Here is a 57,671-nt window from a genome sequence, read left to right as displayed (position 1 = left end):
GCTGGGTACTGGTCTGTCCCGGCGCCTTGACCAACGCCCGCTCCTCGACCTCCGCGGCCTGGTCGGCGGTGAGCCGGTGGGTGTAGTTGAACAAGATCTTCGCCTTATAGGAGTCGATCTCCCCCGCCTGCAGGGCGTCGACCGTGCGGGGCAGCTTGGTGACCGTCTCCCGCGCCACCAGCAACTGATCCTCGGCCCACTTCGAGGTCCACTTCATCGCCGCGACAATCTCCGCCGCCGCGAATTCGTCGTCGGCGGTACCGATGGCGAAGTCGGCAAGCTGACGCAATAGCTGGGCCTGCCAGTAATCAACTTGCTTTTGTATGAACAGCATATTGTCGATAGCCGCCGCTCGGTCCATAGCACAAATCTACCGCAAGATCACAATTAAACGGCCAACCCCGCAATGGAGACCACTATCGAGTGAAAATCAAACAACGAAACTTCAGCCACCTCATCCCGACCACCCACACAACCGCACCAAGCAACGCAAGTCTGGAACGGATCAGGACCCACCACAAAAGCCAACCACAGACTTCGGTACGTTGGCATTTTCGCGCGGACGCGGCGCCCTAGCGCCGTGGCCGCGCGAAAATGCCAACGTACCGCGGCGCAGCCGCGTAATCAAACAGGACTCCGACGCCTGGCAGTGTGGTTGAACAGAACGTTCAGCAGGAACGACACCAGCGCCGCACTGGTAATCGCGCTGCCCCCGATCACCTGAGCCCAAGCCGGAAACGTGTGATAGATCTTCGGCGCCACAACTGGCAACATGCCGACCCCGATGGACACGGCGACGATCAACAGGTTGCCCGTGTCGTCGAAATCCACGGCGCGCAGGATGTTGATGCCGATGGCCGTCACGGTGGCGAACATGACCAGCCCGGCCGCACCGACCACGGGCCCCGGCAGCGAGGCGACGACCTCGCCGAGCTTCGGCGCAAGTCCAAGCAACACCAAGATCCCGCCAGCGGTCGCGGCGACGTAGCGGCTGCGGACCTTGGTGATGCCGACGAGCCCCACGTTCTGCCCGAACACGGTGTCCAGGAAGCCGTTCATGACCCCGCCGAGCACACCGGACACGCCTTCGGCGGCGAGTCCGCGGGCCAGGTCTCGCGGGGTGACCGGCCGACCGGTCATCTCGCCGACGGCGAGCATGTCGGCGGTGGATTCGGTGAACGTCACCAGCATCACGACGCACATCGAGACGACCGCGGCCACCGGGAACTGCGGCGCTCCGAAGTGAAACGGCGTGGTGATGCCGAGCCAGGAAGCGCTGCTGACCGACGAGAAGTCGGTCATTCCCAAGGCGATCGCGGCCAGCGTCCCGCCGACGAGGCCGAGCAGCACACCCAGCTGCGCGAGCACTCCCCTGGCGAACCGGGCGATCAGGACGATGAGCAGCACGATGCCCGCGGCCAGCACCAGCCGACGAGGAGCCGCGTAGTCCGCCGCCGTGGGATCCACTCCCGCAATCAGCCCGGCGGCCACACCGATCAGGGACAGCCCGATGACCGTGATGACCGAACCCGTGACGACCGGCGGGAAGAACCGCACGGCACGCGCGAACGGCACGGCCACCAGGATCCCGAACAGCCCGGCCGCGATCATCGACCCGTACACGGCCTGGACCCCGTACTGACCGGCGATGAGGATCATCGGCGTGACCGCGGTGAACGTCGCGCCGGCCACGACGGGCAGCCGGATGCCGAGCACCCGCCCGATGCCGAGCGCCTGCAGCAACGTGATCAGGCCCGCCACCAACAGGTCGGCGTTGACGAGCAGGCCGATCGTGGACGTGTCGAGCCCGGCGGCCGCGCCGAACACCAGCGGCACCGTGACACAACCGGTGTACATCGCCAGCACGTGCTGCAGGCCGAGCAGTGCGAGCCGGGTGGGCGGCAGCACCTGGTCGACCGGGTGCCGGGAAGTGTCCATGCTGCCGTTGTATTCCCTGGGCATCAATGCAAGGTAGCGGTCAACCGCTCAGCGGAACGGCTCACAGGCACGGCGGCCGGTAGCCGTCGATCCGCAGGCCGCGGAACTCGATCCGGTTCGCGGTCTTGCCGACGAACACCAGGCCGCGCGCCTCGGTCAGCGCGGAGGCCAGGGAGTAGTCGGGCTTGCCGAGCTCGGGCAGCGTCGTCCACTTGTCCGGCGCGAAGCTGAACCACCGGTGCACGATCTTCCCGCCGGTCGACGGGACCTTCGTGAGCCACTTGTTCCCGCCGCTCCAGTGCGAGGCCGGGCGCAGCTGGACGTAGAGGTCGTCGGTCGCGCTGTAGGTCATCCAGAAGCCGCGCGACTTCGACAGGTCGGCCTGCGCCTCGAACTTGTTGCCCAGCCACACGACGACCACATGCCACTCGGCGTTGAGGAACGTGACCTTCGCGGCGTACTTGGGGCCTTCGCGGACGAGCAGGCTGCCGGTCGCCGGCACGGTCGTGCCCTCGCCGGAGGCCAGCCACTGCTGCAGCCGGTCGATCGACGGGGTGTCGCACTCGCAACCCGGTGCGGCGGTCGCCATTGCTCCCGGACCGAGCAGACACACCAGCAGGAGGCTCACGAACGTCCTGGCGAATGCCCTCATTCCGGGCAAGCTAGCAGAGTTCTAGACCAATTTTCGGAATCGATATGTCCTCAACAGTTCACTCTGTAAAGGATCGGGAAGACTGCGGGCATCGACCCCACCGAACCCACGCGAGCCAAGCTCGCCCTCACCGCATGGCGGTTGCTCGATGACTGACCCGGACCTGCACATCTACGACATCGGGCCGAAATCCGCCCGGCTCACCGTGTTGTGGCACCACGGCACACCGAACCTCGGCACGCCGCCCGCGCCGCTCCTGCGGCCCGACGTCCGCTGGGTGTCCTACGACCGGCCCGCCTACGGCACCTCGACCCCGGATCCCGGACGCACCATCGGTTCCGCGGCCGCGTACGCGGTCGCGGTGGCCGACGCCCTGGGCATCGACCGGTTCGCGGTCATGGGCCATTCCGGCGGCGCCTCGCACGCCCTCGCCTGTGCCGCACTGCTGGGTGATCGCGTCGTCGCCGTGGCGGCACTGGCCGCGGTCGCACCGTTCGACGCGGTCGGGCTCGACTGGTTCGCCGGGATGGCCTCGGGCACAACGGCCTCGCTGCGGGCGGCCGCCGAGGGACGGGCGGCCAAGGAGAAGTACGAGGCATCGGCGGAGTTCGATCCCGACGTGTTCACCACTGCGGACTTCGCGGCGCTCTCCGGTTCGCAGGACTGGTTGAACGCGGTCGTCACCCCAGCGCTCGCCGCCGGCCCCGGCGGGCTGATCGACGACGACCTCGCCTACGTCCGGCCCTGGGGTTGCGATCTGGCGGAGATCACCGCCCCAGTGCTGCTCGTGCACGGCGACGAGGACCGGATGATCCCCGCCGCGCACAGCGCGTGGCTGGCCGGGCAATGCCCGGACGCGGAGCTGTGGCTCAGTCCGGGTGACGGCCACATCTCGGTCCTCGACCGCGCCGGCGAAGCACTCGACTGGCTCACCTGACGGACAGCCACTCGCGGACCGTCCGCGCGGTAGGCACGATCGACCGGGTGACGGCCGGGTCGATCTCGACCGGGTTCTCGTGCAGCCACCGCCACATGGCCGTCAGGTCCTTGCCGGTGAACCGCTCGAACAGCCACACCGGCATCGGGAACCTCCGCGGCGGGCGGCCGAAGACCTCGCGCCACAGCTCGCGGCACTCGTCGAGGGTCCGCACGTCGGACGCCAGGGCGAGGTCCGCGCCGACGAACCGCTCCGGTTCGGCGAACGCCCGCGCCGCGACCGCGCCCAGGTCGTCGGCGCACAACCACGGCAACGGCCGGTCACCGCCGATCAGCTTCGGCATCAGGTGCCACATCGAGACCGGCGGATAGAAGTCCTTGTCGGTCATCAGTTCCATGAACGCCGTCGGTCGCAACACCGTGAGCGGCAGCCCGAGCGACTCCAGGTGGTCCCGCACCACCAGCTTGGACTCCCACTGGCCGACCCCGGTCCCGCTTCGCCCGACACCGGCCGATCCGTACACAACGTGCCGCACGCCCGCCTCGGCCGCGGCGTCGCCGACCGCGCGGCCCTGCCGGACCTCCGCGTCTAGTCCGCTGATCATCGGGTTCTGCACGCTGAACACGCCGTGCGCCCCGGCGAACGCCGGGCGCAGCGAGGCGATGTCGGCCATGTCCGCACGGACCATCTCGGCTCCGGCCGCCGCGAGCCGCCGTGCCGAAGCCGAATCCGGGTCACGGGTCAGCGCCCGCACCCGCCAGCCGGCCGCGAGCAGGTGCCGGGCGACCGCGCCACCCTGCCGGCCCGTCGCACCGGTCACCACCACCAGTTCGTCCATCACTACCTATCGCAGGACGACCGCATCGGTTACGCGGCCAAAAACATCGGATGTATACGGTGCCAAACAAGCACTACCGGCCAGATTCGGCAGCTTGGCGCATTGACTCATCGGATCGGTGCTGCTTATGTGACCCTCGGAACACGGGGAGATCACATGGCACCCAACGAGTCTGACCTGTCCAGGCGGCGGTTCTTCGGGCAGGCGGCGGCGGTGTCCGCCGGTGTGGCGATGAGACCGTCGATCGCCGCTGCCGCACCCATTACCGAGCAACCACGCACTGACGGCCTGGTCGACGTGGCGTTCTCGGTCAACGGCGAGCGGAAGAAGCTCAGCCTCGACCCGCGGGTGACGCTGCTCGACGCCCTGCGCGAGCGGCTGAACCTCACCGGTACCAAGAAGGGCTGCGACCGCGGCCAGTGCGGCGCATGCACGGTCCATGTCGACGACCGGCGCGTGCTGTCGTGCCTGACGCTCGCGGTGTCGTTGCAGGACAAGAAGGTCACCACGATCGAGGGCATCGCGGACGGCGACGAGCTCCATCCGGTGCAGCAGGCGTTCATCAACCACGACGGGTTCCAGTGCGGGTTCTGCACGTCCGGCCAGATCATGTCGGCGGTCGCCGTCGTCGGGGACGGCACGGTGCGCACGGACGACGAGATCCGGGAGGCGATGTCCGGCAACATCTGCCGCTGCGGCGCCTACCCCAACATCCTGGACGCGATCAAGCAGGCACAGGCGGGCCGGTCATGAAGGCCTTCGACTACGCGAGGCCGAACGGCGTCGACGAGGCGTTGCGTCTGACGAAGCCGGGCTCGGCGTTCCTCGCCGGCGGCACCACCCTGGTCGACCTGATGAAACTCGAAGTCGTGACGCCCGATCACGTCATCGACGTCAACCTCCTGCCGTTGCGCGGGATTCGGGTGCACGGCGGGTTCCTGCGGATCGGCGCGCTCGAGCGGATGAGCGCGGTGGCCGCGCACCCCATCGTCTACCCGGTGATCTCCCGGGCGCTGTTGCAAAGCGCATCGGCACAGCTGCGCAACATGGCCAGCATCGGCGGGAACCTGTTGCAGCGCACGCGATGCGACTACTTCCGCGACACCGCGTCGCCGTGCAACAAGCGGCAGCCGGGCAGCGGATGTCCCGCGCAGACCGGAGTCAACCGCACGCACGCGATCCTGGGGACCAGCGACTCCTGCGTCGCCACCCACGCCAGCGATCTGGCGGTGGCGCTCGTCGCCCTGGACGCGGAGGTGCGGCTGCGCGGCCCGGACGGCGAGCGCACGGTCCCGTTGGAGAAGTTCTACCTGCTGCCCGGAAGCACTCCCGAGACCGAGAACCAGCTGCGGCCCGGCGAGCTGATCGTCGACGTGGCGGTGCCGTTGCTGCCGTGGGCACGCCGGTCGACGTACCTCAAGATCCGTGACCGGCAGTCGTACGAGTTCGCGCTCACCTCCGTCGCGGTGGCGCTGAACGTCCGGCGCGGCGTGGTGCTCGACGCCCGGATCGCCGCGGGCGGGGTGGGCACGCGGCCGTGGCGGCTGCGCGCCGTCGAGGACGCGCTCCAGGGCAGCCCGGCGCTGGAACAGACTTTCGCCGACGCCGCCCAGTCCGCTGTGGACGGAGCACGGCCGTTGGCGCAGAACGCTTTCAAGGTGACGTTGCTGAAGCGGACGATCGTCCGCGCGCTGATCGACGCGGCGGGTGCGCGATGACGCCGATCGGAAAATCAGTTGACCGGGTCGACGGGCGCCTGAAGGTCACCGGTGCGGCCCCGTACGCCGCGGACAACAACCCGCCCGGCCTCGCCTACGGCTACCTCGTCACGAGCACCGTCGGCCGGGGCGTGGTCACCGGCATGGACACGGCCGCGGCGGCCGCCTCCCCCGGCGTGCTCGCGGTGTACACGCCGTTCAACCCGCTCAAGCTGTTCGCCTACGGGCAGGAGCAGAACGACGAGCGCATCCCGCCGTTGCAGGACAAGGAAGTCCGCTACTTCGGGCAGCCCATCGGGTTCGTCGTCGCCGAGTCGTTCGAACAGGCCCGCGACGCCGCCACGTTGGTCAGGGCGACCTACGAGCAGCAACCGCCGGTGACGGCCGCGCTCGCCGCGACCCACGTGGAGCAGACCGACGAGCAGCCCGACACCGTGCTCGCCGACGGCGTGTCGTCGTTCGCCCAGGCGTTCAACGCGGGCGACGTCACGTTCACCGCGACCTACTCGACGCCGGTGCAGCACCACTGCGCGATGGAACCGCACGCCACGGTGGCGGCCTGGAACGGCGACCACCTGACCGTCTACACCGTCACCCAGGGCGTGGTGCTCGTGGTGCGGCGGCTGTCCGAGACGCTCGGCATCGACGCCGCGAAGATCCACGTGTTCAGCCCGCACGTGGGCGGCGGCTTCGGCGGCAAGTGGGGCAACTGGGCGCAGGTGCCGCTGGCGTGCGCCGCCGCGAAGGCGCTGGGCCGGCCGGTGAAGGCCGTGCTGTCGCGCGAGCAGGTGTTCGCCGTAGCCGGGCACCGCCCGATGACGAAGCAGACGATCTCGCTGGCGTGCACCGCGGACGGCACGCTGACCGCGATCAGCAACGACGGCGTGTCCGGAAAGTCGTTGGCGGGCAACTGGTCCGAGTCGGTGGCGAACTGGACGCTCACCACCTATGCGTCTCCCAACATCCGCACCAGCAAGACCACCATGCCGATGAACCTCGGTGCGGCGACGGTGATGCGGGCGCCGGGTGAGGCGAACGGCTCGTTCGCGCTGGAGAGCGCGATGGACGAGCTCGCCGGGCAGCTCGGCATGGACCCGATCGCGTTGCGGCTGAAGAACTACGCGACGGTCGTGCCCAACACCGGGAAGGCCTGGTCCAGCAAGCATCTCGACGAGTGCTACCGGCGCGGGGCCGAGGAGTTCGGCTGGAACGCCCGTCCGGCGAAACCGCGCGCGACCGTCGAGGGCGACTGGCTGGTCGGGACGGGCATGGGAACCGCGACCTACGGCGCGTCCCGCGGGCAGGCGAGCACCAAGGTGCGGCTGCACGCGGACGGCACGGCGACGGTGTCCGGCACGGCGGCGGACCTCGGCACCGGCCAGTACACGGTGTTCGCCATCCTCGCCGCGGACGTCCTCGGCATCCCGGTCACCCGAGTCCGGCCGGAACTCGGCGACTCCGCGTCGCCCACCGCCGCGAACGCGGGCGGGTCGAACTCGACGTGCACCAACGGCCCGGCCGTTCAGGTCGCGGCGCAGGCGGCGCGCGCGGAGATCGTCAAGCTGGCCACCACCAACGAGAAGTCGCCCTTCTACGGCAAGGAGGTCGTGTATCGGGACGGCAGCATCTCGTCCGGCGGCCTCACGATGAGCTTCGGCACCCTGCTCACGACGTGCGACGTCGGCAGCGTCGAAGCCGTTGGCACATCCCCGAAGCTGACGGACCCGGACCACGCGTTCCGCTCGTTCGGCGCGCACTTCTGTGAGGTCCGGGTGCACAGATGGACCGGCGAGCCCAGGGTGACGCGCTGGCTGACTTATGTCGACGCGGGCACGATCGTCAACGTCAAGGCCGCGCGCAGCCAGATCCAGGGCGCGGTGGTGATGGGCATCGGGCAGGCCCTGCTGGAGGCGACCGAGGTCGACCAGGCGACCGCGCGGTTCGCCAACGGCAACCTCGGGTCCTACCTCGTGCCGGTCCACGCCGACATCCCGCCGATCGACGTGCGGTTCCTCGACCATCCCGATCCCCTGATCAGCGGGCTCGGGGCGCGGGGCATCGGCGAGCTCGGCATCGTCGGCGTAGCCGGGGCGATCGCGAACGCCGTGTACCACGCCACCGGGGTCCGGGTCCGGGAACTGCCGATCACGCTGGAGAAGCTGCTCGACGCGGTGTGAGCCGCGGCGACCGCGACGATGGTCCACAATGGACTGCAGGATCTTGCCTCCACGACACGGGACAGGTCGATCAGTTCCGCGTCGAGGCCCACTCCGACGAGGTCGTATACCGCGTCGGTCATGGCGCCCCTCTCGTTGCGAGATTAGGTTAGCCTTGCTTTACTTGCCGGGTCTGTCAACCCCACCCCATCGCGACGGAGGAGACTCGTGCGGGTCGTCATGTTCGGCTACCAGACGTGGGGTCATCGCACCCTGCAGGCCCTGCTCGCCTCGGACCACGAGGTGGTTCTGGTCGTCACCCATCCCAAGAGCGACCACGCATACGAGAAGATCTGGTCCGACTCGGTGGCCGAACTGGCCGAGGAGCACGGCGTTCCGGTCCTCATCCGCAACCGGCCCGGCGACGAGGAGATGATGCTGCGCCTCAAGGAAGCCGAGCCGGACATCATCGTCGCCAACAACTGGCGCACCTGGATCCCGCCGGAGATCTTCACGCTTCCCAAGCACGGCACCCTGAACGTGCACGACTCGCTGCTGCCGGCGTACGCGGGTTTCTCGCCGCTGATCTGGGCCCTGATCAACGGCGAGCCGGAGGTCGGCGTCACCGCACACATGATGGACGCCGAGCTCGACGCGGGCGACATCGTGCTGCAGCGCGCGATTCCCATCGGCCCCACGGACACCGTCACCGACCTGTTCCACCGCACCGTGGACCTGATCGGGCCGATCACGACCGACGCGCTGGACCTCATCGAGTCCGGCCGCGCGGTGCTGACCGCGCAGGATCGTTCCCGCGCAAGCTTCTTCCACAAGCGGTCCATTGAGGACAGCCGCATCGACTGGAGCTGGTCGGCGGAGGACATCGAACGGCTCGTGCGCGCCCAGTCCGACCCGTACCCCAACGCGTTCACCCATTACCGCGGCGAGCGCATCCGGATCGTGCGGGCCGCGCTGTCTTCGGCGTGCTACGGCGGGACTCCCGGTCGCGTGTTCATCCGCGAGGGAGACGGGGTCGTCATCGTCGCGGGCGCCGACGCCCGCCGTGGTACGAACCGCGGGCTGGTGATCCAGCGGGTGCGGACCGACGACGGGACCGAGCACGCCGCCACGGAGTTTTTCCGCGCTATGGGCGGATATCTGACGGCTCGGCCATGAAAGTGATCCGGTGCCGCCGGCCTGTGACGGCGGCACCGGATCAGGTTGGCGCGATCGCGGGCTCCCCGATCGCGCCAGGACCTGGTCAGACCGGCACGACCACACGTTCGTCAACCGCGCCGGACATCTGCCCCTCAGCACCGGGCACGGGCTCCGCCGGGTCCGACCCGAGCGCCACGATCCGGTTGTCCCGGTCGACGTGCACAACGCGCGGCCGATGCGTTGCCCGCTCGGCTTCCTCAACCTGCTGGAACGACATGATGATCACCAGGTCGCCGGGAGCCACCAGTCGGGCCGCGGCACCGTTGATGCCGATGACACCACTATCCGCTGGCCCCTCGATGACATACGTGGTGAGCCGGGCACCGTTGTCGATGTCGACCACGTGGACGAGCTCGCCCTCCACCAGGTCGGCGGAGTCCATCAGGGTCTTGTCGATCGTGATGGAGCCGACGTAGTGCAGGTCGGCCTGCGTCACGGTCGCCCGATGAATCTTGCCGCCGAGCAGTGTGCGCTGCATGGATCGTCCTTCCGGGAAGCGGTTGCCAGACAAGGTTAGCCTAACCTAATCTCCATCCTCGGCAACCCGCCTCGGTTAAGGAGTTCAGATGGATCGCAGGACCACGCGAAGGTGGGCGCTGCTGGCCGCCGCCGGAGTCGTCGCCGCCGCGCTCGCCGGCTGCTCGTCGAAGAGCGACCAGCCCGACGCCGCGAGTGGCCCCGTCACGATCGAGCACAAGTTCGGCTCGACGAAGATCCCCGCCAAGCCGCAGCGCGTGGTGACGGTCGGCTGGAACGACCAGGACTTCGTGCTGGCACTGGGAGTCACACCGGTCAGCACCCGCGCCTGGTTCGACTCCTACAACACGCTGCCGTGGGTCAAGGACGCCACCGGCGGCAAGGGCGTGACCACGTTCTCCGGTGAGATCAACTTCGAGGCGATCCTCGCGCAGAAGCCGGACCTGATCCTGGCGATCTACGAGACCATCGACCAGCAGACCTACGACAAGCTCACCGAGATCGCGCCGACCGTCGTGCAGTCCAAGGACTATCCGGACGAGCAGACCCCGTGGGACGTGCAGACCCTGACCATCGGCAAGGCGCTCGGCAAGCAGACCGAGGCGCAGGCGTTGGTGGACAAGGTGAAGGGCAAGATCGAGGAGGCGCGCAAGGCCCACCCCGAGTTCGCCGGCAAGGTGCTCGTCGAGGACTACGGCCCCGAGAACGGCCAGCACTACCTCATCCCGGCCAAGGACCCGCGGCGCGCGCTGTTCGACGCGCTCGGTTTCGCCGCGCAGTCCGAGTCGGCCGAGTTGAGCGAGGAACGGCTTGACGTGCTCAACCGCGACGTGCTGTTCGTCAACGGCGCCACCAAGGCCATCATGCTGCAGTCGAGCGCGTTCGCCGGCCTGCCGGTCGTCCAGACCGACCGCACGCTGTACACGACGTTCGACACGCCGCTGGCCGGCGCGCTGTCCTACAGCGGGCCGAACGCGTTGCTGTACGCGCTCGACAAACTCGTTCCACAGCTGGCCAACGCCGTGGACGGCAAGCCCGAAACCAAGGTCGCCGACCTGAACTGACGAAAGGATTGCCGTTAAGGCCACCTTCACTGCGTTCAGCGCAGTGAAGGTGGCCTTAACGGTATCGATCAGTCCGACAGGGCGGAGGCGATCAGGGGGCCGATGATGGTCAGCGCGTGCGGCTCCAGCAACTCCGAGTGCCGGCACGCCACCTCGACCACGCGCAGCGCACCGGACACATGCTCGCGCCAACCCGGCGACGCGGGTGTGGTGAAGCCCTGCTCCGGCACGGTCGCGTCCACGAAGAGCACGTCCCCGTCGAACACGTCGTATCGGGCCTGCGCCAGCATCCGGTCACTGGCCAGATAGTTCTCCAACACACGGGCGATCTGCGCCTCGTCCAGCGCCGCCACACCACCACCGAGCGAGCGCACGAACGGCACCGCCTCCGCGACCGTCAGCGCAGCCGGAACCTCGCAGCCCATCTCGGCAAGCAGCCCGGCGATCGCCGCCGGGCCGTCCCACTCCCCTGTCAGGGCAACGGGTTCGGCCCGTGCGTCCAGCATGCCGAGGAAGCTCACAGTGCGGCCGAGCGCGCGCAGCCGCACGCCGACCATGTGCGCGATCGCGCCACCGAAAGACCATCCCACCAGCCGGATCGGACCGGACGGTGCGACCGACGTGATCCGCGCGGTGTACTCGTCGGCCAGCTCCGTCATGGTGACCGGCAGGTGCGTGGTGCGGCTCAGCAACGGCGACTGCAGGCCGTAGAGCGGGATGTCGTCCGGCAGATACCGCTTGAGCGCGGCGAACTGCCAGCTCAACCCGCTCGCCGGGTGGACGCAGAACAGCGGCGGCCGGGTCCCGGTCCGCAACTGCACCAGAGGTGCCATCGAATCGACTCCCGCGCCGGAGTCGATCAACCTCGCCAGCGCGGCAGGGGTGGCCGCCGCGAACAGCCGGGCCACCGGCAACTCCACGGACAGTTCCCGCCGCAACGCCGTCGCGAGCCGGACCAGCAGCAGCGAATGCCCGCCCAGCGCGAAGAAGTCGTCGTCGACACCGACTTCGTCACGCCCGAGCACCTCGGCGAACACCGTGCACAGCGTGGCTTCGAGCGGCGTACCGGGCTCCCGGCCAGCAGCCACCGCGATGTCGGGCAGCGCCGCGCGGTCCACCTTTCCATTGGGCGTCAACGGGATCTCGGGCAGCTCCAGGACAGCCGGGACCATGTAGGCGGGCAGTCGCTCCGCCAGGTACGGCACCAGCGAATCGGCGGACCCTGTCACGTAGAGCAGCACCCGGTCGCCGCGCACGGTCGCCACCGCACGGGTGACGCCGGGGTGCTCGGCGGCGACGGCCTCGATCTCGCCCAGCTCGATGCGGAAGCCCCGCACCTTCACCTGGTGATCGGCGCGGCCGATGAAGTGCAGCAGTCCGGCCGAGTCCCACCGGGCCAGGTCCCCGGTGCGGTACATCCGGCCGCCGGCCGGGCACGCGACGAACCGCGATGCGGTCAGCCCCGGTCGCCCGAGGTAACCGGTGGCCACCTGGTCGCCCGCGAGGTACAACTCCCCCACCACTCCTGGCGGCACCGGCCGCAGAGCCGAGTCCAGCACGTACGCGCTGGTTCCGGCGAACGGCCGGCCGATCGTCGGACGGGTCCCGTCGACCGAGGAAGACGTTGCCCACACTGTCACTTCGGTCGGCCCGTAGAGGTTGGTCACGCTCGCCGCGCGCGACGCCAGGGTGCGGGCCAGCTCCGGTGGCAACGCCTCGCCGCCGACCAGTGCCCGCACGCCCGACAGGTCCACTTCGGACGATTCGAGCAGCGCCGACCACAGCGACGGCGTGGCCTGCATGACGGTGAAGTCCTTCTCGGCGAGCAGGCGCGGGTCGCGCACCTCGTCGGCCGACGCCAGCACGACTCGGGCACCGGCGGCCAGTGGGGCCATCAGTTCGAGCACCGCGATGTCGAAGGACAGGGTGGTCACGGCCAGCAGCCGGTCCTGCGCGGCGATCGGCGGGGCGGCTGCGAGGAACGCCGCCAGCGCGCTGTGGGGCACCACGACGCCCTTGGGGCGGCCGGTGGAACCGGACGTGTAGATCACGTACGCGGGAGCCGACGGGTCGGGTACGACCGGCGAGAACGGCATCGGCTCGATGTCGTCGAGGTCTTTCAACACAACTGCGGGCTCCGCGTCCTCCACCATGAACCGCAGCCGATCCTCCGGGAACGCCGGGTCCAGCGGCAGATACGCGGCCCCGGTCTTGGCCACCCCGAGCAGCGCCACCACCAAGTCAGCGGTGCGCGGCATCGCCAGCCCGACCAGGTCCCCCGCACCAACCCCGCGGCGCACCAGCATCGCGGCCACGGCGTCGGACAACCCGTCCAACTCGCCGTACGTCAGCACCCGGTCGCCGAACTCACAGGCCACCGCACCAGGCGTCGCCATCGCGCGCGAACGGAACCGCACAAACCACGGCTCCCCAACCTCACCCAACGGTCCGCCGGACCGGAACCGCGCCACATCCGCAGAGTCAGCGGCGGAGAACACGTCCACGGCATGCACCGGCTGGGTCGGATCGGCGGCGAACGCGGCCAGCACGGCCACCAGCCGTTCCACCATCCGCTGTGCCGTCGCGGCGGTGAACCGCGCCGAGTCGTACTCCAGCGTCAGCTCCACGCTGGGCCCGCCATCGACGAACGTGACGTTGAGGTCGACCTTCGGATCGGCCTCGAACCCAGGCGCCTCACCAACCGGAAGCCCCAGGAGCGTGTCACCGCCCGACGCGCGATGGTGGTAACCGAGCATGACCTGGAACAACGGGTTGCGCCCGGCGACGCGCACCGGGTTGACGATCTCCACAACCTGCTGGAACGGCAGCGTCGCGTGCTCGAACGCGGCCAGGTCGGCCTCCCGCACGCGGCGCAGCAACTCCACAAAGGACGGTGAGCCGGACAGGTCGGCCCGCAGCACCACTGTGTTGACGAAGAACCCGACGAGGTCGTTGAGCGCAGCGTCGGTCCGGCCCGATGTTGGGCTGCCGATCGGCACGTCCTCCCCCGCGCCCAGCCGCGACAAGAGGACGGCCAGACCGGTGTGCAGCGCCATGAAGAGGCTCGCCGACTCCGCCTTCGCCACCGAGCGCAACGGCTCGATCATCGACGGCGGCAGGTCGACGGACACCGCGCCCGCACGGCCACCGCGGCCACCATCCGCGGGCGGGGTGATCTCCTCCGGCAGACCGGCCAGGTACGTCCGCCAGAAGTCGCGTTCGGTCGAGAAGCGTGAATCGAGCACCGCGGCGTGCCAGAGCGCGTAGTCGGCGTACTGGACGGGCAACGGATCCCACCCCGGCGCCTCCCCGCGCAGCCGGGCCGCGTAGGCGGTGTCGAGATCGGCGAGGAACGGCCGGTCGGACCACTCGTCCATGGCGATGTGGTGGAGCACAAGTACCAACACCGTGTCGGAACCATCCGAGACCACCGTGCACCGGATCGGCAGCCCCGAGGAGAGCGCGATCGGCGTGGCCAGCGCGTCGGAGATCACGTCGGACACCGGACCCCGCACGACCGAGACCTCGACCGGTTGCGGGTCGAGGATCCGTTGCGCGGGCTCGTCGGTGATCTGGGTGCGCAGCACCTCGTGCCGACCGACCACATCGGACAGTGCCAAACGCAGCACATCGACATCGACGGCACCGTTCAGGCGCACCAGCAGCGGATAGCTGTAGGCGGTCGAACCAGGATCGACCTGTTGCAGCAACCACAACCGTTCCTGAGCCGCCGACAACGGCAACCGGGGAGGACGCGGTCCCGCGACCAGCGCGGGCAAAGCACTGGCACCCGGCAACGCCACCGCGAGACGTTCCGGAGTGCGCGCGTCGAACAGGGTGCGCAGGGAGACGTCCCCGCCAAGCGCTGCCCGGACCCGGCCGAGCAGCCGGATCGCGACCAGCGAGTGGCCGCCGCGGTCGAAGAAGTCGTCCTCGACACCGAAGTCGTCCACCCCGAGCGTCTCGCCGAACAACGCGCATAGCGTGAGTTCGGTGTCCGAGGAAGCCGATCGCGAAGACACGGCCACGGACGAAGCTGGCGGCAGCGCGGCGGTGTCGAGCTTGCCGTTGACCGTCAGCGGCAACGCCGGCACGACCGCCCACGCGGTCGGCACCATGTAGCCGGGAAGCACGGACTTCAGCGAGTGCTGAACCGTCTCCGGCGCCGCGTCACCGACCAGATAGGCGGCCAGCCGAGGCGGGTCGGACAGCGCCAGCACGGCGCATTGCCGCACCCCGGGCTGCCGCGCGACCGCCGCCTCGACCTCGCCGAGCTCGATCCGGTAACCGCGGATCTTCACCTGGTCGTCGGTGCGGCCGAGGAAGTCCAGGTTGCCGTCGGGCCGCACGCGGACGAGGTCGCCCGTGCGGTACAACCGGCCAGGCCCGAACGGGTTGGCCACGAACCGCGCCGCGGTGAGCCCCGCCCGGTGCAGATATCCCCGCGCCAGACCGGTTCCGCTGATGTAGAGCTCGCCGGTCACCCCGGCGGGCACCGGCCGCAGCCACGGGTCCAGCACGTGGCCCACGGTGTTCCAGATCGGGACGCCGACGGTCGCGGTGGCGCTGTCCAGAGTGCCCGCGCCCATAGTGTTGATCGTGTACTCGGTCGGACCGTAGAGGTTGTACGCGGTGACGCCCTCGGTGTCCCGCAACACCTCCCACAATCCTTGCGGCACGGCCTCACCACCGAGCAGCACCAGGGCGGGCCGGTACCCGTCCAGCAGTCCGGCGTCGAGCAGGTGCTGGGCGTAGGTCGGCGTCACGTTGATCACGTCCACGCGATGGCGATCGATGTAGGCGACCAACTCGAGTGCGTCGCGGCGCAGCTGCTCGTCGCAGATGTGCACGTGGTGGCCCTCGACCAGCCACAGCAGCTCCTCCCACGACATGTCGAAGGAGAACGACACGGTGTGCGCGATGGTGAGGATGCGCCCGCCCGCGGCGGCCACGGTCGGGCCGAAGATCGCCTCGCGGTGGTTGAGCTGCATGTTGGTCAGGCCGCGATACGGCGTGACGACACCCTTGGGCCGCCCGGTCGAACCGGACGTGTAGATCACGTACGCCGAGTGTTCGAGCGTCAGCCCCGCCGGTCTGGGAACCGGGGCAGCGCTGAATCCCGACAAATCAATGGTGTCGATACACACCGCGCCGGGGAACCGGTGCGCGACGTCCGATGTGGACAGTACGAGCCGGGGTGCGGCGTCGGCGAGCATGTCGTGCAGGCGGTCGTCCGGGTGGTCGAGCTCCAGCGGCAGGTAGGCGGCCCCGGCCCGCAGCACCGCGAACAGCGCCACCACCATCTCGATCGACCGCGGCACGGCCAGGCCGATGATCACCTCGGGCCCGGCGCCGTGCTCCTGCAGCAACCTGGCCATGCGGTTCACTGACGCGTCGAGCTCGGCGTAGGTCAGCGTCCGGTCCTCGAACGTCAGCGCGAGCGCGTCCGGTGTCCCCGCGGCCTGTTCGGCCAGCAGGTCGGAGATTGTCGCCTCGCCGATCGGGCTGGACTTTCCGGCAGGCGCCGGCGACGACGCGAGCACCAGCGCACCGACCGGGGTGTCGATGTCGGCGATCACCTGGTGCAGCACGGACTCCAGCCGCGCCAGCAGAGCCTCCGCCTCGGCGGCGGGCACCACGTCCGCGCGGTACTCCAGACGCACGCGCAGCTGGCGGCCGGGAGTCGCCACCCAGGTGAGCGGGTAGTGCGTCGCGTCGGCGTGCTCCACACCGGTGATGCCGTGCATGGCCTCGAGGTCGGTGAACGTGTCGTCGTCGAGGAAGTTCTGCAGCACGTACAGGTTGTCGAACAACGGTCCGCGGCCGATCGCCCGCTGGATGTCGCCGAGTCCGAGGTAGTCGTGGGCCATCAGGTCGACCCGGTCGGCCTGCACCCGGCGGACCACGGTGGACACCGGTTCGCCGGGCGCCATCCGGACCGTCGCGGGCACGGTGTTGAGGAAGACGCCCACGACCTCGTCGATGCCGTCGAGCTCGGTGGGGCGGCCCGCGACCGTGATGCCGAACGAGGCCTCGTCGCGCCCCGAAGCGTGCCCGAGCACCACGGCGAGCGCGGTGCTCAGCACGGCGTTGAGGGTTACTCCGCCCTGCCGCACCACCGTGTTCAGCCGCTCGGTGTCGGTCGTGGAGAGCTGGAACGAAAGGCTGGTGGCGAGCACCGGCTCGGTGCCGGCGGCGGCCGGGTAGAGCACGGTCGGCTCGGTGAGCCCGGCGAACGCGTCCGACCACGCCTTGCGGGACGCGTCGGCGTCCTGCCGGTCCAGCCAGCGCAGGTAGTCCGGGAACGACGCGCGGGGCAGCGGTTCGGTGCGGCCCGCGTAGTGGCCGAACAGGTCGCGCAGCACGAGTTCGCGCGACCAGCCGTCCCACAGCAGCATGTGGTAGGTGAGCAGCAGCCGGTCGTGCTCGGGCAGCCGCACGACGGTCAGCCGGCACAGCGGCGGGCGGGCCAGGTCGAACGGAGCCCGCCGGTCGGCGGCCATCAGCTCGGCAAGACCCTCCACAGTGGACTCGATCACGGCGACCCGCGCGTCCAGATCGGCTCCGACCAACGCCACCGGCCGGGGCAGCCCCTCGGCGGTGAAGCCGAGCCGCGTCGCCGGATGCCGTTCGAGCACCGCGGCGAACGCCCTGGACAACGCGTCGGCATCCAGTCGTCCCGCGAAGTCGAAGGCGTTCTGCGCCACGTACACGTCCGCGTCGCCCGCCAGGCCGGCCTGGAAGAACAGGCCGTCCTGCAACGGGGACAGCGGCCAGATGTCGCACACCGCGACGTCGGTGGCGCCGGTCGCGCGGTCGATCTCGGCCGGTGTCAGTGTGATCAGGTCCGGCGTGATCCGGTGTTCGGCGGTCGCCAGGTCACGCAGTGCGCCAGCCCACGCGTCGGCGAGCGCGGTCACGCCGTTGAGGCCGACACCGTCGTCGGTGTAGGTGAGGACGGCTTCCAACTCTGGGCCGGCCGGGGTGTCCCGGCACAGCGCGTTGATCTCGAGCAGGTACGGCGTGCCGAGATCTGGATCGGGCTTGGTGGACAACGGTTCCGGCGCGGACTCCCAGTCCTCGCCGGTACTCGCGGGGAAACGGCCGAGGTAGTTGAACAGCACCTGCGGACTGCCCGCATGAGCCAGCACCGCCGCCGTGCGAGCGTTGCAGTACCGCAGCAGGCCATAGCCGATGCCGTTGTCAGGCGCGGCGCCGAGCCTGTCCTTCACCTCCTTGATGGTGGTCACCGCGGGCAGGCGGACCGGAGCGATGGCGGTGAACCAGCCGACCGTGCGCGACAGGTCGACGTCATCGGTCAGCTGCTCGCGGCCATGCCGCTCCAGGTCGAGCACCAGCGCCGTGTCGTCGGCGCCGCGTTCGGTCCGCCAGCGGGTGACTGCCATGCGCAACCCGGTGACCAGGACGTCGGTGATGTCCGCTTTGACGGCCGCGGGCACGGTCGTGAGCAGTGGCAGGGTGATCTCGGCGGGCACCTTGAGCACGTGATCACGGGTACCGCCAACGGTCAGGCCGACCGGGTGCTTCGCGGGGTCGAGCTCACCGCCGGGAGCCGTGACCTCGTTCCAGTGCGCGAACTCCGCGAGCCGGGCCGACCCGCTCGCCTGCTCGTGCAACAGCTTCGCGTAGGCACGCACCGACGTGCCGGCCGGGCCGGGACCGTCGCGCAGGTCGTCGAGCAGGATGTGCCAGGACACGCCGTCCACGACGAGGTGGTGTGCCACCAGCAGCAACCGGCCCTGTTCGGACCCGCGGTCGAACCAGACCGGGGACAGCACCGCGCCGGTGTCCGGGTCGAGCCGGTCGGTCGCGGCGTCGGACTCGGCCAGGATCAACGCCTCGAACGCGTCGCCGTCGAGACCGATCGCGTCGACCACCCGCACGGTGTGGGTGAACTCGGCGACGGTTTCCAGAGACCACAACGTCGGCGCGGGCCGGCTCAGTCGCAGCCGCAACGCGTCGTGCCGGGCGACGAGTGCGTCCACGCGGCGCTGGATCTCCGGCGCGGTCATGTCCGCCGGGGTGCGGATCAGCTCGGCCTGGTTGTGCCGGTTGATCCGGCCACCCAGTTCGGCCAGCCGTTGCACGATCGGCATCGGCATGATCTCGCCGACGCCGTCCGACGGGACGACCACCGCTTCTGTGGTCTGTCCGAGGGCCGCCAGTGCGGCCGGGGTGCGGTGCACGAACACGTCGCGCGGCGTGATCTTCAGCCCCTGCCGCCGGGCGCGGTTGACCAGCTGGATGGCGATGATGCTGTCGCCGCCGAGGGTGAAGAAGTCGTCGTCCGCCCCGGCGCCGTCCAGGCCTATCACCTCGGCGAACAACGTCTGCAGCGCCTCGACGACCGGATCGGCCGAGGCCTGCTGCGTGACCTTTCGCGTGGGTTCGGGCAGTGCGTCGCGGTCGAGCTTGCCGTTGACCGTCAACGGCAGCGCGTCCAGCGTCACGAACGCCTTCGGCACCATGTAGTCCGGCAACGTCCGTGCCAACGTCTCGCGCACGACCTCTGTGTCCACAGTGGACCGAGTGACGAGGTAACCGACCAGCCGCTGGTCCCGTACGGTGACCGCCGCGTTGGCCACCTCGGGCAACGCGAGCAGCGCCGCCTCGATCTCCCCGAGCTCGATCCGGTAGCCGCGGATCTTGACCTGCTGGTCCGATCGGCCCAGGTAGACGAGGTCGCCGTCGTCGGTCCACCGCGCCAGGTCGCCGGACCGGTACAGCCGGCCCGGTCCGAACGGGTTGGCCACGAACCGCGTGGCGCTCAGCCCGGCCCGGCCGAGGTAGCCGCGGGCGAGCTGGTCGCCGGACACGTAGATCTCCCCCGCCACACCGGGCGGGACCGGCCGCAGATAGTGGTCGAGCAGGTGGATCCCGAGGCTGGGCAACGGTCCGCCGATCACACTGTCGGTGTCCGTCGCGCGCAGCTCGCGGAACGACACGTGCACGCAGGTCTCGGTGATGCCGTACATGTTGACCAGCCGCGGCGCGTCGTCGCCGTACCGCTCGAACCACGGCGCCAGCCGCGCCACGTCCAGCGCCTCGCCACCGAACACGACGTACCGCAACGCCAATGGTTCGGCTGAGCGGTCGGCCTCGACCAGCGGGTAGAACGCCGACGGCGTCTGGGAAAGAACCGTCACGCCCTCGGTCCGCAGCAGCTCGTGGAACCGCTGCGGGTCGCGAGCCGTGTCGTGGTCGACGATCACCAGCCGGCCACCGGTCAGCAGCGGTCCCCACAGCTCCCACACCGAGAAGTCGAACGCGTAGGAGTGGAACAGGGTCCACACGTCCGACGCGTCGAAGTCGAACACCTCCTCGGCGGCGGCCAACAAGGTCCGGACGTTCCGGTGAGTCACCGTGACGCCCTTGGGCTTGCCGGTCGACCCCGAGGTGTAGATGACGTACGCCGCGTTGTCCGCCGTAAGTCCCACCGGTCCGACCGGCTCGGTCGAATGCGCGGGCAGCTCGTCCAGCGCTATCACCGGCACAGCAGAGTCGATCAACGTGTCGGCGATCAGGCAGACCGGTTCGGAGTCGGCCAGGATGTAGGCCAGCCGCTCGGCGGGCGCGCTCGTGTCAACGGGCACGTAACAGCCACCGGCCTTGAGCACACCGAGCATCGCGACGATCAGGTCCGGGCCTCGGCGCATCGAGATCGCGACCCGCGACTCGGTCCGGACACCGCGCGCGATCAGCTCGCGCGCGAGCCGGTTCGAGACCTCGTCGAGCTCGCGGTAGGTGAACGCACCGGCGATGGCGACGGCGTCCGGGTTCGCGGGACGGAAGGCGTCTACCAGCGTGCCGGATACTCGTGAGTGGTTTCCGTCGCTATGACGACGGAAACCACTCACGACCAACCCCGCCACCGTGGAACCAAGGTCGTCGGCGAACGCCTTGACGATCAGCGCAACCTGGTCGAGCAACCGCCGGGCGGCCGCCTCCCCGACAAGCTCCACGTCGTACTTGATCTCCAGGAGCAGTTCCTCGCCGGGGAACGCCACGAGCGACACCGGATAGTGCGGCGAGTCGGTGCCGGTGAAGCCGCGCACGGCCAGTCCGGGCTTGTCGTTCTCCCGCACCGCGGGGAAGTTCTCGACCACCACGACGGTGTCGAACAGCTCCCGCACACCGGTCATCCGCGCCAGCTCGGCGAGGCCGACCTGTTGCGCGTCCAGCACGTCGGCCTGCTGATGCTGCAACCGGGTCAGTACGTCGCCGAGGGTGTCGTTCGGTGCCCACGACATCGGCACCGGCACGGTGTTGATCAGCAGTCCGACGACGGACTCGACACCGGGCAGCTCACCGCCGCGGCCGGAGACCGTGGAACCGAACACCACCTGATCGCGGCCGAGCAACCGGCCCAGCAGCAGACCCCAGGCGGCGTGCACGATCGTGCTGACCGTGACGCCGTGCCGGCGCGCGAGCCCGTCCACCGCAGGGATCGCGCGGGTGACGCTGTCGTGCCGGGACACGACGTCGCTCGCCTCGACCGGGACCAGGCGCGTGCCCTCGTGGACGTCCGCCAGCGCGCGGGCCCACGTCTCGCGGGCCTCGGCCGGGTCGCGCGACACGATCGTCTCGACGTGGTCGCGGAAGGTCACCGCCGGGGCGGGCAGGTCGCCGTCGCGTTCGTAGGCCTCGATCACGTCGTTGAACATCAGCGGGTAGGACCAGCCGTCGGCCGCGATGTGGTGCATGGTCTCGACGAGCCGGTGTTCGGTCTCGCTCAACGACACCACGGCGTAGCGCAGCACCGGCGCAACGGCCAGATCAAACGGCTTCGCCAACTCCGCGGCACAGAACTCCGCGAGTTCCTCGGGTGTGGCCCGCAACGCCTGCCACGGCACCGTCACGTCGTCCAGGACGACCTGGACCACCCGGCCGTCGCCGAGCTCACGGAAGCAGACCCGCAACGCGTCGTGCCTGCGCACCATCGCTTCCACAGCGCGACGCAGCCGGTCCGGGTCCAGCGGGCCGGTGAGCTCCGCGACCTGTTGGACGACATAGGTGTCGTGTTCGGCGAACGAGGCGTGGAAGTACATGCCCTGCTGCAACGGCAGCAGCGGCAGGACGTCCCGCACGTCGCCGAGCGCGTCGACATCGTCCTGGGTCAGCATGACGAGCGGGAAGTCCGACGGGGTGTGCCCGGCGAGATCGGCCTCGGTCAACGCCGTCAGCACCGCCATCCAGCGCTCGGCCAGATCGTCCACTTCGGACTGCACGAGGATCCCCGACGGCCACGCCAGGGTCGCGGTGAAGACACCGTCCTGGACCATGGCGTTGACCTCCAACGCCATGGCCGGGTTCGCCGGGTCGACGGCCTCCCGCAGCGGGCCGACCGGCGCCCACTCGCCGGTCGCGCCGCCGTCGAACCGGCCGAGGTAGTTGAACAGGATCTGCGGCGCGGGTCCGTCGAGGGTCCGGTCGAGGTGGCGCAGCATGCCGTAGCCGAGCCCCTTCGACGGGACGGCACGCAGCTGTTCCTTGACCGCCTTGGCAGCGGTGGCCAGGTCGGTCACGCCGGGGTCGATGCGGACCGGGTGGATGTTGGTGAACCAGCCGATCGTCCGGGACAGGTCCAGGTCGGCGCCGAACACCTCGGCATCGCGGCCGTGGCCCTCCAGCAGCAGCACCACGGCGTCCCCACGCGAGCGCCATTCGTTCAGCGCGACCGCGAACCCGGTCAGGAGCACGTCGTTCACGCCGCCGTACATCGAGGCGGGCGTGGTGGACACGAGCGCCGCGCTGACGTCGGCGGGCAACGAAACCGTGATCGATCGCACGGTGGCGGCGGTGTCGACCGCCGGGTCGACCGGCCGCGATCCCAGTGCGGGATCCGGGGTGTCCAGTACCGAACGCCAGTGGCCCGCCTCGGCACGGAACCGTTCCACCGCACCGGAAACGATTCGCGACCAGGCACGGAACGAGGTAGGTACCGGCGCGAGGTCCGGCTCCCGCCCACTCTGGACGGCACGCCACGCGTCGGCGAGGTCCTCGCCGATGATGCGCCACGAGACGCCGTCCACCACCAGGTGGTGGATTTCCAGCAGCAGCTCGTCGTTCTCCCAGAGCGCCCGCAGCATCACGCCGTTATCCGGATCAAGTTCACCATCGAACGTCCGCTCGCCCGGAGGCGGAACCACGAGCGACCAGTCGTCGCCGTCGCGGTCGAGCTTCGCGCGCAACAGGTCGTGCCGATCGACCAGGGCCTGCAGCACGGTGTCCAGCTGCGCACGGGTCATCCCGACCGGCGTGCGGAACCGCATCGCCTGGTAGAAGCCCGTCAGCGGGGTGCGGGCGTGCAACGTCTCGGCGAGCATCGGCGTGAGGCTGATCGTGCCGACTCCATCGTCCACAATGGTCTCGCGCTGTACGACCGCAGTTGCCGCCACCAGCGCCCGGACACTGCGGCGGCGGAAGACGTCGCGCGGCGTGATCCCCAGACCGGCCCGGCGGGCGCGGCCGGACACCGCGATCGAGGAGATGCTGTCGCCGCCGAGTGCGAAGAAATCGTCGTCGATACCGACGGACGGCAGGCCGAGCACCTCGGCGTAGATGCCGCACAGCGCGCGTTCCCGTTGGTCGCGCGGACCCTGCTGGGTACCGGCCGACGGCGCGACGGGCTCGGGCAGGGCGGCGACGTCGAGTTTTCCGTTGACGGTCAGCGGAAGCGCGTCCACGACGCCGAACAGGGACGGCACCATGTAGTCCGGCAGACGCTCGGCCAGCGCGGCCCGCAGCTCCGGCAACGACACCTCACCGGCCGGGACGACGTAGGCGATCAGCTTCTTGAGTCCGGTGACGACCGAGTCGGTGCGCGCGATCACGGCCGCCTGCCGCACCTCGGGCAGCGCGGACAGCACCGCCTCGACCTCGCCCAGCTCGACGCGGTGACCGCGGATCTTCACCTGGTCGTCGCTGCGGCCGAGGAAGTCGAGGTTGCCGTCCGGGCGTTCCCGGACGAGGTCGCCGGTGCGGTACATGCGTCCACCGGGTTCGAACGGGTTCGCCACGAACCGCGCCGAGGTCAGCCCGGTCGCGTGCAGGTATCCCCTGGCCAGGCCCGCGCCCGCGATGTACAGCTCGCCGGCGACACCGAGCGGCACCGGCCGCAGCCACGCGTCGAGCACGTAGGCCCGCGTGTTCCAGATCGGCTTGCCGACCGTGGACGTGGGGCTGTCGTCCGTGCCCGCGCCGAGGGTGTTGATGGTGTATTCGGTGGGGCCGTAAAGGTTGTAGCCGCGCGGGCCGTCCGGTTCACGCAGCCGGGTCCATACGGCCTCGCTGACCGCCTCGCCACCGAGCAGCACCTGGCACGGCGGGTGGGCCGCTGGGTCGAGCAGGCCTTCCTCGAAGAGGTGGTGGGCGTAGGTCGGCGTCACGTTGATGACGTCGATGCGGTGGGTCTGGCAGTAGGCGACAAGAGCGGTCGCGTCGCGCCGCAGTTCCTCGTCGCAGATGTGCACCTCGTGGCCCTCGACCAGCCAGAGCAGCTCCTCCCACGACATGTCGAAGGAGAACGACACGGTGTGCGCGATGCGCAGCCGCCGCCCGGCGCGGCGGACCGTCGGGTCGAAGATCTCGGCGCGGTGGTTGAGCTGCATGTTCGTCAGGCCGGCGTACGGCGTGACGACGCCCTTGGGCTTGCCGGTCGAACCGGACGTGTAGATCACGTACGCGGCGTGGTCGAGCCTGACGGTGCCTCTCGGGAGCGGATCGCCGGGGTACTCGTCGAGGTCGACCGTGTCCAGCACGATCGTGGTGGCGTCGAGCTCGGGACCCGATGCGGTGCGCAGCAACAGCTTCGGCCGGGCGTCGGCGATCATGCCCGCGAGGCGTTCGACGGGGTGGTCGAGTTCGAGCGGCAGGTAGGCGGCGCCGGAGCGCAGCACCGCGAACAACGCCACGACCATGTCGATCGACCGCGGCAACGCCAGCGCCACGACGACCTCGGGCCCGGCGCCGTGCGCGAGCAGCAGTCGGGTCATGTGGTTGACGCGCTCATCCAGTTCGGCATAGGTCAGCCTCTGGTCACCGAAAACCAGGGCGATCTCGTCCCGACATTCGGAGGCGCGTTCGGCGAGCAGGTCGGCGATGCTGGCCGTGCCGATCTGGTTCTCCTTCCCCGCCAACGCGTCGCGATCGCCGGGCAGCGTGAGGTCCAGCTGCGCGACCGGGGTGTGCAGCCCCTCGGCGAGCTGTTCGAGCACCGCGCGGAACCGGTCGACCAACCCCTGTGCCCGCGTCTCGGTCACGACATCGGGCCGGTACTCGAGCTTGATCCGCAGGTTGGCACCGGGCGTCAGCACCCAGGTGAGCGGGTAGTGGGTGGTGTCGACGTACTCGACGCCGACGATGCCCTGTGCCCGTTCCAGATCGGTGAACGTGCCGTCGGCGAGGAAGTTCTGCAGCACGTACAACGTGTCGAAGAGCTGGTCGTGGCCCGCGGCCCGGTGGATCTCGCCAAGCCCGAGGTACTCGTGCGGCGCCAGGTCGAGCCGATCGTTCTGCGCGGTCAGCGCCAGGTCGAGCACAGTGGTCCCTGGGCCGGGGGCGACGCGGGCGGGCACGGTGTTGAGGAACAGGCCGATGACCTCGTCGATACCGGCCAGGTCGGTGGGCCTTCCGGCGACGGTCGTGCCGAACACGACGTCCGCGCGGCCGGTCTCGCGGCCGAGTACCAGGCCGAGCGCAACGGTGAACAGTGAGTTCAGCGTGACGCCGCCCTGCCGGGCGCGGTCGGTGAGCCGGGCAGTGAGGTCGGCGGGCAGGGCGGTGAGGATGCGGTCGGACAGGATCGGGTCGCGGCCGGTCGCCTCCGGCACCACGATCGTCGGCTCGGTGATCCCGGCCAGCGCCTCGCGCCAGGCCGCGATCGACTTCTCGGTGTCCTGTGTGGACAGCCAGTCGAGGTAATCGGGGAAGGCCCGGCCGGTGGGCAGCACGCCCCGCTCGCCGCGCGAGTCGTACAGCGCGAACAGCTCCCGCAGCACCAGCTCGCGCGACCAGCCGTCCCACAGCAGGAAGTGGCTGGTCAGCAGCAGTTTGTCGCGGCCTTCGGGCAGCCGGATGACGGTCATCCGCAGCAGCGGCGGCCGGGTGAGGTCGAACGGCGTCTCGTGGTCGGCCTTCATCACCGCGGCAACGTCGGCATTCTCGACGACTCGGACTTCCACCGGCGGCTCCGGCGCAATGAACTGCACGACAACTGGCAGGTCGTCGCTGACGAACCCGGCCCGCAGCACGGGATGCCGACGCAGCAATGCCTTCAGTGCCAGCGTCATCGCATCGACGTCGATGCGGCGGTCGAAGTCGAAGACGTTCTGCGCGATGTAGGTGGCCCCGCTGTCGAACGCGGCTTGGTAGTAGACGCCCTGCTGCAGCGGGGACAGTCCCCAGATCTCCTCGACCGCTCCCCCGGCGGCCACGACGACCCGGTCGACCTCGTCGGCCGTCAGCTCCACCGACCGCAACGGGACCGACTCGGTCAGTGCTCGACGCCATGCTTCGGCATCGAACTGATCGGTGACCTGGCGAACCGTGGCTATCACCCCGTCCTTTGTGGACTGCAGGTCCAGCTCGACGGCGTACTGGTCGCCGAGGAACGGGTCGGCGTCGGAGTCGACGGCGAGTGGCGCCCACCCATTGGGCCGGTGCGCGATCCCGCGCAGCTTCAGCAGCACCTGGGCCTGTGCGCCACGGGCCAGCACCCGGCTGGCGCGGGCGTGGCAGTACCGCAATACGCCGTAACCGATTCCCTGGTCCGGCGCGTTGTCGGGCGTGCCGAGCCGGACGGGGACGATCATCGAGCACTCGCCGACCGTGCGGGCCGTGGCAGCGTCACGTGTGGTGCGTTCGACGTCGACCAGCACGTCACCGGCCACGGCCCGCAGTGCGGCGAGGGCGATCTCTTCGGTGATTCCTGTGCCTAGGCGGAACCGGTGCGTGACGATGTCATCGCCGCCGAGGAAGTCCGGCAGCAGCTCGGCGCCCGGCTGCGTGACCGCCTTCCAGTGGTCCAGCTCGCCGAGCCGGTCGTGCGCGCCTTCCACGACCTGACGGGCGTATCGGCGCAACGACGTCGTGCGCTCGGGCAGCGACCGTCCCGCGAGCACGCTCGCGATGTCGTCCATGACGATCATCAACGCCGTGCCGTCGGCGACCAGCGCGGGCGCTTCCAGGCGAACCTGGTTGGGCGCCAGCAGGGTGACGTCGAGCAGATCGCCGCCCTCGGCCGTGGTCTCCAGGTCGAGCAGGTCGTCGTCGCCGGTGATCCGCAACCGCAGCCCGGCGTGATGGGCGACCACCGCGCGCACCGCGGCTTTGACCGCTGTTTCGTTGGTGTCAAACGGGAGTGCGGCCAGCACGCGCCGCCGGAACCCGGAGGTGTCCGTCTCGCACCAGCGTTCAACGATCGGCAGCAGGGCGACCGTGCCCAGTGCCTCCGGATCGTCGTCCAGTGCGGGCAGGTGGGCTTCGATGGCGGCGACCGTACGCATGCGGAAGATGTCCTGTGGGGTGAGTCGGATGTCGTGCGCGGCGAGCCGGTTCACCAGGCGGATCGCCCGGATGCTGTCGCCGCCGATCGCGAAGAAGTCGTCGTCCACGCCGATGTCCGGCACGCCGACGACCTCCGCGACCAGCGCGCAGATGGTGGCTTCGCGGTCGGTGCGCGGCCGGGTCGTGGTGCCGGCGGCCGCCGGTTCGGGCAGGTTCCCGCGGTCGCGCTTGCCGTTGGGCAACGTGGGCAGGCGATCCAGCACGGTGATCGTCGCGGGCACGAGGTGGCCGGGCAGCTCTGCCCGCAACGCGGCGAGCACGACCTGCGGTTCGACGTCGCCGACGACATAGGCGTGCAGCGACTGCCCGCTGCCCGCCTCGCCACGCACGGCGGCGACCGCATCGACGATCTCGTTGCGGCGCAGCAGCGCGGACTCCAGCTCGGCGAGCTCGACGCGGTAGCCGTTGATCTTCACCTGGTCGTCGGCGCGGCCGAGGAACTCGACCTGACCGTCGGCGTTCCACCGCCCGCGGTCGCCGGTGCGATAAAGGCGGTCTCCCGGCATGCCGAACGGATCGGCGACGAACCGCAGCGCCGTCTGTCCACTTTGGCCGAGGTAGCCGCGGGCGAGCTGCACGCCGCCCACGTAGATCTCGCCGACCGCACCGGGTGCGGCCGGGTTCAACCGCGCGTCGAGGACGTGAACGCGGACACCGGGCACCGGCGTGCCAAGCGGGACGACCGCCGGTTCGCCGTGCACCACGGTGGCCAGCACGTCGCCGACGACCTCGGACGAGCCGTAGGAGTTGACGATCTCCGCTTCCGGCGACGCTTTGCGCAGCTTCCGGACACACGCGCCGTCGAGCGCTTCGCCGCTGAGAATCCACCTGCGGAGGTTTCCGAGCGGCGAGTCGGCCAGCACCGCGGCCAGGCTCGGCACCGCCAGCAGCTGCTGCGCGCCCGACCGTTCGACCAGGTCAACGATCTCGTTGCCCTCGGCGATGACCATGGTGGCGCCGGCGGCCAGACCGCCGAGCAGCTCGGTGGTGCCGTCGATGAAGCTCAGCGAGCTCTTGGCCAGCCGGACGTCGGCGTCCCAGGTGTTCTTGGCCCACGCCAGGCGGTTCGAGAGGCCGCCGTGCGTGCCGACGACCGCCTTGGGGCGTCCGGTGGAACCCGATGTGTACACCACGGACACGGCGTCGTCCGGCGTAACCGCGACATCGGTTGTGGGACCGTCGAGCTCGCGGACGTTGCGCACGTCGTGTGCGGACAAGGCGCGCGCCGAGCCGTCGTCGACCAGCACGAGTGCCGGGCGGGAGTCGGTGAGCATGAACTCCACGCGCGCGGCCGGGTATCCGGGGTCGACCGGCAGGTAGGCGGCCCCGGCGCGCATGACGCCGAGCAGCGCGATGGCCATGTCGGCCGACCGGCTGGTGGCGACCGCGACGATGTCGCCGCGCTCGACGCCGAGATTCTTGAGCGCCCCGGCGACCTTCCCGGAACGCTCCATCAGCTCGGCGTAGGTGACCGTACGGTCCCCGGCGATCAACGCCGTGCGTTCCGGGTTGTGTGCCGCGATGAGTTCGGTCACCGGCGTCGTGTCTGGTGCACCACCATTGGCCGCGCTGGTGAGCCATGCCCGTTGGGTGTCGGACACCAGCGAGATCGGCTCGTCGTCGACGAGCGCTTGGAGGACTCGCGCGTACTGGTCGAGCAGTCGGGCGGCGTCGTCCGGGCTGACCACGGCCTGGTCGTGGGTGAGGAGCACCTCGAGCTGCTCCCCTGGCTTGACCATCAGCGTCGCCGGGTAGTGCGGGGCCTCGATGACGTCCATGCCGGTGATGGCGAGGTCGCCGGCGGAGAGGTTGTCGACCGTGGGGTAGTTCTCGATGACGACGAGGGTGTCGAACAGTTCGTCCACGCCGAGCCGCTGCTGCAGGGCGGCGAGGGGGACGTGTTCGTGCTCCATGGCGTCGGCCAGTGTGCGGGCGAACCCGTGGAGATCGTCGCCGTGGATGACGGCCGGGACGGTGTTGATCAGGAGGCCGACGATGTCGTCGATGCCGGGCAGGTCGCCGCCGCGCCCGGACACCGTGAGGCCGAAGGTGACGTCGCGGCGGCCGGTGACGTGGCCGAGGAGGATGCCCCACGCCCCGGCGATCACGGCGCCGACGGTCAGGCCCTGTTGCCGGGCCCACTCTTCGATGCCTGGAAGCTCTCGGCGCTGCCGGCCGAAACCGGCGCCTGGGGCGGGCGCGAGCGCCTCGACACCTGGCGCCTCCTGCCGCTGCCCACCGACCCCTCTCCCCTCCACCGGCGCGAGCGCGTCGGCGAGGCGGGTCGGTTCACCGATGCCCTCCAACACCCCCTCCCAAGCAGCGAGCGAAGCCTCGACGTCCCGCCGCTGCGCGAGAAACCCCTTGTACGCCACCGGCTTCGGCAGCTCGACACCCTCGTAGAGCGCCATCAACTCCCGGAGCACCAGCGGCACCGACCACCCATCGGCGACGATGTGGTGCACCGTCTGGATCAGCACGTGCCGCGTAGCGCTCAGCCGCACCAGGACGTACCGCATGGCCGGCGGCACAGCCAAATCAAACGGCAGCGCCCGTTCCCGCGCGGCAACCTCGTCGACATCGGCGTTCTCCTCGACCCGCCAAGGCACCCGCGGCGGCTCACCGAGCACGGCAACGACCTGACCGTCAGAACCACTGACGAACGCGGCCCCGAGCTGCGGGTGACGTTCAACAACGCGATCGGCGGCGCGGCGCAGGCGCGAGGCGTCCAACGGACCGGTGAGCTCGACCAACTGCTGCACCACATACGGGTCAGTGCCGCCGAACGTGGCGTGAAAGTAGAGCCCATCCTGCAACGGCGTCAGCGGCAGCACGTCCCGCGGCCGCCACCGATCAACGTCCACTTGCGACACTCGTACGAGCGGGAAGTCCGACGGCGTGTGCCCGACGACGTCACTGGATGCGATGGCGTGCAACGCCTGCACCCACAGTGCCGCCAGCTCCCGCACGTCGCTCTCCGCCAGCACCGCGCCCGGCCAGCTGAACGTGGCACGCAGCGACGAGTCCACCGCGATCGAGTTGATCTCCAGTACGCGCGGCAGCGGCATCCGCGGGTCGCGCTCCTCGACGACGTCGGAGTCGAACCGGCCGAGGTAGTTGAACAACACCTGCGGTGCGACCGCGAGGTCGGGCCGCGGTGAAGAACCCAGGTAGCGCAGGGCGCCGTAACCGATGCCGTTGCGCGGCACCGCACGCAGCTGTTCCTTGACCGACTTCACCAGTGCCGCGACGTCGTCGGTGTCGACGCGCAGCGGGACCGGATAGAGGGTCGTGAACCAGCCGACCGTGCGGGAGAGGTCGACGTCGACGACCTCCTCGCGGCCGTGCCCCTCCAGCTCCAGCACGACGCGGTCCATGCCGCGCCACTGTTTCAACGCGAGCAGCAGCCCGGCGACCAGGACGTCGTTGACCCCGCCGTGGATGGCGGCGGGCACGTCGGTGAGCAGCCGCTGCGAGACGTCCGGTGCGACCGAGACGGTGACGGTCCGTTCGGTGGCGACAATGTGGCGTGCCGGGTCCAGTTCCCCGAGAAAAGGTTCGGCCGCAGCGACGGCCTCAAGCCAGAACGGTTCCTCATCGGCGAAGGCACCTGAGAGAGTCGCCTCGCGCAAGGCGGTCGCCCACTGGCGGAACGACGTCGGCACCGGCTGCGGCGCGGTGCCCTCCCACGCGGCGCGCAGGTCCTCGGCGAGGATGTGCAGCGAGACGCCGTCGACGATCACGTGGTGCAGCACCAGGGTCAGGGCGTTGTCCTGCCACGTCATCCGCACCATGCGCCCGGCGCTCGGGTCGAGTGGCGCCGCGTTCAGGACGTCAAGAGCCGTCACCGCACCCACGGGCGCCACGACCAGCGCGGTCCCGTCGAACCGGGCGCGCAGCATGTCGTGCGTGGCCAGCAAGGCGTCGATCGACGACTCCAGCTGCTGCCGCGTCAACCCAGGTGGCGTCGGCACGGTCACGGACTGGAAGAACCCGTCCATGCCTGAGCCGACCTCGTTGAGCCACGCCAGCACCGGCGTGACCGGCACGTCGCCGACGCCGTCCACGGCCACAGTGGCGGAGACGGGCTGGACCACGGCGGCCAGCGCAGCGGGCGTGCGCAAGGCGAACAGGTCCCGCACCCGCACCGCGAACCCGGCGGATCGCGCCTGCCGCACGACGCCGATGGCCACGATGCTGTCGCCGCCGAGCGCGAAGAAGTCGTCGTCGGCGCCAACGGGACGGCCGAGCACCGCCGTAAAGATCTCGCACAGCGCGCGTTCGACCGGGGACGACGCTGCGCGGCTCGTGCTCTGCACCATGACCGGCGAAGGCAGGGAGCGGCGGTCCACCTTTCCGTTGGCCGTCAACGGGAACGACGGCAACGCCACGAAGTGACTCGGCACCATGTACTCGGGCAGCCGCGACGCACACCACGGCGCGAGGTCGTCCGGCACGGCGTCCGCGAGCACGTAGCCGACGAGCTGCTGGGCACCGGCGGTGCTGCGGTGCACGGTCACGACCGCTTGACGCACCAGCGGATGCGTGGCGAGCGCCGCCTCGACCTCCTCCAGCTCCAGGCGCATGCCGCGGATCTTGACCTGGTTGTCGGCCCGGCCGACGAACTCGAGCGTTCCGTCACCGCACCAGCGCACGAGGTCGCCCGTGCGGTACAGGCGGGAACCCGGTGCACCGAACGGGTTCGCCACGAACCGCGCCGCGGTGAGTCCCGGCGAGCGCACGTATCCGCGTCCCAGCAGGAAACCAGCCGCGTACAGTTCGCCGGTCTCGCCGGGCGGCAACGGGTTCAGCGCGTCGTCGAGGACGTAGAGCTGGGTGTGCGGGTTGGGCCGGCCGATCGACGTGGCGATGCGTTCCGCGGTGTCGGCGTAGATGACGTGCGAGACGCCGATCGTGGCCTCGGCCGGGCCGTAGCCGTGGTACAGGGTAGTGGTGAGCTGACCGCGGAACCGCTCGAACAGCTCCGGCGTCAGCACTTCCCCGCCGCACCACACGTGTTTGAGACCGAGCAGCAGGTCCGCGCCGCGCGCCAGCTCCAGCAGCACGTCGAGCATCGAGGACACCAGGTAAACGAACGTGACGCCCTCGGTCGCGATCAGGTCCAGCAGGTACTGCGGGTCGCGTTCCCCGCCCGGCTCGGCTACCACGACGTAGCCACCGGACACCAGCGGCAGCAGGATCTCGTTGACCGAGATGTCGAACGACAGTGGCGCCTTGAACAGCGAGGCGTCGCCGGGGCCGAACTTGAGGATCTCCTCGACCTGCCAGCGCAGTCGTTCACAGATCGCCTCGTGGCGGATCATCGCACCCTTGGGGCGGCCGGTGGAACCCGAGGTGAAGATGACGTAGGCGAGCCGGCCGGGCTCGATGTCCAGCTCGAGTGGGTCGCCCGGCCCGTCCACTTGCCGGACCGCCTCCAGATCAAGGGAGATGCGGACGCCCGCGTCGGCCTTGACCTGCTCACGTCGTTCGGCGGGCCACGCCGGGTCGACGGGCACGAACGCGCCACCGGCGACCATCGTCGCCAGCACCGCGACCACCATCTCGGCCGACCGCGGCAGCTCGATCGCGACGACCTCTTCGGGCGCCAGCCCCGTGGCGCGTAACGCCCGCGCGACCTGGCTGACCTTTGTGGACAGTTCGGCGTAGGTGAGCCGAACGCCGCCCGCGACGAGCGCGAGCGCCTCCGGGGTCCGCCGGGCCTGCGCGTGGAACATCGCTGGGACCGTGGTGGTCCGCGCGGGCAGGCTTGCGTCATTCCAGTTCTCGATGGTCCGCAGCACGAACTTAGGTTAGCCTACCCTTTGTTGATCGGAAAGCGTGTCCCACGACGCCCACAGCTGCGCGTACCGGCCACCGGCGTCCACCAGCTCCGCGTGCGTGCCCTCCTCGACGATCCGGCCGTGTTCCAGCACGATGACCCGATCCGCTTGCGCCGCCTGGGTAAGCCGGTGCGCCACTACGAGCGTCGTGCGGCCACGGGTCGCCGCCGCGGCCGACTCCTCCAGTGCCCTGGCACCGAGGCTGCCCGCCTCCGCGGTCGCCTCGTCGAGGATCGCCACCGCCGGGTCGAGCAGCACCAACCGCGCCAGCGCGAGCTGTTGCGCCTGGGCGGAGGTCAGGTCGTGCCCACCCTCGCCGACGACGGTGTCCAGCCCCTCGGGCAGCCCCTCGACCCACTCCAGCGCGCCAACAGTCGCGAGCGCACTCGAGACCTCCTCGCGCGTCGCACCAGGTTTCGCCAGACGGAGGTCCTCCAAAAGCGGTCCCGCGAACACGTGAACCTCTTGACTGACAATGGCAACGCGGTCGTGCACCACGACATCACCGCTGTACGCCCGCAGGTTTCCGGCGGCGATGGCGGCGACGGTCGTCTTGCCCGCGCCGGTGGATCCGACGACGGCGACCCGCTCCCCCGGTTCGATCCGCAGGCTCACCCCGTGCAGCACGTCGGTCGTGCCGTCGTAGCTGAACCGCACGTTCTTCAGTTCCAACGACGAGTCCACGTTGTTCCGAACGGTGGCGCGTTCCGGTTCGGGCATCGTGATCACCCCGACCAGCCGGGCGAGGCTCGCCCCGGCCGCCTGCGCCTCGTCGAACGTGTAGAGCAGCGACGCGATCGGCGCGAACAGCCGCAGGAACAACACCGCGGCGGCCGAGATCTGCCCCACCGTCGCCGAACCGTCGCGCACCAGCAGGAAGCCGACCGCGAGAATCGAGGCCAGGCCACAGAACTCGGCGAGGTTGACCCGCCCGACGAACCGCGTGAACAACGTGAACACCCGCACCGACACGTCCCGCGACCGCGCCGACGCGACGTCGATCCGGCCCAGGTGCAGCTCTTCGACGCGGTAGGCGTGCACCGTGCGGACGCCCTGCATGCTCTCCACCATCAGCTGCGACCGGTCGGCGATCGCCTCTCGCTGCTCGGCATAACCGGGCGCCGCGCGGCGCAGGTACCACCGCAGCGCCACGACGTAGATCGGTACGGCGACCAGTCCGGTGAGTCCGAGCCGCCAGTCCAGCGCAGTCAGCCCGCCCAGGCTCAGCACGCCGAGCAGGAACGACGCGAGCATCGTCGGGATGATGTCGGAGACGGCCTTGTCGACCGCGGCGACGTCCGCACTCACCCGCGACAGCAGGTCACCCTTGCCGACGCGTTCCAAAGTCGTCGACGGGAGCAGCAACGCCCGCGCCACCGTCGACTCGCGGGCTACCGCCAGCACGCGGCCGCCGAGGCGTCCGAGCAGGAAGGTGAACAGGCCCGAGGCCAGACCGCCAAGGACTGCGCTCACCACGATGACGATCGAGATCGGCACCAGGGTTGACGCCGGTGCTTGCTCGCGCACTCGGTCGATCAGCACGCCGAGTGCGTCGACCGGGACGACCAAAGCGGCCGCGCCGATCAGGCCGACGAGGAGGGTGACGGTGAGCTCGGCGGGTCGGCGGGTGACTTCGCGCCAGAGCCAGGACCAGGCGCGCGCGCCGCTGGCGACGGGAAGTTTGTCCACAGTAGACATCAGCGAAGCACCGCCCTGCGGTAGTCCTCGGACGTGGCAACGAGTTCCCCAGGCGTGCCCTCGGCGACCACTCGTCCCCCATCCAGCAGGACCACGCGGTCCGCCGCCGCCAGCAACACCGGACTGCTGGTGATCACCACGGTCGTCAGATCCCGCCGAAACTCCCGAATCCCTTGCGCGATGGCGTGTTCGGTCACCGCATCCACCGCCGTGGTCGGGTCCCGCAACACCAGAATCGGCGGTTCCGCCAGCAACGCCCGCGCGAGCGCGATCCGTTGCCGCTGCCCACCGGACAGACTCGCACCCCGCTCGGTCACCTGATGCTCCAAGCCGTGCAACGAAACCACCTGGTCCGCCGCCGAAGCGACCAGCGCCCCAGCCAGTTCCCGAGAACAACCGTCCGGCAACAGGTTGTCCCGCAACGTCCCGCTGAACAGATCGGTGTGGTGCGGCTCGACCAGCACCACCCCGCGAGCCTCGATCGCGTCCAACCGTTGTCCGTCCAACGAAACCGAGCCGGCGTAGTCGGAAGGCCCGACCCGCACCGCCAGCACCCGGCCGAGCGCGTCACCGTCCTCCGCCTGCTGCGCGACGACCCCGAGGAACTCACCTGGCCGCACGGTCAGGTCGAGCCCACGCAACGACGCGTACTCCAGCGAATCCAACGTAAGCCCGGCACCACCGAAACAAGCACCCGAGGACGGCAGAAGAACCGGCGAACTCAACACGGAAGCAACCCGGTCCGCGGAGGCCCGCGCCTCTGCCACCCAGGAAGGGATGATCGCCAGCAGGCTGAACGGCTCGATCAGCACCTGGGCCATCCCGATCACGATGATGCACTCGCCGACGCTGATCCGGCCGCGCAGCGCGAACCAGCAGGCCAGCAACGCGATACCGCACGCCAGCAACGCCGACAATGTGCTGGACGCGGCCTTGTAGGCACCTTGGGTCCGGGCGGCGTGCACGGCCGCGTCGAGCGAGTGCCTGCTGACGACGTGGTACCGCCGGCGCGCGGCCTCCTCGGCCCGGATACCGCGCAACGGACGCAGGCCGCTCACGAGATCCGTGGCCAGGGCGGTGGCCTCGCCGGCGCGTTCCTGCTGCACGGCCACGCGCTTGGTGATCAGCGGAGAGCTGAACTGCAGCACCAGCAACACGACCGGCGTGCCGATGAGCACGGCGAGTCCCAGCGGGACGTCGATCACGAGCAGGGTGACCGCGCCGATCACGGCCATGGTCACCGAGCCCGCCACCCGCGGCACGTAGTCCAGGACGTACGAGGTCTGGTCGGTGTCGTTGGTGGACACCGACAGCAGCTCACCGGTGCGCCGGTCGGTGCGGATGCCGCGCGGGTCGAGGACCTTCGCGGTGACCTCGCCCCGCAGCAGGTGGCCCTCCTCGGCGATGGCGAGCATCAGCTGGCGCGCGCCGAGCCGGTAGTTGATGCCCTGCACCAGGATCAGCAGACCGAGTGCGCCGATCCCCAACAGCAGGAACAGCACGTCGCCGCCGGCGATCACCCGGTCGATCAGGAAGCCGACCAGGATCGGCACGAGCGCCTCGTACCCGTTGAACAGGCAGATCAGCACCGACCCGAGCGTGAGCCGCCGGGCGTTGCGGGTGATCGTGCGCAGCAGAATGGCCGATCCCGCACGGGATCGTGTCGGCGAGCGCATGCGTCAGTGCGCGGCCATGTGGTCGCGCAGGCTCTTGGGCCGCAGGTCGACCCAGTTCTGCTCGACGTAGTCCAGGCACTCCTGCCTCGACTTGGCCTCGAGGACGATGCGCCAGCCCTCGGGCACGGCGGCGAAGGTGGGCCACAACGAGTGCTGTTCCTCGTCGTTCACCAGCACGTGGAACGTGCCGTTCTCGTCGTCGAACGGGTTGCTGGACACCCTGTCTCCTCCACCACGACACCGATAAGGTTAGGCTAACCTATCAGAGCCGTGGCGCGGGGGATCACCATCGGTGTTCCCGTCTCGGGGTCCGGGATGATCCGGCTGCGCAGGCCGAACACGGCCGCGACCAGCTCGGCGGTGACGATCTCGCCGGGCTCGCCTTCGGCGACGATCGCGCCGTCCTTCATCACGATCACGTGGTCGGCGTAGCGGCACGCCTGGTTGAGGTCGTGCAGCACCGCGACCATCGTCGTGCCCTGGTCCCGGTTGAGCCGGCGGCACAGGTCGAGCAGCTCGATCTGGTGCGCGATGTCGAGGAACGTCGTGGGCTCGTCGAGCAGCACGATCGGCGTCTCCTGAGCCAGCACCATCGCGACCCACACCCGCTGCCGCTGCCCGCCCGACAGCGTGTCGACCTGCCGCCCGGAGAGCTCCGCGACCCCGGTCACCGTCAGGGCGGTCGCGACCGCGGCCTCGTCGGCGGGTGACCACTGCCGGATCAGCTTCTGGTGCGGAAACCGGCCCCGCGCAACGAGTTCCGCGACGGTGATGCCCTCCGGCGCGATCGACGACTGCGGCAGCAGCCCCAGCCTGCGCGCCACGTCCTTCGCCGGTTGGGCGTGGATGTCCTTGCCGTCCAACAGCACCAGGCCCTCGCTGGGCCGCAGCAACCGCGCCAGCGCGCGCAGCAACGTGGACTTGCCGCACGCGTTCGGCCCGATGATCACCGTGAACCGGCCGTCCGGCACGGTCACGCTGAGCCGCTCGCTGATCGGGCGGCGTCCATACCCGACCGTGATGTCGTCGGCCCGCAACCTGTTCACAAAGAACTCCTCACGACATCCGCGCCTGGCGCACGAGCAGCCAGACCAGGTACGCGCCACCGAACGACACGGTGATCACGCCGACCGGCAGCTGCGTCGGCATGAACAACCGCTGGGCCAGCCAGTCGCTGACCGCCAGCAGCACCGCACCGGTCGTCGCCGACGCGGTCAACGAGATCCCGGCCGACCGCACCAGCCACCGCCCCACCTGCGGCGCCGCGAGCGCGACGAACGCGATCGGCCCGGCGGTCGCGGTCGCGGCGGCACCCAGGGCCACGCCGACCACGAGGTAGCCGGCCCGCGCCTGCTCCACCCCGACGCCGAGCGCGGCGGCCGCGTCGTCGCCCAGCTCGAGCATCCGCAGCCGCGGCCCCATTCCGATGAGGACCGCACCCAGCAGGCCGATCACGACGAGCGCCGGCCACACCTGGTCCCAGCCGAGTTTGTTGAGGCTGCCCTGGTACCAGGTCGCGGCCGCGAGTGCCGCGCTGAGCCGGAACTTCATGATGAACCACTGGTTGACCGACGCGAGCACCGCGCTGATCGCGATGCCCACGATGATCAACCGGAAACCCTGCACCCCGCGCCGGTACGCGAACAGGTACACCGCCGCCGCGGTCGCCAGTCCCCCGACCAGCGCGCCGGCCACCTTCTCCGGATACCCGGTGCCGATCGCAGCCATGGACACGAGAACGCCGCTGTACGCGCCGACGTTGAACCCGATCACGTCGGGACTGCCCAGCGGGTTCTTCGTCAACGCCTGGAAAATCCCGCCGCTCAGCCCAAGGGCCGCGCCGAGGATCAACGCCAGCAGGATCCGCGGCAGCCGCCACTGCACCACGACGAGCCGCACGGCCCGCGGCCCGTCACCGCCCAGCGCGGCCAGCACCTCGTCCGTGCTGACCTCGAACTCGCCGGTCGTCAGCCCCAGCCACACGGCCACCGCCGCGATACCGATCAGCAGCGCGGCAACCACCAGCGGCCGCACGCCCAGCCGCAGCGACAGCACGGATCCCATGCGCAGCACCAGAACGCGATGCCCGAAGTCCACCTTGTTCATGGAGCGACCGCCTTCGTGCGGCGCACCAGCCAGATCAGCACGGGCGCGCCGGCGAACGCGGTGACGATCCCGACGGCGAGCTCGGCCTGAGGCAGCACGAGCCGGCCGGCGATGTCCGCGCACAGCATCAGAATCGGGCCGCACACCATGGTGAACGCGAGGATCCATCGCTGGTCCGGCCCCACCAGCCAGCGCACCGCGTGCGGCACCATCAGCCCGACGAACCCGATCGGCCCGGCCGCCGCCGTCGCCGCACCGGCGAGCAGCGTCACCGACAGCACGGACAGCAGCCGCGTCCGGATCACGTTGGCGCCGAGCGAACGCGCCAGGTCGTCGCCCAGCGCGACCGCGTTCAACGACCGCGCCACCAGCAGCGCGAGCACCAGCCCGGCCCCGACGAACGGCGCGATCGCCACCGCGATGCCCATCGGCCGGCCGGAGAGCGCTCCCGCGTCCCAGAACCGCAGATAGTCGAACGCGCGCGGCCGGACCAGCCGGATCCCGGACGACACGCCTTCCATCACCGCGCCGAGCGCGATGCCGGCGAGGGTCAGCCGGATCGGCGTGCCACCGCCGCGGCCGACCGAGCCCAGCGCGTAGACGGCCGTGCCGGCCACCGCGACGCCGAGGAAGGCGAACCACAGGTAGGACCAGATGCCGGTCAGCCCGAGGGTGCCGATGGCGAACACCACGAACAGCCCGGCCCCGGCGTTGAGCCCGAGCACCTGGGTGTCGGCGAGCGGGTTGCGGGTCACCGCCTGGATGACCGCACCGGACACGCCCAGCGCCGCGCCGGTGAGCAGCCCGAGCACGGTCCGCGGGATGCGCTGTTCGGTGATGATGTTGTGGTCGTAAGCGCCGGTGTTGCGCCACAAGGCGTTCCACACCGTGGCGAGGTCGATGTCCTTCGCGCCGAACACGAGGCTCAGGGCGCAGACCACCACGAGCAGCGCCACGCAGCCCAGCAGCCACCAGCCGCGGCGCGCGTTGGTCGCGGCGACGGCACGCGCGCCCTCCTCGACCACCGCCACCGGCGGTACCTCGCATTCCTCGATGATCCGACCGAACGAAGGATAGGCTAACCAACATCCGGTCGGACCCGAGCAATGTGGTGATCTAGACGCCCAGCTGTTCAGCCGCCAGCAGGGTCCCCTCCACCCGTGCGGCGATCTTCGCGAACGCCGTGTCACGCGAGGTCGACGTGTCGTCGGCGAACGGGGAGAACCCGCAGTCGTCGCACGTGCCCAGCCGGTCGACCGGCACGTATTCGGCCGCCTCGAGCACCCGGTCGCGGACCTCCTCGGGCGTCTCCACCCGCGGGTCGATCGGGTCGATCACGCCGACGAACACCCGCTGGTGGTCCTGGGAGTAGTCCCGGATGATCTCCAGCACCCGCCGCCGGTCCGGCTCGCTGGCGAGCTGGACGTAGAAGTTGCCCGCGTTCAGCCGGAAGAGCTCGGGCAGCAGCTCGGCGTAGTCGATGTCGAGACTGTGCGTCGAGTCGAGGTCGCCGCCGGGGCAGGTGTGCACGCCGATCCGCGCGCGTTCCTCGTCGGAGAACCTGTCCAGGACGGTGTTGTTCAGCGCGACGAAGTCGCGCAGCACGCCTTTCGACGGGTCGAGCTTGAGCGACAGCCGCCCCTCGGTGAAGTCCAGCTGCACCGAGTGCGCGCCGGCGTCGAGGCTGCTGCGGATGTCCCGCTCGCTCTCGTTGATCAGGTCTTCCAGGAACTGCTCGCGCGGGTACCCGTCGACACCGCCGGGCGGGTACAGCAGGCTCAGCGCCGAGGGCGCGATCACCGGCTGTTTCACCGGCAGGTCGGTGTGCTGCCGTGCGGCGTTCAGGTACCGGGCGGCGTAGGTCGCGTAGCGGAACGGTCCACTTGCGAGGGTGGGCAGCTGACGGGTGTGGCCGTCCTCGAACGGGATGGTGACGCCACCCTCCCCCAGGTTCGCCGAGCCGCTGATCGGATAGGTCACGAAGCTGGGTTTGCCCTGTTCGCCGTCGGTGACGACCGGCGACCCGGTCTCCGCGAACCGCTTCAGCGTGTCGGCGATCGCGTCGGACACCTGTGCGGCGAGTCCGTCGTCGCCGATGCGCCCGGCCGCGTGGTCCCCCAGGGCCGTGAGCAGCGACGCGGGCCGGGGAATGCTACCGATCGGTTCGGTCGGAATCGTCATTGAATCCTCCTGCTCGACAGCAGAAACACAGAAATCCCGAATTGCGTTAATTCGCCGGAGATCTCGTCTCGGAAACTAGCACTCACCGATGAATCTGCAGAACCGGAACCACTCGGATGGCCGCGCTCTCGCCACCATCAGTGCACTCCGTCCCATATGGCAGGTTCATACACACGAACGGACGAGGCATTTAGTAACGAAAACTGTCGCCAGGCTGTCGCAACCGGCCGAACGTCGTCTTTCCCTGATGCGCATGCGAGAACAGATTGCTCTGCGCGCAGTAGTTCAAATCCGAACCACCGGTAATACGCTCGAATTCGATTTCATTTCCGGGCACCCCATTTCGTCGTGATCAAGGGAGCCGCATGGACTACTTGGTGATCGGAGCGGGACCGGCCGGTCTGCAGCTCGGCTACTACCTGGAGAAGGCGGGGCGCGACTACCTCGTCCTGGAGGCCGCGGACACGCCGGGCGCCTTCTACACAACGTTTCCCCGGCACCGCAGGATGATCTCGATCAACAAGCCGAACACCGGGTGGACCGACCCCGAGCTCAACCTGCGCATGGACTGGAACTCGCTGCTCAGCGACGATCCGGACCTGCTCTTCACGAAGTACACCGACGAGTACTTCCCGCACGCGGACGTCTATGTGCGCTATCTCGCCGACTTCGCGCGACGCGTGCGGGTGCGGTGCGGCAGCCGGGTGACCGAGGTGGCGAGGCCGGACCCAGCGGGCCCGTTCCGGGTGACGACCGCGGATGGTGAGGTGTTCGAGGCGAAGCGGGTCGTCGTCGCGACGGGACCGAGCAAGCCTTACGTACCAAGCATCCCCGGCGTCGAGACGACCGAGTTCTACCACGACGTCACGCTGGACGCCGACGACTTCACCGCCCAGCGCGTGCTGATCATCGGCAAGGGCAACTCGGCGTTCGAGACCGCCGACCACATCGTGCCGAAGGCCGCGCTCATCCACGTGCTCGGGCCGAGCTCGCTGAAGTTCGCCTGGCGCACCCACTTCATCGGCCACCTGCGCGCGGTGAACAACAACTTCCTGGACACCTACCAGCTCAAGTCGCAGAACCTGGTGCTGGACGCCACTGTCGACCGCATCGTCCGCACGGACAACGGATACGACGTCACGCTCACCTACGCGCGGCGGCCCAAGACGGTCACCCTGTCCTACGACCGCGTGATCACCTGCACCGGCTTCCAGATGGACGCCTCGATCTTCGCGGACAGCGCGCGGCCACAGCGGACGATCAACGACCGGTTCCCCGAGCTCACCGCGCACTGGGAGTCCGTCTCGGTGCCGGACCTGTACTTCGCGGGCACGCTCACGCAGTCGCGCGACTTCAAGAAGTACACCAGCGCGTTCATCCACGGCTTCCGCTACGGGATCCGCGCGCTGCACAAGGTTCTGGAGCAGCGGTACGAGGGCGTGCCGTGGCCACGCCGGAGCATCGAGCCGGACGAGGTGGCCGACGCCCTGCTGGCCCGGCTCAACCGCAGCTCGGCGTTGTGGCAGCAGTACGGGTACCTCAGCGACCTGGTGGTGTTCCGCGACGGCCGCGCCGAGCACTTCGAGGAGATACCGCTCGACCTCGTGCCCGAGTTCGTCGACGGGTCGGCGCTCGCCGTCTCGCTGGAGTACGGCCGGGCGCACAAGGTGATCGACCCGTTCGACGTCGACGCGGGCCGCGAGTGGGAGGCCGACCCGGCTCACGAGAGTCCTTACGTGCACCCGGTCGTGCGGCACTACCGCGATGGCGAGCTGGTGTCCGTGACACATCTGCCGGAGCACGTGGACAACGACTGGACCGACGAAGTCGAGCACCGCAAACCCATCGTGGAACTCGTGGCAGAGGCGGTGAAATGAACGGTCCGGTCAATGTCCGCGAGTTCGAGGCACTGGCGCGCGCCGCGCTCGACCCGGTCCGGCACGACTACTTCGCCAGCGGCGCACAGGACGAGATCACGTTGCGCGCCAACGAGGAGGCGTTCCGGCGGCTCGAGCTGGTGCCACGGATCCTGCGCGGCGCCGGTGAGCCCCGGCTCGACGTCACCGTGCTCGGCTGCCACACCTCGATGCCGATCCTGTTGGCGCCCACGGCGTTCCACCGGCTCGCGCACGCCGACGGCGAGCTGGCCACCGCACGGGCGGCGGCCACCCAGGGCGTGATCATGATCGCCGCGATGCTGTCCACGGTGCCGATCGAGGACATCGCGGCCGAGTCCCGCAAGACGGCCGCCGACCTCGAACCGAACCTGTGGTTCCAGCTGTACCTGCAGCCCGACCTCGGGTTCACCGAAGCGATCGTGCGCCGGGCGGAGGCCGCCGGGTGCCGGGCGATCGTGCTCACCTGCGACTCCCCCGCGCTGGGCCGCAACGAGCGCAACGACCGCAACGACTTCCATCAGCTGCCGGACGGGATGAAGTGCCCGAACCTGCGCGAGCAGGACGGCGAGGTGCGCAACGTCGTGCTGTCGCCGGCGATCTCGTGGCAGCACGTCGAGTGGTTGCGCAAGATCACGCCGCTGCCGATCGTGCTCAAAGGCGTGCTGCACCACGCCGACGCGCGGCTCGCGGTCGAGCACGGGGTGGACGCGCTGATCGTGTCCAACCACGGCGGCCGCCAGCTCGACACCACGCCCGCCACCATCGGGCAGCTGCCGTTCATCGCGGAGGAGGTCGACGGCCGGATCCCCATCCTGCTCGACGGCGGCGTCCGCCGCGGCACCGACGTGGTGAAGGCGCTGGCACTGGGCGCGGCGGCCGTCGCCGTGGGCCGCCCGGTCGTCTGGGGTCTCGCCGCCGACGGCGAAGCGGGCGTCTCGCGCGTCCTGGAGCTGCTGCGCACCGAGCTGGCCAACGCGCTGACGCTGTGCGGCTGCGACTCCCCCGCCGCGGCGAAGTCCGAGCTGATCCAGGTGACGTGATGCTGACCCGGCTGCGCAACAAGATCTTCGAGCGGGTCAACGGCACCGAAGGCGTGCGCATCCCCGGCGACCTCGTCGGCGTCGAGCACTTCCACAAGCTCTACGCACACCCCGCCGCCACCGGGCGCAGCCGGGGCGCCGGACTGTCGGACCTGTTCTGGTACTGGCTCGCGCCCGGACCCGAGGTCCACCAGGAGCACCTCGAACCGGGATTCCGCTACGACGAGGTCGCCCGCTGCACCCGGCGGTTCCTCGCGAAACCGTTACGGGACAGCGAGAAGCTCGCCGCCGAGGTCGCCGGGCGCGTGCTGGACGAACACCCGGTCCGGTTACGCCTGGTCCGGTTGCGCGACGAGATGATGCCGATCTGGGCCGAGTTCTACTACGAGCTCGTGTTCGGCACACCGTGCCCGCGGCGCGCCCGCGACCTCATCGTCGCCAACGCCGAGGACGTCGTCGGCTCGCTCAAGTGCACGCGGCTGCGGCACATGGACCGCAGGCGGGCGCTCACGTCGTACCTGCGCGGCCGGAACCCGGTCGTGCCGCTGCCCGCGTCGCTGACCCCGGACGAGCAGGTGTTCTGGTTGCAGGGCACGTTCTTCAACACGGCGGTCGTGCAGTCGTCCGAGGCGATGGCGCACCTGCTGCTGGCCCTGGCGCAGCAGCCCGACACCCAACGCCGGGTGCGTGACGAGCCGGAACTGCTGGACGAGGTGATCTCCGAGACGATGTGGCGCTGGCCGCTGTTCGGCATCGCCCACCGGATCACGTCCGCCGAGATCAAGGTCGACGAGGGGGTCACGCTGCCGGCCGGGTCGGTGCTGCTGTTCGACTACGTGGCGTTCCAGTCGGCGTCGCGCCAGAACCACATCCCGTTCGGCGTCACCGCGAACCGGCCCTGTCCCGCCAAGGGCATCGTCCCGCCGACGATGCGTGCGGTGGCCCGCGAGGTGCTCGCCCGATACGAGCTCAGCTCGACCGCCGCGCACGAACGCCCGCTCCCCAACCGCGGGCCGTGCCTGCTCCAGCCACGCGACGCCGTGCGGCCGGCCCGCATGGCACTCGCGTACCTGCGGGTGCGCGACCGCTTCGAGGACCTGACGCGCGGGATCGTGCAGCTCGTGCTGGGCACCGCGATGGTCCTGCACGCCCGCAAACTCCGGCTCGCGGAACGGTACTTCGAGACCCACGACTCCCAAGGGCGGCCACTGTGAGAAGACACGCGTTCTGGATCGGCTCGGTCCTCGTGCTGGCCGGAGTGTTCCTGCACGTGCCCAGCTATCTGATGTCGGCCGAGCACAACTTCCGCATGGCGCACATGGACATGGGGCTCGCCATGTCGCTCGGCATGGTGCTGCTCGTAGTGGGCACGGGGATCGCGGTGTGGGGTCTGCTGCCACCTCGCGCGGTCCGAACAACAACAGGGCTGCGGTTCGGGGCCCTGGACGAGGCACCGCTCAGCCGGGCACACAAGCTGCTCGTGCTGGTGCTGTTCGTCGCGCTGGTGATCGACACGATGAAACCGGCGTCGCTCGGGTTCACCGTGCCCGGCATGGCCGCCGAGTACGGGCTGACGAAGCCGCAGGTCGCGATGTTCCCGTTCGTGGCGTTGTGCGGCACGGTCGCCGGCTCGATCCTGTGGGGCTATCTCGGCGACGTCATCGGGCGCCGGGCCACGATCCTGTTGTCCGCCCTGATGTACGTGGGCACGGCGGTGTGCGGGTTCATGCCGTCGTTCGGCTGGAACATGGTGATGTGCTTCGCCATGGGCCTGTCCGCGGGCGGCCTGCTCCCGATCGTCTACGCGCTCATGTCCGAGACCATGCCCGCGAAGCACCGCGGCTGGCTGCTGGTGCTGCAGAGCGGGCTCGGCGCGGCCGCCGGCTACCTCGTGGCGTCCGGTGCGGCCACGCTGCTGGTCCCGTTGTTCAGCTGGCGCTCGCTGTGGCTGCTGGGGCTGCCGACCGGGTTGCTGCTGATCGTGCTCAGCCGGTGGATTCCCGAGTCGCCCCGGTTCCTCATCGCGAACGGGCGCGACGAGGAGGCCGCCGTCGTGATGGCGCGGTACGGCGTGCGAGCCGTCCCCGCGGACGCACCGGTCGCCCTCGAGGAAAACGGATCGCGCGTCCGGACGTTGCTCGGTGACGCCTACCGGCTGCGCACGGTCGGCATCCTCAGCTACGGCCTGGGCTGGGGCATCATCAACTGGGGCTTCGTGACGTTCCTGCCGATCTTCCTGGAGGAGTCCGGGGTCAAGGCGAGCCGGATGCTGTTCATCGCCTCGCTGCTGGCCCTGCCCGCGACGGCGGTCGCCGCATGGCTGTACGCGCGGTGGAGCAGCAGAGGTTCGATGCTGGTGTACTGCGCGGGATCGGCGGCGTCGCTCGTGCTGTTCGCCGTGGTGGGCGCGCAGAGCGGGTGGCTCTTCATCGCACTGGTCAGCGGGCTGCTGGCGTGTTTCACCGGCATGGTCGCGATGCTCTCCCCCTACGCCGCCGAGGTGTACCCGACCTCGTTGCGCGCCACCGGCAGCGGGTTCGCCGCCGCCTCGACCAAGGCGGGCGGGCTGCTCGGCCCGGTCCTCGTCACCACCGCACCCGCACTCGAGTCCGTGGCGCTGATCTGTGCCGCACCCGCCGCGATCGCCGCGTTCGTCCTGTGGCGCACGGGGATGGAGACGACCGGCAAACCACTCGTGGAGGCCTCCGTTGGATGAGATGGACGAACAAGAGGAGTACTTGGCGGAGTTCCGTCTGCGCCGCAAGAACAATGCGCCGCACGACCGGTTCCTGTCGTCCTACAAGGCCCGCATGGGCTATCGCGGCGAGGTGCTCGTGCCACCCGCGGTGTACGGCGTCGAGGGTGCGGTCGACATCCACTGCCACGCCCACGAGGGCCAGCAGGACGGGCTCGCGATCGCCCAGCTCGCCTCGGCCAGCGGGGTCAAGGGCCTGCTGATGAAGAGCATCGTGTGGCGCGGCAAGCACGACGGTCCGCTCGCGGCCGTCCGCGACGTCGACCAGAAGCTGCGGAAGTGGTGCGACGAGACCGGCATCGAGCCGACCCGGCTGTGGTCCGGGTGGATCGCCACCGACACGATGGGTCTTTCCGTCGACGAGCAGGCACGCAAGCAGCTCGATGCCGGGATCAACGCGATCTGGATGCCGGTGTTCCGCAGCGCCAACACGCTGAGCAAGGTCGGCGGCATGAGCGCGTGGTGGGGCGAGGAGCCCAACGTGTGGGCCGACCCGCTGCCGTGGGAGAAGGCCCTGAAGGTCGGCCACTACACGCTCGACGAGCGCGGCAGGCTCAAACCGGAGTACCGCGAGGTCTTCCGGATGGCCGCCGACCACGACGTGATGATCTCGTTCGCGCACGCCACGCACGCTGAGATCTGGGAGATGGCCGACGCGGTGCGGACGTTCGGCATCACCAAGGCCGTGGTGGACCACCCGTTCAGCCCGTTCCTCGACCTGTCACTGGAGGAGATGCGCGAGCTGACCTCGGCGGGCATCTACATGAACTTCACCTACGACGAGATCTCACCGTTGCTCGGCGTGGACCCGGCCGAGATGTGCCTCACCATTCAGGCACTCGGCACCCACCACGTGACGCTGTCCAGCGACGCGGGCGAGCCGCTGTTCCCGAACACCGTCGAGGCGTTGCGGCTGCTGCGGGCGCACATGCGAGCGTTCGGGCTCACCGACGACGAGGTGCACGAGACCAGCTCGGTCAACCCGTCGCGGATCATGGGAGTCGACTGAGATGCTCGCCGTCGAGAACCCCGCGACCGGCCAGGTGTTCGACCACGTGCCCGACCAGGGACCGCCCGATGTGGACGCCGCGGTACGCGTGGCCACCGCCGCGTGGACGTCCTGGCGGTCCACCGACCGGACGCCCTTCCTGCAGGCGTGTGCGGCGGCCATCACCACCGGCCTCGCGCGGATGCTGACGCTCGAACAGGGCAAGCCACTGCGCGAGGCCGAGGCGGAGCTGACCCGGGCCAAGGCCCGCTTCCAGTACTTCGCCGACCTGGTCGTCGAACCGCTGGTGCTCACCGACAACGAGCACGAACGCATCGAGGTGCGCAGGCGGCCGCTCGGCCCGGTCGCCGCGATCACGCCGTGGAACTTTCCCGTGCAGCTGGCCATCGCGAAGATCGCGCCCGCGCTCGCGGCCGGGAACACGGTGGTGCTCAAGCCGTCACCGCACACCCCGCTCACCACCCTCCACATCGGACGATTGTTCGCCGAGGTCCTGCCGCCCGGCGTGCTGACCGTGCTCACCGGCGGCGACGACCTCGGCAGGCACCTGGTCGCACACCCCGGCATCCGGAAGGTCAACTTCACCGGCTCGGTCGACACCGGCAGCGAGGTGGCGTCCGTCGCGGCTCGCGACCTGAAGCGGCTCACCCTGGAGCTCGGCGGCAACGATCCCGCGATCGTGCTGCCGGACGCCGACGTGGCCGCGATCGCGGACAAGCTGTTCTGGAGCGTCTTCGCCAACTGCGGGCAGATCTGCATGTCGGTCAAGCGGGTCTACGCCGTGAGCGACGTCCACGACGCGCTGGTGGAGGCGTTGACCGAACGGGCGAAACAGGTCGTCGTCGGCGACGGGCTCGACCCCGCCACGCACATCGGCCCGGTCAACAACCGGCCACAGCTGCGCCGGGTGACCGAACTGGTCGAGCAGGCCGGGCAGCACGGCGCCCGTGTCCTCACCGGCGGCCCGGTCGACCGGCCGGGCAACTTCTTCGCCCCGGCCATCCTCACCGAGGCCCGCAACGGGATGCGGATCGTCGACGAGGAGCAGTTCGGCCCGGCCCTTCCGATCGTCCGTTGTTCCACTGTGGACGAAGCTGTCGACCTGGCGAACGACACGTCGTTCGGGCTGTGCGGCTCGGTGTGGGGCACCGACCTCGACCAGGCGGCCGACGTCGCCGGCCGGCTCGAATGCGGCACCGCGTGGGTCAACGAGCACATGCGGATGGACTTCGGCGAGCCGTTCGCCGGATCCAAGTCCAGCGGGCTCGGCGTCTCCGGCGGCCGCTGGGGCATCGAAGGCAACACCGACCCGTTCGTCGTTCATCTCCCCGCAGGACGGCACTGATGGCACACCAGGTCGAGACACCCACCAACACCCGCAGGATCGTGGTCATCAGCGCGGTTCTCGGTTTCCTCCTCACCACAATCTGGTCCGCGCAGTTCGTCGACACCACGATCGGCGGCAACGTCGCCGGCGCGATGCTCGGCCACGACCCGAAGCAGCCGATCACCGGGATCGCCGCCGGTGTGTTCTTCGCCTTCGCGTCGGGCCTCGCGGGCACGTTCACCGGCTGCAACGTCGCGGTGTTCGGCGCCATGGCACCGATGCTCGGCGGCGAGGGCGGCCGGTGGCGGCGGCTGATGGCGACGCTGGACCCGTTGAAATGGCTGGCCGCGGGCATGGTGGCCGTGTCGGCGGCCTACGGCGTGGTCGTCAGCCTCGTCGGCACGCGCATGCCGCAGTTCAACGCGGACCGGGCGCCGCTCGGGGAACTGACCGCCCGCAACATCCAGTCCATGGTCGTGTTCGGGATCATCGGGGTGTCGCTGACCTATCTTGGGCTCGCGCAACTGGGCCTGGTGCGCGACCCGTTCGCACGGCTTCCGCGGGCCCGTCTGGTGTTCCTCGGCGCGTTGATCGGCGGGTTCTTGATCGGCCGACCGTGGCCGTTGTTCCGCCAGCTCTTCCGCGCCGCGGCCGAGAGCGGCAACCCCTTGTATGGCGCCTTTGCGTTCGTGCTGCAGTCGGTCGGCAACATCCTCGTCATGGCGTTGCTGCTGCTCCTGCTCAACGTCGCGGGCGGCAGGCTGCGTGGGTGGCTGGCCGCGCGGGCGTTGCCGATCACCGCGGGCGCGCTCATCCTGACCGGCGTCTTCACGATCTTCTACTGGGACGTGCGCATGCTGCAGTTCCGCGGCGTCATCCCCTGGTACCCGCTGGCGCCCTGGACGTGACCCGGTTGCTGGTCCTCGCCGCCTCGACGCTCGGGGTGATGGCGGGGACGGCGATCGTCCCGGTGATCGTCCTGCTGCGCACGGACCTGCGGGTCGGTTCCGGCGCAGCGGGCATCGCCGTCACGGTGCACGCGCTCGCCGTGGCGGCCGCGGCTCCGCTCGCCGGCCGGGCGATCGATCGCTGGGGCGTGCGCCGACCGTTCGCCTTGGGCCTACTCGGTTATGGCCTGGCCGGTGGCGCCGGCCTGGTCGTCGACTCCTACCCGTGGCTGATCTTCGTGCGTGTGCTGTTCGGGCTCAGCCTCGCGTTCGTGTTCACCGGCGCCACTGTCGCACTGGTCGCGTGCTGGTCCGGTGCACTTCGCGACCGGATGATGGGCCTGCGCGGCACCGCGACCATGGCGGGCGGCGTGGTGTTCCCCCTGCTCGGCGGCGCGCTCGGCGAGCTGTCCTGGCACGCGCCGTTCGCCCTGTATCTGGTGGCGCTGCCGCTCGCGGTGATCGCCATGGTCGTGCTGCCGGACACCCGCCCGTCCATTGTTCCGCCTCGCGAACGGGCGCCGATGTCGTTGTACCTGTTGCTGTTCCTCAACAACGTGCTGCTCTATGCGATCGCGGTGCTGTTGCCGCAACGGCTCGGCGGGCTCGGCCCGTTCGCGATCTCCTGGTATCCCATGGCTCTCGCGCTCGCGGGCGGGTTGGCCGGGCTGCTGTTCGCTCGGGTGCGGGCCCGGTTCCGTGACGTCTTGGTGCTGCGGGGTTGTTTGGCGCTGTGGACGCTCGCGTTCGTCGTGCTCGGCGTCGCGTCCGATCCCCGGCTGCTCTTCGGCGGCCCGATACTCTTCGGGCTGGGCATGGGCATCGCGTTCCCCCTGGCCACTTCCCTGATCGGCGAGGCCGTGTCTCCCGCCGCGCGCGGCCGTGCCCTGGCCGGTGCCGCGAGCGCGAGCTTCCTCGGCCAGTTCGCCGCACCGGTGCTGCTGGCGCCGGTTGTGGTGGCCACGTCGGTCGCCGCCGCCTTCATCGTCCTGGCGGGTTTGCTTTTCGTGACGGCACTTGGGTGGCCACGCCGAGATGCTTCTTTTCGGTCAACACTGAAGTTATAGAGAGCAGTATTCTGACGCGCCACGCGGATGAGCCGCGTCCGGCCCGGTCCTCCTGGTTGAATCGGGTTCATGACGTCCGCCCTGCAGGAAGCCCTCGCCGAACCCGCAGCGCAGGCACGAGCCCGGTTCGCGGGCCGGCTCAACGGTTATCTCGACGGCTCGGACGTGGTGCACGCCGTGCGGATGCAGGCGTGGCTCGGCCTGGAGGTGCCGGGTCCCGGCTGCCACGTCGGCACCGGCAGCTGGGACTTCACCCGGTTCAAGGCGACCACGTCACCGGTGAGCTGCGGCCGTTGCCGCTCGGCCGGGTTGCTCACCAGCTCGTTCACCGGCGGGCCGCACCAGCAGACCCTCGACCTCGAGGGCCTGACCTGGTAGCCGACGAGCTCGGCCGCGCCGCCGCCGAGTTCGCGGCCCTGCGCCCGAGGCTGTTCGGGATCGCCTACCGCATGCTGGGCAGCGCGCAGGACGCCGAGGACCTCGTGCAGGACCTCTGGGCGCGCTGGCAGGTGGTCGATCGGTCCACTGTGGACAAACCGGAGGCGTACCTGTCGACCGCGATCACGCGGATGGCCATCAACGTGAGCCAGAGCGCGCGGGCGCGGCACGAGACCTACGCGGGACCGTGGCTGCCGGAACCGGTGGACACGTCCGCGGATCCGCAGCTGGGTGCCGAGCGTGGTGCGGTGCTGGAGCTGGCCGTGCTGCTGTTGCTGGAACGGCTGACCCCGGCGGAACGGGCCGCGTACGTGCTGCGGGAGGCGTTCGACTACCCGTACGAGCAGATCGCCGAGATCGTGCGAACCAGCGAGGTCGCGAGCCGGCAGCTGGTCAGCCGGGCCCGCAAGCGGCTCGCCGGGGAACGCCGCGCGCCGGTCGACGCGGCCGAGCAGCGGCGGTTGCTGACCGCGTTCGTGGCCGCGGCCCAGGCCGGTGACCTCGCCGCGCTGGAGGAGCTGTTCAGCGCGGACGTGGTGAGCTACTCCGACGGTGGCGGTGTGGTGCGCGCCGCGCGGGTGCCGTTGGTGGGCGCGCTCACCGTGGCGAAGGTCGTCCGGGCGTACTCGGCGAGCTTCTGGACGGGTGCCGAGGTGACGTTCGCCTCGGTCAACGGGCAGGTTGCGGCGGTGCTGCGACGCGACGGCGAGGTCTTCGGGGTGGTGACGGTGACCGCGTCGGCATCCGGCATCGACCAGGTGTTGTGGCAGCTGAACCCCGCGAAGCTCGGCTCCATCCGATGTGGGTGATGTGTGCTGTCACAGATCGGCGTTCTGTCTTGTCCTAGCTGACGACCCGCTCCGCGTGGGGCGGCTGACGATGGGACTGATGATGAGGATCGTGGTTGTCGGCGGCACCGGTCTGATCGGCTCGCAGGTGGTGACGCGGCTGCGCGAACACGGCCACGACGCCGTGCCCGCCTCGCCGGCGAGCGGTGTCGACACCCTCACCGGCGAGGGCTTGAAAGAGGTGCTCGTGGGTGCGGACGTGTTGGTCGATGTGTCGAACTCGCCGTCGTTCGCCGACGACGACGTCATGTCGTTCTTCCGCACGGCGACGTCGAATCTGGTCGCGGCAGGCACCGACGCCGGGGTCGGTCACTTCGTCGCGTTGTCGGTGGTGGGCGCCGACCGGTTGCCGGACTCCGGGTACCTGCGGGCGAAGGTGGTGCAGGAGAACCTGATCGAGGAGGGCGGGCTGCCGTACTCGCTCGTCCGCGCCACCCAGTTCCTGGAGTTCGCGGGCGCGGTCGCCGACTCGGCCACGTCCGGCGGCACAGTGCGGCTGCCCGACGCGGGGGTGCGGCCGATCGCGGCCGAGGAGGTCGCCGCCTTCGTCGCGCGGACCGCGGCGGGTTCACCGCTCGGTGGCACGCTCGAGGTGGCCGGGCCCGACGTCCTGGGCATGGCGACGTGGGTCCGGACCGTGCTCACCGCGCGGGCCGACGAACGTGAGGTGATCGCCGACCCGCGGGCGCCGTACTTCGGGACACTGCTGGAGCAGGACTCGTTGCTGCCCGGCGAGGGTGCCGAGCTGGGCCGCATCGGTCTGCGGGACTGGCTGGCGTAACCGCGTCAGTCCGCGCAGACGGTGCCCTCGGCCGGTGGGGTGCCGTCCAGGAGGTACGCCGTGATCTTGTCCGCGACGCACTTCTCGCTCTGGAAGTACCCGGTGTGCCCCTCACCGCGGTAGGTGAGCAGGTGACCGTTGCGCAGGATCCTCGCCAGCGCCACGGAGTCCTCGTACGGGGTGTCCGGGTCGCCGGTGTTGCCCACGACCAGGATCGGCGGCGTGCCGGGTGCGTGGAACGGTCCGGCGAACCGGGACCTTGACCGCACCGGCCACTGGGTGCAGCCCGTGGCGTGCGCGTGGTCGTAGCTCGGCACCGCGTACGCCAGCGCCGGTCCGGTCAGCGGGGCCGCGTCCGACGCGATCCGCAGGCGGGCCTGCAGCTGGTACGCGGGGAACGCCCGGTCCGCGCACTCGACCGAGGTGTTGGCCGCGAGGTAGTCCGCAGCCGGCACTTCAAGTAGCTCACCTGTCCGGAGCTGCGCGTCGGCGAGCCCCTGTGCGATGTAGGGCCAGGCGTACTTCCCACCGCCCAAAGAGGACATGACGTTGTAGGTGACCGTGGCGCCGTTGCCCACGAACCCGCCGGAAGCGTCGCGGACCGGGTCGGCGTCCAAATCCTTCTGCAGCTTGACGAACGCCGAGCGCGGGTCGCGCGCACCGAACGAGCACTTGTCGGTGGTGGCCTTGCACCAGTCGAAGAACCGGCCCAGCGCGGCCTCCACGGCCTTGAACTGGCCGAGGTCGTACTCGTACGGCCGGTTCGCGTAGGTCTGCGGGTTGTACGCGCCGTCCAGAGCGAGCACGCGGATGTTCTTCGGGAACAGGTTCGCGTACACCGTGCCGATGTACGTGCCGAACGAGAAGCCGAGGTAGTTCAGCTTGCTGTCGCCGACCGCGCGACGCAGCAGGTCCATGTCGCGGGCGACGTACTCGGTGCCGACGAACGGCAGGATCCGGGCGCTCGCCCGGCCGCAGGCGTCGGCGAACTCCTTGCCCTGCCGCACCGCGCGGTCGAACGAGTCCTTGGTGGGCCGGCTGGTCGCCTGCGACCACGCCTGCGCGTACTCGGTCTGCGACTGGCAGGCGAGCGGTTCGCTGCGCTTGACACCTCGTGGATCGAAGCCGATGAGGTCGAACCGGGCCGCGAGCTCCGGCGGTCCCCACTTGGCGAAGCCACGGACCAGCCAGTCCGTACCGCCGCCGGGACCGCCAGGGTTCAGGAACAGGGAGCCGATCCGCCGGGCTGGATCGGTGGCCGGCTTGCGAGTCAGCCCGAGCGTGATCTTCTCCCCACCGGGACGGCGGTAGTCGAGCGGCATCTCGGCCTTCGCGCACTGGAACCCGTCGGCGCAGTCCGTCCACGTCAGCGTCGGAACCGGCACCTGAGCCGCGCTCGCAGGCGTGCCGGTCCCAAGTAGACCGGCGGTGAGCACGGCTGTGAGCAACTTGGACATGGCCTCCCCCTCTCGATCGCCGGGAACGCTCTCACGTGGCGAACTGAGATACAGGAGCCGGAAGTAGCGCTTTCAGCCGAGCACGATCGGGATCTTCACGTCCGACTCGGAGTCGGTCGCCGCACGCCTTCCAGTGCCGACCAGCAGCACGTCCTCGTCGGACCACGAAGCGGGGAACGCGGCCCCGGCGATCTGCTCGAGCATCGCGCGGGACCGGGCGAGGCACTCGGCGGGCGGTCCGGCCACGCCCGGCAGGTGCTCGATCAGGTCGAGGTGGTGCAGGGTCCACTCCAGGACGTACGCGGAGAGATAGTCGCCCGCGGTGAGCACCATGTCCTGGGTGCTCACGCGCAGGGCGGGGTCGGCGAGGGCGGCGGCACGACCGGCGGCGGAACCGACGTCGTCGAGGTGGAACTTCAGCAGCGCCGGATCCTCGTAGGCGGCGGCGAGCCGGACGATCAGCGCGTCGAGCGGGTCGTCGCCGGTGGGCGGGGTGCCGGACACCTTCCAGTAGGTCACGGCGTCGTGGGTCGGTTCCGACTCGGCCGGGGTCACCAGCGTGATCAGCACGTCCTGCGCGTCGATCACCAGGTGGCACACCAGGTCCCGCACCAGCCACCCGGCGCAGCCGGACGGTTCGGCGAAGGCGTCGTCCGGAAGCTCCGCGACCGCCGCGCGCAACGCGGCCCACGACCGTGAGAAGAGATCCACCATTCGCAAGCTAGCGGCGGCCGGCCGGTACCGCGACGGATTTCGCGGTGTCCGAAACCCACACCCGCCTCGCGATCATCAACGCCCCGGCAGCAATCACGCCGAGCACGGCGAACGCGGTCGTCATGCTCGCGGCACTGGCAAGCCACCCCGCGAGCGGATAACAGACCAGCCAGCAGGTGTGCGACAACGCGAAGTCCGCGGCGAACACCGCGGCCCGGTCGTCCGGCGAGGCCGAGCGGCGCAGCAGCCGGGCTCCGGGAGTGAGTGCGAACGTGCACGCGGCGCCGATCAGCGTCCACAGCACGAGCAGCATCGGCCATGTCCCAGCGACCATCGTGCCGGTGAACAGCAGGACCACCAGTGCGGCGACGGCCCGGACCACGACGACGCGATCGGGCACCCGATCCAGCAGCCGCGGCAACACCACCGCGGCCGCCAGTGACCCGATCCCGTTGGCGCCCAACGCGATCGCCACATCCGGCGCGTCGCGGTGCAGCACGTCGCGGACGTAGCCGACGGTGTTGACCAGCACCATGGAACCGGCGGCCGCGGCGGCGAGATGCGCGGCGAGCAGGCCGCGCAGCCGTGGCGTCGCTAGGTAGATCCGGATTCCCCGCGTCGTCGCTGGGCGCGGGGCCGGGGTGTTGCGCGGCAGCAGCACCGAGACCACAAGCAGGGCGGAGGCGGCGAACCCGGCGGCGGTGCCGAGGAACAGGTCGTGGAAGCCCAGCACGGTCAGCGCCGCGGCGGCGAGCGCCGGGCTCAGCAGCCCCTCGAGGTCGTAGGCCATCCGCGACAACGTGAGCGCCCTGGTGTAGTCGCGCTCGTCGGTCAGCACGTCCGGGATGGTCGCCTGGAAGAGCGGGGTGAATGCGGCCGATGCGGCCTGCAACAGGAAGATCAGGACGTAGATCTGCCAGACCTCGCCGGCCCACGGCAGTGCCACGGCCACCCCGGCCCGCACGAGGTCGAGCGCCACGAGGACGGCCCGTCGAGACAGCCCGCCGAGCAGCGCGGCCGCGATCGGGGCGACCGTCACGTACGCGACCATCTTGATCGCCAGCGCGGTGCCGAGCACGGCACCCGCGCGCGGTCCGGCGAGCTCGTACGCCAGCAGGCCCAGCGCGACGGTCGCCAGCCCGGAGCCGGTCAGAGCGATGACCTGCGCTCCGAACAGATGCCGGTAGGTCCGGCCGTGCAGTACGGCGAGCATGGTGGCACTATATGTGCACATGTACGCACGCGACGACGTTGCAACAACGCAAGACTGGCAACAGCTACCCTCTGGCGCCCACGTCGAGGCCGCCGTCGACGGGTTCCGGATGCTCGCCGACGCGACCCGGTTGCGCGTGTTGTGGCTGTTGTGCGGCCAGGAGTACGACGTGACGACGGTCGCGCACGCGGTCGGGATCGCCCGGCCCGCGGTGTCCCAGCACCTGGCCAAGCTGCGGCTCGCGGGACTGGTGTCGGTCCGCCGCGACGGCAGACGGTCCCTCTACCGCGCCCGCGGCGGACACGTCCGGCGACTGCTGCTGGAGGCCGTCCACGCGGCGGATCACCGCCTGACCGGGCAACCCGACCACGACTAAGTAATCTCACGCGGCTGCGCCGCGACACGTTGGCATTTTCGCGCGGCCACGGCGCTAGGGCGCCGCGTCCGCGCGAAAATGCCAACGTACCGAGGTCTGTGGTTGGCTGCCGTCGTGCCCCAGACACCGCCCAGACTTGCGTAATTTTGGTGCGGTTGCCAGCGTGGCTGGGGTGTGTGGCCCGAGTTTCGTTGTTTGTTTTTTTAGAATGGCGGATCGGTCGGGAAGCCGGCCAGGACCGGTTCCGGTTCGCGGACGTACACCTTTCCCGACGGGGCCTTGAAGATGAAGCGTCCGGGGATCGGCTGGGTGACCGCCCAGTTGCTCTTGTGCTTGAGCCGATGATGGTGCTTGCAGAACGGGCACAGGTTGCACGCAGCCGTGGGGCCGTCGGGGTAGGGCACGGTGTGGTCGAGTTCGCAGCGTTGCGCGGGCATCATGCAGCCCGGCTGGCGGCAGGTCTGATCGCGCGCCCAGAGGAACCGGCGTAGATGCTCCGGCGGCCGGTAGGTGCTGGTGCCGACATCCAGCAGCATGCCGGACTGCGGGTCAGTGAGCAGTCGCCGCCAGGTCGAGTCGCCCGCGAGCTCGCGGGCGAGTTCGGCGCTGATCGGGCCGTAGCCCTGCAGTTCGCCGGGGTGATCATCCAGGCCCATCAGAGTCGTCGAGGAGACGGTGACGTTGAGGTTGACCTTCACGCTCGACGTCTGGT

General features: G+C 69.9%; 35 protein-coding genes (1 of these 35 running past the window's edge). 18 read left to right on the top strand and 17 right to left on the bottom strand.

All coding sequences use genetic code 11. The features are described from left to right. From QSK35_RS36840 to QSK35_RS36830, 3 genes are all read right to left on the bottom strand, one after another. Nucleotides 1-361 carry the 5' portion of an HNH endonuclease signature motif containing protein gene (locus QSK35_RS36840; protein WP_285752349.1) on the bottom strand. 779 nt of this gene lie to the left of the window's left edge, so the window shows 361 of its 1,140 coding nt (coding positions 1-361); the start codon lies at nucleotides 359-361; its stop codon lies off the left edge, out of view. 263 nt (nucleotides 362-624) lie between these two features. Beyond that, a complete protein-coding gene (locus QSK35_RS36835; RefSeq protein ID WP_285752348.1) occupies nucleotides 625-1,962 on the bottom strand; it encodes a nucleobase:cation symporter-2 family protein in 1,338 nt (445 codons plus the stop codon). A gap of 37 nt (nucleotides 1,963-1,999) precedes the next feature. After that, the gene (locus tag QSK35_RS36830; RefSeq protein WP_285752347.1) at nucleotides 2,000-2,590 is read right to left on the bottom strand and encodes a hypothetical protein; all 591 of its coding nucleotides are present in this window, start codon (nucleotides 2,588-2,590) and stop codon (nucleotides 2,000-2,002) included. Between the two features lie 148 nt (nucleotides 2,591-2,738). Here QSK35_RS36830 and QSK35_RS36825 point away from each other — a divergent pair, with 148 nt between their 5' ends. Continuing rightward, nucleotides 2,739-3,527: an alpha/beta fold hydrolase gene (locus QSK35_RS36825; RefSeq protein ID WP_285752346.1), complete on the top strand. Its 789-nt coding sequence runs from the start codon at nucleotides 2,739-2,741 to the stop codon at nucleotides 3,525-3,527. Here the strand turns inward: QSK35_RS36825 and QSK35_RS36820 are convergent. Further along, nucleotides 3,520-4,365 (bottom strand): NmrA/HSCARG family protein, encoded by an 846-nt coding sequence (locus tag QSK35_RS36820; protein ID WP_285752345.1) that lies wholly within the window; start codon nucleotides 4,363-4,365, stop codon nucleotides 3,520-3,522. The two genes, QSK35_RS36825 and QSK35_RS36820, sit on opposite strands and share 8 nt — an antisense overlap. A 231-nt stretch (nucleotides 4,366-4,596) precedes the next feature. Between QSK35_RS36820 and QSK35_RS36815 the strand changes: the two genes are divergently transcribed. The 4 genes from QSK35_RS36815 to QSK35_RS36800 all read left to right on the top strand — a co-directional run bounded on the left by QSK35_RS36815 (nucleotide 4,597) and on the right by QSK35_RS36800 (nucleotide 9,415). Next, a complete protein-coding gene (locus QSK35_RS36815) occupies nucleotides 4,597-5,118 on the top strand; it encodes a (2Fe-2S)-binding protein (protein WP_285752458.1) in 522 nt (173 codons plus the stop codon). Next, a complete protein-coding gene (locus tag QSK35_RS36810; RefSeq protein WP_285752344.1) occupies nucleotides 5,115-6,083 on the top strand; it encodes an FAD binding domain-containing protein in 969 nt (322 codons plus the stop codon). The genes QSK35_RS36815 and QSK35_RS36810 overlap by 4 nt, the downstream gene beginning before the upstream one ends. Continuing rightward, complete coding sequence (locus tag QSK35_RS36805) at nucleotides 6,080-8,260, top strand: xanthine dehydrogenase family protein molybdopterin-binding subunit (RefSeq protein WP_285752343.1); 2,181 nt, start codon at nucleotides 6,080-6,082, stop codon at nucleotides 8,258-8,260. Before QSK35_RS36810 ends, QSK35_RS36805 begins: the two co-directional genes overlap by 4 nt. Before the next feature lie 207 nt (nucleotides 8,261-8,467). Continuing rightward, on the top strand, nucleotides 8,468-9,415 hold the full coding sequence (locus tag QSK35_RS36800) for a methionyl-tRNA formyltransferase (protein ID WP_285752342.1): 948 nt from the start codon (nucleotides 8,468-8,470) through the stop codon (nucleotides 9,413-9,415). Nucleotides 9,416-9,500: 85 nt separating this feature from the next. Here QSK35_RS36800 and panD read toward each other — a convergent pair whose 3' ends face one another. Continuing rightward, on the bottom strand, nucleotides 9,501-9,935 hold the full coding sequence (panD, locus tag QSK35_RS36795; protein WP_285752341.1) for an aspartate 1-decarboxylase: 435 nt from the start codon (nucleotides 9,933-9,935) through the stop codon (nucleotides 9,501-9,503). A gap of 88 nt (nucleotides 9,936-10,023) precedes the next feature. On the opposite strand from panD, the gene QSK35_RS36790 reads away from it, so the two are divergent. After that, nucleotides 10,024-10,998 carry an ABC transporter substrate-binding protein gene (locus QSK35_RS36790; protein ID WP_285752340.1) on the top strand — a complete coding sequence of 325 codons (975 nt, stop codon included), beginning with the start codon at nucleotides 10,024-10,026 and terminating at the stop codon, nucleotides 10,996-10,998. A gap of 68 nt (nucleotides 10,999-11,066) precedes the next feature. On the opposite strand, the gene QSK35_RS36785 is transcribed toward QSK35_RS36790, so the two are convergent. From QSK35_RS36785 to QSK35_RS36750, 8 genes are all read right to left on the bottom strand, one after another. Next, nucleotides 11,067-33,389, bottom strand: a complete 22,323-nt coding sequence (locus QSK35_RS36785) for a non-ribosomal peptide synthase/polyketide synthase (protein ID WP_285752339.1) — start codon at nucleotides 33,387-33,389, stop codon at nucleotides 11,067-11,069. Between the two features lie 9 nt (nucleotides 33,390-33,398). Then, nucleotides 33,399-35,126, bottom strand: coding sequence for an ABC transporter ATP-binding protein (locus tag QSK35_RS36780; protein WP_285752338.1), 1,728 nt, complete (start codon nucleotides 35,124-35,126; stop codon nucleotides 33,399-33,401). Further along, a complete protein-coding gene (locus QSK35_RS36775) occupies nucleotides 35,126-36,802 on the bottom strand; it encodes an ABC transporter ATP-binding protein (RefSeq protein ID WP_285752337.1) in 1,677 nt (558 codons plus the stop codon). Before QSK35_RS36775 ends, QSK35_RS36780 begins: the two co-directional genes overlap by 1 nt. Before the next feature lie 3 nt (nucleotides 36,803-36,805). Further along, on the bottom strand, nucleotides 36,806-37,021 hold the full coding sequence (locus QSK35_RS36770) for an MbtH family protein (RefSeq protein ID WP_285752336.1): 216 nt from the start codon (nucleotides 37,019-37,021) through the stop codon (nucleotides 36,806-36,808). 35 nt (nucleotides 37,022-37,056) lie between these two features. Continuing rightward, a complete protein-coding gene (locus QSK35_RS36765; protein ID WP_285752335.1) occupies nucleotides 37,057-37,848 on the bottom strand; it encodes an ABC transporter ATP-binding protein in 792 nt (263 codons plus the stop codon). A 10-nt stretch (nucleotides 37,849-37,858) separates the two neighbouring features. Beyond that, entirely contained in the window at nucleotides 37,859-38,908 is a 1,050-nt protein-coding gene (locus QSK35_RS36760) for a FecCD family ABC transporter permease (RefSeq protein WP_285752334.1), read from the bottom strand. Beyond that, nucleotides 38,905-39,939 carry an iron chelate uptake ABC transporter family permease subunit gene (locus QSK35_RS36755; protein ID WP_285752333.1) on the bottom strand — a complete coding sequence of 345 codons (1,035 nt, stop codon included), beginning with the start codon at nucleotides 39,937-39,939 and terminating at the stop codon, nucleotides 38,905-38,907. Before QSK35_RS36755 ends, QSK35_RS36760 begins: the two co-directional genes overlap by 4 nt. Before the next feature lie 85 nt (nucleotides 39,940-40,024). Beyond that, complete coding sequence (locus QSK35_RS36750; RefSeq protein ID WP_285752332.1) at nucleotides 40,025-41,089, bottom strand: cobalamin-independent methionine synthase II family protein; 1,065 nt, start codon at nucleotides 41,087-41,089, stop codon at nucleotides 40,025-40,027. Between the two features lie 365 nt (nucleotides 41,090-41,454). Between QSK35_RS36750 and QSK35_RS36745 the strand changes: the two genes are divergently transcribed. From QSK35_RS36745 to QSK35_RS36695, 11 genes are all read left to right on the top strand, one after another. Continuing rightward, entirely contained in the window at nucleotides 41,455-42,966 is a 1,512-nt protein-coding gene (locus QSK35_RS36745; protein ID WP_285752331.1) for an NAD(P)-binding domain-containing protein, read from the top strand. After that, nucleotides 42,963-44,027, top strand: a complete 1,065-nt coding sequence (locus tag QSK35_RS36740) for an alpha-hydroxy acid oxidase (protein WP_285752330.1) — start codon at nucleotides 42,963-42,965, stop codon at nucleotides 44,025-44,027. Before QSK35_RS36745 ends, QSK35_RS36740 begins: the two co-directional genes overlap by 4 nt. After that, complete coding sequence (locus QSK35_RS36735; RefSeq protein ID WP_285752329.1) at nucleotides 44,027-45,241, top strand: cytochrome P450 family protein; 1,215 nt, start codon at nucleotides 44,027-44,029, stop codon at nucleotides 45,239-45,241. The genes QSK35_RS36740 and QSK35_RS36735 overlap by 1 nt, the downstream gene beginning before the upstream one ends. Then, the gene (locus QSK35_RS36730) at nucleotides 45,238-46,743 is read left to right on the top strand and encodes an MFS transporter (protein ID WP_285752328.1); all 1,506 of its coding nucleotides are present in this window, start codon (nucleotides 45,238-45,240) and stop codon (nucleotides 46,741-46,743) included. Before QSK35_RS36735 ends, QSK35_RS36730 begins: the two co-directional genes overlap by 4 nt. A 1-nt stretch (nucleotide 46,744) precedes the next feature. After that, entirely contained in the window at nucleotides 46,745-47,791 is a 1,047-nt protein-coding gene (locus QSK35_RS36725; protein ID WP_285752327.1) for a DUF6282 family protein, read from the top strand. 1 nt (nucleotide 47,792) lies between these two features. Further along, entirely contained in the window at nucleotides 47,793-49,136 is a 1,344-nt protein-coding gene (locus tag QSK35_RS36720) for an aldehyde dehydrogenase family protein (RefSeq protein WP_285752326.1), read from the top strand. Beyond that, nucleotides 49,136-50,026: a hypothetical protein gene (locus tag QSK35_RS36715; protein ID WP_285752325.1), complete on the top strand. Its 891-nt coding sequence runs from the start codon at nucleotides 49,136-49,138 to the stop codon at nucleotides 50,024-50,026. Before QSK35_RS36720 ends, QSK35_RS36715 begins: the two co-directional genes overlap by 1 nt. Further along, the gene (locus QSK35_RS36710) at nucleotides 50,023-51,132 is read left to right on the top strand and encodes an MFS transporter (protein WP_285752324.1); all 1,110 of its coding nucleotides are present in this window, start codon (nucleotides 50,023-50,025) and stop codon (nucleotides 51,130-51,132) included. Before QSK35_RS36715 ends, QSK35_RS36710 begins: the two co-directional genes overlap by 4 nt. A 69-nt stretch (nucleotides 51,133-51,201) precedes the next feature. After that, nucleotides 51,202-51,510: a hypothetical protein gene (locus QSK35_RS36705; protein ID WP_285752323.1), complete on the top strand. Its 309-nt coding sequence runs from the start codon at nucleotides 51,202-51,204 to the stop codon at nucleotides 51,508-51,510. Continuing rightward, entirely contained in the window at nucleotides 51,426-52,379 is a 954-nt protein-coding gene (locus tag QSK35_RS36700; RefSeq protein ID WP_502881767.1) for an RNA polymerase sigma-70 factor, read from the top strand. The genes QSK35_RS36705 and QSK35_RS36700 overlap by 85 nt, the downstream gene beginning before the upstream one ends. Before the next feature lie 79 nt (nucleotides 52,380-52,458). Then, nucleotides 52,459-53,199, top strand: coding sequence for an SDR family oxidoreductase (locus tag QSK35_RS36695; protein ID WP_285752322.1), 741 nt, complete (start codon nucleotides 52,459-52,461; stop codon nucleotides 53,197-53,199). A gap of 5 nt (nucleotides 53,200-53,204) precedes the next feature. On the opposite strand, the gene QSK35_RS36690 is transcribed toward QSK35_RS36695, so the two are convergent. The 3 genes from QSK35_RS36690 to QSK35_RS36680 form a co-directional block, all read right to left on the bottom strand. Continuing rightward, complete coding sequence (locus QSK35_RS36690; RefSeq protein ID WP_285752321.1) at nucleotides 53,205-54,656, bottom strand: alpha/beta hydrolase; 1,452 nt, start codon at nucleotides 54,654-54,656, stop codon at nucleotides 53,205-53,207. 72 nt (nucleotides 54,657-54,728) lie between these two features. Further along, on the bottom strand, nucleotides 54,729-55,367 hold the full coding sequence (locus QSK35_RS36685) for a maleylpyruvate isomerase N-terminal domain-containing protein (protein WP_285752320.1): 639 nt from the start codon (nucleotides 55,365-55,367) through the stop codon (nucleotides 54,729-54,731). Between the two features lie 10 nt (nucleotides 55,368-55,377). Next, nucleotides 55,378-56,583, bottom strand: coding sequence for an MFS transporter (locus tag QSK35_RS36680; protein ID WP_285752319.1), 1,206 nt, complete (start codon nucleotides 56,581-56,583; stop codon nucleotides 55,378-55,380). A 19-nt stretch (nucleotides 56,584-56,602) separates the two neighbouring features. Between QSK35_RS36680 and QSK35_RS36675 the strand changes: the two genes are divergently transcribed. Continuing rightward, nucleotides 56,603-56,959: an ArsR/SmtB family transcription factor gene (locus QSK35_RS36675; RefSeq protein WP_285752318.1), complete on the top strand. Its 357-nt coding sequence runs from the start codon at nucleotides 56,603-56,605 to the stop codon at nucleotides 56,957-56,959. 203 nt (nucleotides 56,960-57,162) lie between these two features. On the opposite strand, the gene QSK35_RS36670 is transcribed toward QSK35_RS36675, so the two are convergent. Further along, on the bottom strand, nucleotides 57,163-57,671 hold a 509-nt coding region (locus tag QSK35_RS36670), incomplete at its 5' end, for an HNH endonuclease signature motif containing protein (protein WP_285752317.1).

The organism is Lentzea sp. NBRC 105346, assembly GCF_030269605.1.
GTDB lineage: Bacteria > Actinomycetota > Actinomycetes > Mycobacteriales > Pseudonocardiaceae > Lentzea.
Note: the sequence above shows the minus strand (reverse complement) of the source record. Positions and strands in the feature narration are given on the sequence as shown.

Excerpts from the sequence above, each read along its gene's own strand:
- QSK35_RS36835 (WP_285752348.1), bottom strand. The coding sequence starts at position 1,962 with ATGCCCAGGGAATACAACGGCAGCATGGACACTTCCCGGCACCCGGTC.
- QSK35_RS36830 (WP_285752347.1), bottom strand. The coding sequence starts at position 2,590 with ATGAGGGCATTCGCCAGGACGTTCGTGAGCCTCCTGCTGGTGTGTCTG.
- QSK35_RS36825 (WP_285752346.1), top strand. The coding sequence starts at position 2,739 with ATGACTGACCCGGACCTGCACATCTACGACATCGGGCCGAAATCCGCC.
- QSK35_RS36820 (WP_285752345.1), bottom strand. The coding sequence starts at position 4,365 with ATGGACGAACTGGTGGTGGTGACCGGTGCGACGGGCCGGCAGGGTGGC.
- QSK35_RS36815 (WP_285752458.1), top strand. The coding sequence starts at position 4,597 with ATGAGACCGTCGATCGCCGCTGCCGCACCCATTACCGAGCAACCACGC.
- QSK35_RS36810 (WP_285752344.1), top strand. The coding sequence starts at position 5,115 with ATGAAGGCCTTCGACTACGCGAGGCCGAACGGCGTCGACGAGGCGTTG.
- QSK35_RS36805 (WP_285752343.1), top strand. The coding sequence starts at position 6,080 with ATGACGCCGATCGGAAAATCAGTTGACCGGGTCGACGGGCGCCTGAAG.
- panD (WP_285752341.1), bottom strand. The coding sequence starts at position 9,935 with ATGCAGCGCACACTGCTCGGCGGCAAGATTCATCGGGCGACCGTGACG.
- QSK35_RS36790 (WP_285752340.1), top strand. The coding sequence starts at position 10,024 with ATGGATCGCAGGACCACGCGAAGGTGGGCGCTGCTGGCCGCCGCCGGA.
- QSK35_RS36780 (WP_285752338.1), bottom strand. The coding sequence starts at position 35,126 with ATGTCTACTGTGGACAAACTTCCCGTCGCCAGCGGCGCGCGCGCCTGG.
- QSK35_RS36775 (WP_285752337.1), bottom strand. The coding sequence starts at position 36,802 with ATGCGCTCGCCGACACGATCCCGTGCGGGATCGGCCATTCTGCTGCGC.
- QSK35_RS36760 (WP_285752334.1), bottom strand. The coding sequence starts at position 38,908 with ATGAACAAGGTGGACTTCGGGCATCGCGTTCTGGTGCTGCGCATGGGA.
- QSK35_RS36750 (WP_285752332.1), bottom strand. The coding sequence starts at position 41,089 with ATGACGATTCCGACCGAACCGATCGGTAGCATTCCCCGGCCCGCGTCG.
- QSK35_RS36745 (WP_285752331.1), top strand. The coding sequence starts at position 41,455 with ATGGACTACTTGGTGATCGGAGCGGGACCGGCCGGTCTGCAGCTCGGC.
- QSK35_RS36740 (WP_285752330.1), top strand. The coding sequence starts at position 42,963 with ATGAACGGTCCGGTCAATGTCCGCGAGTTCGAGGCACTGGCGCGCGCC.
- QSK35_RS36735 (WP_285752329.1), top strand. The coding sequence starts at position 44,027 with ATGCTGACCCGGCTGCGCAACAAGATCTTCGAGCGGGTCAACGGCACC.
- QSK35_RS36725 (WP_285752327.1), top strand. The coding sequence starts at position 46,745 with ATGGACGAACAAGAGGAGTACTTGGCGGAGTTCCGTCTGCGCCGCAAG.
- QSK35_RS36720 (WP_285752326.1), top strand. The coding sequence starts at position 47,793 with ATGCTCGCCGTCGAGAACCCCGCGACCGGCCAGGTGTTCGACCACGTG.
- QSK35_RS36715 (WP_285752325.1), top strand. The coding sequence starts at position 49,136 with ATGGCACACCAGGTCGAGACACCCACCAACACCCGCAGGATCGTGGTC.
- QSK35_RS36705 (WP_285752323.1), top strand. The coding sequence starts at position 51,202 with ATGACGTCCGCCCTGCAGGAAGCCCTCGCCGAACCCGCAGCGCAGGCA.
- QSK35_RS36695 (WP_285752322.1), top strand. The coding sequence starts at position 52,459 with ATGATGAGGATCGTGGTTGTCGGCGGCACCGGTCTGATCGGCTCGCAG.
- QSK35_RS36690 (WP_285752321.1), bottom strand. The coding sequence starts at position 54,656 with ATGTCCAAGTTGCTCACAGCCGTGCTCACCGCCGGTCTACTTGGGACC.
- QSK35_RS36680 (WP_285752319.1), bottom strand. The coding sequence starts at position 56,583 with ATGCTCGCCGTACTGCACGGCCGGACCTACCGGCATCTGTTCGGAGCG.
- QSK35_RS36675 (WP_285752318.1), top strand. The coding sequence starts at position 56,603 with ATGTACGCACGCGACGACGTTGCAACAACGCAAGACTGGCAACAGCTA.